We start from the raw sequence: 56,270 nt of genomic DNA on the forward strand, positions 1-56,270 counted from the left end.
CCTTATCGGCAAAAAGCGCTCGCAACTGGGCCTTGAAAACTACTTATTCTATAAAAGCGAAATTGAAACTATCCCGGGCGCGGTACTAAGGGGCATGCCACAGAACTTTTATCTCAGCCAGGTAGGAACCCTGTCTGGGGGTGAATGTGGAGCATTATCCAATACCATGGCGTTTGCTGTTTCACGAAAAAAGCAGGATGTGTTGCTCGACAGGCTGTATTTAAGCGCCGCGAATCCGTCGGACAGTGGCCCTGCAAAACTAATCGAGAATTTGAGGCTTTCCCAGGATCACTTCAGGAAAAAGGTCCACAGCGCAGAAGTTATCAGACAACTACCTTATCAAAACATCATTGACGACTTGGGCAACGCGACCTCTTCCAAGACACTGCTGATCAGTACCAATATCCACGCCGTTACTGCAGGCGTGATCATCGATAACGGCGTGAAGAAATGGTTCTATTACGACCCGAATTTTGGACTCAGTACCTTCTCTAACCGAGAGGCGATGGAGAAAGGGCTGAAAATATCCTTGGGCAACGAAAGGGCCCCGTTCATACCTGGCCCGTTGGGTGATGATGTCGCCAACCCGGAGTACAAGGTCAGCGTATTCAATGAACATAACCTGGACAGCAGCAACTACAATCGCATACAGCAGGTGATTTTCTCCCCACTCTAGTCGCGACGTCACTGCCATGGTGCCCACTGTCTGGTAAGCACCCCGGCAACACCAAGGGGCTTACCGCTTTTTCGGGGTAAGTCTTTTGCGTTACTCGACAGTAATGCAACAGGACATTCCCCCCCATTGCCGTCACAATGTTTGCCAGTCTGGGGAACTTGCCTGAATCGACAAGACTCAGGATGAGGAAGATCTTTCAATCGTCCATGTTTCGCACCACTCACTTGACGGGAATCCCTTTATGTCCGCCGCAGCCTCCACCATTCTTGTCGTCGAAGACGACGCCATCGTGCGCATGCTGATCGTCGATGTCCTCGAAGAGTTGGCGTTCACGGTTCTTGAAGCTGCGGATGCTACCCAGGCCTTGATAAACATCCGAAACCCTGACCAGGTGATCGACCTGATGATGACCGATTGGGGCCTGCCAGGCATGAACGGCAAGGAGCTGGCGGAAAAAGCCCGGGAACTGCGGCCTGCCTTGCCAATCTTGTTTGCCAGTGGTTATGCGGAAAACATTGATCTCCCCCAGGGCATTCAGATGATTGGCAAGCCGTTCTCCATCGATCAATTACGTGACACAGTGAAATCCATGTTACCTGCCGCTTAATATACTGCCCCTGATGAAACCAAGACCAGTTGCCACCTGGCGATACGTACCCTGGTCTTATTTATTTTTAAACTTGACGTAGGACTGGTGCAGATCCGACGCCCAGCCATCAATCACACTCTTCACATCGTCAGGCTTCATCACCTGGGAGTCGTTTACCAGCGGCTTGCCGGTGCCTTTGCGCACCACCTGGGCAATCACCTTGCCAGTGGTGCCGTCGAGGAATTGCGCCTCGGTGCCCAGGGTGGTTTCCTGATCACGAATCCCGGCGCCGGTACTGACCGCTGCTGCCACCAGGGCAACAGGAATGTACTCATACGGCTTGAGACTTTCGGTTTTGCTGGCGATGGCTGTGATCGCCGCCCGAACCACGATGACGCCCGGGCCAGACCCGTCAGCCAGCGGCAACGACTTTACCAGCTCACGCTTGAGCGCCTGGCCGTAGTAGTTATTGATGCCCTGCAAGGTGCTGTCAGGGATTTTTCCGGTGGCCTGAGGCTTGGGGAAAAACTGGGTGGGCTCGATGTACACCGAGGTGTAGCGGTCAAGGTCCAGGTCGGCGTCAACCCAGCGCATCACCTCCACACCTGACGGTGATTTGGCTTCCTTCAAGCGGCTGTAGTCCGAAAGAAAACCCGAGTACTCATCTGGTTGCACAACCTTGCTGGAACACCCCGCCACACCGATCGAGGCGATGCATAACGTGCTGATCAGTAGCCTTGGCTTCATCATGGAGCTCCCAGGTTGGCATCATCGAGACGTTGAGCTTTAGGTATAGCCAACCCTGGGAAAATAGCGCTATCAACCCTGCAGGATTACACGCGCTCGCGAGGTATCAAGCTCTGTAACTGCAAGGCCAGGAAGTTGGCATCGAAGGCGAAGGTGTCAGGGTCTTTCAGACCGTTGGTTTTCGTCCACAGCCAGTCATTCTTGCCCGGCGGCAGTACCAGGGAGATACTGCCGTAACGGGCGGCGGTCAGGCCCATCACCGAAAGGGAGATCAGCCCGCCGGCGCCCATCACGTCTGGCACGAACTCCACTGGCTTGGCGGTAATGTGGATGGTCAGTTTCTCGGTCTTGAAGGTCGAAGTTTCTACCGGCACGCTGGGGCCGGACGCGACATAGGCCTCACGCTGCACTTGTAGCAGGTCGACACTTTTCACCGGCTCCAACCACTGCTCTATCTGGCCGAACAGCTCGGTGATTTTCTGGGCCCAGTGGGCCGACTGCACCTCAAACTGCTGTCGTTTGTGCGCTTCGCTGTCGGCGTAGTGACGAAGCATCTCGCCCAATTGCTGTACATCGTCCATTGCGGTGTTCCTCGGGTAACCCTGACTGCGAATGACGATCATGGCAGATGCGGCACCAACGTGTATGACTAACGCTCAGGCCTTGGGTAAGGTGTGGCATTCGCCCACTTGTTTCAGGAGCATCGCATGCGCACCATCGGCCTTATTGGCGGTATGAGCTGGGAATCCAGCGCCGAGTATTACCGGATCATCAACCAGCAGGTCCGTGACCGGTTGGGGCCGCTTCGTTCTGCGCAGATATTGATGTACAGCGTAGACTTCGGCCCGGTGGAACAAGCCCAGCACGCCGGGCGTTGGGATGACGCCGCGCTGATCCTGGAAGGTGCCGCACGCCAGCTGCAAGCAGGCGGTGCCGAATGCATTGTGCTCTGTACCAACACCATGCATTTGGTGGCGCCGCGGATTGAGGCTGCGGTGTCGATCCCTTTCCTGCATATCGCCGATGCGGCCGGGAGTGCTGCCGTCGAGGCTGGCACCTTGACCGTCGGCTTGCTGGGCACGGCGTTCACCATGGAGCAGGACTTTCTCAAGTCGCGCCTGGTCGCCCAGGGGCTGACCGTGCTGGTGCCCAACGAAGCTGAACGCAAAATCGTGCACCGGATCATTTATGAAGAGTTGTGTGTGGGGATAATCAGTGACGCGTCACGCCAGCAATACCAGCGCGTAATCGAATCACTGGCGGCTTGCGGTGCCCAGGCGATTATTCTGGGTTGCACGGAAATTAGCCTGTTGATCAAACCGGAGCACAGCGCCCTGCCGCTGCTGGACACCACCGAGCTGCATGCCCAGGCTGCGGTGGCGTTTACCTTGGAAGATCAGGTGATCTGACGCAAGCGGGCCATGGCCAGGGCATCGACGAATACACCGTCGCGCACGGCGTAATCCCGCAGCCGGCCTTCTATCTCAAAACCGAACTTGCGGTAAAGCGCCTGGGCGGGCTCGTTATCGACATACACCGTCAGCTCCACGCGGCGCAGGTTCATCCAGTTGTCGGCGACGTCGAGCACCGCTTCCAACAATCGGGTGCCCACACCCTTGCCCTGCCAGGCCACTGCGACACCCATGCCGATCCCACCGACATGGCTTTGGCGACTGCGTGAATACTGCTCCAACGTGCAACCGCCAATTACCTCGGTGCCGTGCAAGGCAACCAGGCGGATCAGTCGCTCATTGGCATCTGCCAGGCGTTTTTGCCAGACCTCAACCGACTGGAAAGGCATTTGCAGCACCTGACGACAAACGGCCGGGTCGTTGTAGAGCGCGGTCATCCCTTCGGTATGAGCTTGGGCAAAGCGCTGGATCACGATCTTGGGGTCAGGTGCGTGCATTGTGTTTCATCCTTTGAAAGACAAGTGACGGGCCAGTGTAGAGGGCAAGTCCCGGGCATGACGAGCCCTTGCCTTGCGTTTATTTGGAACGCAATGTCGCCAATCTCCATACCCTTGCGATGTCGGCAGCCTGCTCACGCAGCAACCGTGGTGCCTCGCTGCAGGCCTGGTCCAACGTCATCGGCCCCGACGGCAAGGCGAAAGCAGCATCCACGCCATGGTCATACATCTGCTCATAGCCCTCACCCAGGGTACCGGCAATGACGATCACCGCAACGTTGTGCTGCTTGGCAATACGCGCCACGCCAAACGGCGTCTTGCCACGCAAGGTCTGGGCGTCGAAACGGCCTTCGCCGGTGATGACCAGATCGGCGCCACGCACCATTTCTTCCAAGTTCACCAGTTCGGCGACCACTTCCACGCCAGCGCGAAACTGTGCCCCGAGGAAGGCCTTGGCAGCGAAACCGAGGCCGCCAGCAGCACCGCTACCAGGCTCATCGCGCACGTCCTTGTGCAACACTTGGGCGCAGTGGTCGGCGAAATGGCCGAGAGCCTGGTCCAATTGCTCGACTTGCTGGGGACTGGCACCTTTTTGCGGGCCGAAAATCGCTGACGCGCCATGAGGGCCACATAAGGGATTGTTGACGTCGGCGGCGATTTCGAAGCGTACCTCGGCCAGTCGTGGGTCCAGATGCTCGAGGCTGATACGCGCCAGCCCTGCCAATGCCAGGCCACCCGACGCCAACGTTTGGCCCTGGGCATCAAACAACTGCATACCGAGGGCCTGCATCGTCCCGGCGCCACCATCGTTGGTCGCGCTGCCGCCAATCGCCAGGATGACTCGTTGGGCTCCGGCGTCCAAGGCGGCACGGATCAGTTCGCCGGTGCCAAAAGTACTGCTGGAGCACGCATCGCGTTTGCCCGTTGGCACCCGTTGCAAGCCACTGGCTTCGGCCATTTCGATAATCGCCGTAGCGCTGTCAGCCAACCAGCCCCAGTGTGCATCGACAGTACCGCCCAGCGGCCCCTGTACTCGGTGGCTGCGCAACTCGCCGTTACAGGCCGCGAGTACCGACTCCACCGTGCCTTCACCCCCGTCCGCCATCGGGCATTTGATCAGTTCTGCGTCGGGCCAGACCTGCATCAACCCTTCGGCAATGGCTTGGGCCACGCCCTCGGCACTCAGGCTGTCCTTGAACGAGTCGGGGGCAATGATGATCTTCATGGGCGTTCTCCGATTTTTATGACACCCATGCTGCCAGTTGGCATCGGCAATAACGCCGGTCCGCTGCACAATTGCAGACGAGGTTTGTTGTTCATTTCTACAAACCTGTGGCCGCTATCGAGGCACGAGGCTGCGATAAGGGCCGCAGGACCTTCGGCCGCTACAACTGCGGCAACAGCTGTACGCCCAGGTATAGAGCCAACATCCCGTCCAGGGTCAACGGGTCCACACCGCTCAATTCGGCAATCCGCTCCATACGGTAGCGCAAACTGTTGCGGTGAATGCCCAGTGCGTCGGCGCAGGCCTGGCTTTGCCCATCGTGCTCGCACCAACTGCGCAGGGTCGCCTGTAATTGGCCGTTGCTGTCCTTGGCCAGGACTTTGCGCAGCGGGTTGAGCAATTCGTCCAGGGCATCGTCGTTGCGATGACGCCAGAGCATCACCGGCAGGCGGTAGCGGTTGAGCGTCAGCAAACGCGACTGGGGCTGCACATCACGCCCGTAGGCCAGCAAGTCGCCAACCCGTCGATAGCAACGACGCAACCCTGCCAGCCCCTCGGCCTGTCCGCCCACGGCGACCCGCAGGATGTTCCAGCCCAAACCTTCGAGCTTTTCCAGCAAGCGCAGATTGTCTACAGGTACTGACGAAGGCCGGCACCACAACAAGGAGAACTGGGCGCAACTCACACACCAACTGTCCGGATAGCGCGACATCAGCCACGTACTCAAGGCGTCTGCCGACTGACCGACGCCCAGTTCGAACAGGTATGGTGTACGTGACAGCTGCGGCTTGAGGCCCAGTTGTTGCGCCTCGTCCACCAGCCTCGGCGAATCACCAGCCTCGGCCAGCAGCAGTGCCAACAAGTCATCGCAACGCTGGCGCCGCCATTGTTGCTCGGCCTGTTGGTGGCGCTGGCTAACCAGCATTTCGGCGGTCATGCGCACCAGTTCGGCGTAGGTGCGCAGCAACTCCGGCTCGCCGGTGATGCCCAGCACGCCAATCAAGCGTTGGTCATGCAACAACGGCAAGTTGATCCCCGGTTGCACCCCCTTGAGATGCTTGGCCGTCTGGCCGTCGATCTCTACCACCCGACCATTGGCCAACACCAATTGCGCGCCTTCATGGCGGGTATTGATCCGCTCGGACTCGCCACTGCCGAGAATCAGGCCCTGGCTGTCCATGACGTTGACGTTATAGGGCAGGATCGCCATGGTGCGATCGACGATATCCTGCGCCAGGTCATGATCCAGCTCGAACATGGGGCTAAATTCCTTGAAAGAAGCTTGTTCATCGGCACAGCGCAAACGGTGGATCGCTGTGCGCGAGCACAAAGACATTACCCCGTGAGGTGACCGAGACTCGTTGGGCGATCAACGTTACCCTCGCATCGCGAAAAATCATAATAAAGAGAGAACGCCATGTCACAGAGCGCCGCCACTACCCTGGCCAACGATGACGACAAAAACGCCGTCTACAAGCGCATCACCCTGCGCCTGATCCCCTTCATTTTCATCTGCTACCTGTTCAACTACCTCGATCGCGTCAACGTCGGCTTTGCCAAGTTGCAGATGCTCGATGCCTTGAAGTTCAGCGAGACCGTGTACGGCCTCGGTGCCGGGATCTTCTTTATCGGTTACGTGCTGTGCGGCGTACCGAGCAACCTGGCGCTGACCAAATTCGGCCCACGGCGCTGGATCGCCTTGATGATGATCGTCTGGGGCACTTTGTCTACCTGCCTGCTGTTCGTCACCACACCGACGCATTTCTACACCCTGCGCCTGTTTACCGGTGCCGCCGAAGCCGGGTTCTTCCCGGGTGTGGTGCTGTATCTTTCGCAGTGGTTCCCGACCTTCCGCCGTGGGCGGATCATGGCGCTGTTCATGTCGGCGATCCCGGTCTCCGGCTTGCTCGGCAGCCCATTCTCTGGCTGGATCCTCAACCATTTCGCCGCCGGCCAAGGCGGGCTTGCGGGATGGCAGTGGATGTTCTTGCTGCAAGGCATCCCGACCGTAATCCTCGGCGCCCTGGCGTACTTCCTGCTCAGCGACAGCTTTGCCAACGCCAAGTGGCTCAGCGCCCATGAGCGGGCGGTGCTGGAAGCCGACCAGGCAACGGACCTGGCCAATAAACCGAAAACCTCCAGCGACTCACTGCTGGAGGTGTTCAAGAACCCGGCGATCTGGGCTTTTGGCCTGATCTACTTCTGCATCCAGAGTGGCGTATATGCCATCAACTTCTGGCTGCCGTCGATCATCAAAAACCTGGGCTTCAGCGATAACCTGGTGATCGGCTGGATCAGTGCGATTCCTTATTTGCTGGCAGCGGTATTCATGTTGCTGGTGGGTCGCTCCGCAGACCTGCGCAAGGAGCGTCGCTGGCACTTGGTGGTGCCGATGTTGATGGGCGCCGCAGGGCTGGTGATCGCGGTGAATTTCGCCACCACGCCGGCCATCGCCATCCTCGGCCTGACCATCGCCACCATGGGCGCCCTCACCGGCTTGCCGATGTTCTGGCCGGTACCGACGGCCATGCTCAGTGCGGGCGCTGCAGCCGGTGGCTTGGCATTGATCAACTCCATGGGCCAAATGGCGGGGTTTCTCAGCCCGTACCTCGTGGGGTTTGTGAAAGATGCCACCGGGTCCACCGATATAGCGTTATACCTGCTGGCGGCGTTGATTGTCGCGGGAAGTGTATTGGCGTTGCGGATGACGCGAACCCTGAAGGTATAAGCATGTAGCCTCGTGCCTGGGCAGCGGCTCGACACGCAGTTGCGAACCAACGCGTGTTTCTGTTATTGCATTGTCCCTGCCCCTTCACGAGGAATTCACCATGATTTACCGCACACTGGGCCAGTCCGGGCTCAAGGTTAGCGCCCTGACCCTGGGCAGCATGATGTTTGGCGAACAGACCAATACCGAAGACTCCCTGCGCATTATCGACAAAGCCTGGGGCCAGGGCATCAACTTCATCGACACTGCCGACGTCTATACCAATGGGCGCTCCGAGGAGATCGTCGGTGACGCCATCAGCCGCCACCGTCAGGACTGGGTCCTGGCGTCCAAGGTCGGCTTTGGCCCGCAGGATGGCTTGCCCAACCGCAGCGGCTTGAACCGCAAACGGATTTTCAATGCACTGGAAGACAGTCTGCGACGCCTGGATACCGATTATCTGGACATTTACTACTTGCATCGCGAAGACCACGACACGCCACTGGAGGTGACGGTCTCAGCGATTGGCGACCTTATCCGCCAAGGCAAGATTCGTTATTGGGGCTTGTCCAACTACCGTGGCTGGCGCATTGGCGAAGTGATCCGCGTGGCTGAACGCCTGGGGGTGGACCGGCCGGTGATCAGCCAGCCACTGTACAACATCGTCAATCGCCAGGCAGAGGTTGAGCAAATCACGGCGGCAGCGGCCTATGGACTGGGCGTGGTGCCTTACAGCCCACTGGCACGGGGGGTGCTCAGTGGCAAGTACTCGTCGGATGTGGCACCGCAAGCCGGCAGCCGCGCCGGGCGCCAGGACAAGCGCATCCTGGAAACCGAATGGCGAATGGAGTCGCTGCGCATTGCCCAGCAGATCCAGCAGTACACCCAGGGCCGTGGCGTGGGGATTGTCGAGTTTGCCATTGCCTGGGTGTTGAACAACCAGGCGGTCAGCTCGGCGATTGTCGGGCCGCGCACCGAGGCGCAGTGGGATTCTTATACCGGTGCGCTGGAGGTGAAGATCAGCGCCGAGGATGAGGCATTCATTGACTCGCTGGTGACGCCGGGGCATGCGTCAACACCAGGATTCAATGATGTGGGCCATTTTGTGTCGGGGCGTATTGCCCTATAACTTTAACTCAACGGCACATCCAGGCTCACCTTGACCCGATCCATCACCACGATGCTGCGAAACCACTTGATATTACGGTTCTCGTAGAACAACTGCCGGGCCAGGCTTTCATAAGCTTTCATGGTTTCCACCACGATCACCAGCATGAAATCTGCATCGCCGGTGACGTAATAGCACTGCTGGACCTGAGGAATCGACATCTGCGTCTTGAGCACGTCAAGATCTTCGATGTGGGTTCGCTCGGCGTGCACCTCCACCAAAATCGTGATGGGTTTCCCCACTGCCTCCTGGCTCACCACCGCCGTGTTGGCGCTGATCGTCCCGCTCTGCTCCATGCGTTTGATGCGCCGCTGTACTGCCGCGGTCGACAGGTTGACCTGCTCGCCAATCATCCGCAGCGCCATGGTGTTGTCGCGCTGCAGGTGCTTGAGAATCGCCAGATCGAAGTCATCGAGAGGTGGCAGTGGAGTGACGGGCATCCTGGCAAACCTTGAGCATGAGAAAATTTCCCATAAGATGCCGCAAAACAGAGCAAACGTCTCACCTCAAAAGCAATATATTCCCACCCTGAATTCCCCCACTCTATTTGCTTCAATCGATTTCGCGAGGATTGCGTGTCTAAAGGTGTTGTTTTATCGGTATCGGCCTCGGTGTTGTTTGCTGTGATGTATTACTTCACATCACTGCTCACACCGTTGAGCGGTTTGGAGATTTTCGGCTGGCGAATGCTGCTGACAGTGCCCTGTATGACCGTCTTCATGGTCATCAGCGGCGAGTGGCGGCGGGCCTGGGAGTTGCTGCGGTGGTTGGCAGGCAAGCCCCGACTGATCGGCGGGATTGTGTTGTCGTCGGCTCTGCTGGGTGTGCAGTTGTGGCTGTTCATGTGGGCGCCGCTTAACGGCCACAGTCTGGATGTGTCCCTGGGGTATTTCCTGTTGCCGTTGACCATGGTCCTGACCGGGCGTCTGGTATACGGCGAACGTTTGTCGCGCTTGCAGCAGATCGCGGTATTTTTTGCTACCGCCGGGGTGCTCAATGAATTGTATCAAGTGGGCGGTTTGTCCTGGGCGACCCTGGTGGTGATCATCGGCTACCCACTCTATTTTGTGCTACGCAAGCGCCTGGGCACCGACCATTTGGGCGGACTGTGGCTGGATATGGCGCTGATGCTGCCGGTGGCCCTGTGGTTTGTACAAAGCGGCGAACAGGGCTTTTCGGTGCTGGATGCCCATAAACGCCTGTACGCGCTGATTCCACTGCTGGGTTTGATCAGCGCTGCAGCGCTGGTGAGCTATATCATCGCCAGCCGCCTGTTGGCGTTCAGCCTGTTCGGTTTGCTCAGCTATGTAGAGCCGGTGCTGTTGCTGGGGGTGGCGTTGTTGTTGGGAGAAAGCATTGGGCCGGGGGAGTGGCTGACCTATATTCCGATCTGGCTGGCGGTGATGGTGCTGGTATTCGAAGGGTTCAAGCATCTGGTGCGCCAACGCAAGCGCTGATTTCCCAGTGCAGGCGCGAACACACATAAATGCCAGGCCGGCGCAAAGCGCCGGTCCTGTTGACTGCTAGGTACGTCGCGGGCGTTGTTTGCGACGTTGTTCGAGGTAGTTGACGTTTTCATCATCGTCGCTTATATCGGAATCGCTGCTTTCTACACTGGAGCGCAGCACGGTTCAGGCGGGGCCGAAACCAGTGAAGGGATGCAGTAACGCTTGGGACAATAACGGGAATGTGCGCTTTATGCTCTAGCGGAACACGATGGGCAACCGCTCCATGCTGCGAAACATTATGCTTTCCTTCCATTCAATAGCCCCGGGAACAAGCGCAAAGTCATGACGAATCAGTGCCGAGATCGCACTTTGAATTTCGAAACGTGCCAGAGGCGCACCCAAACAGTAATGAATGCCATGGCCAAACGCGACATGACGCTTTGCGTCACGCGTCACATCCAGCCGGTCGGGATCAGCAAACACTTGCGGGTCCCGATTGGCTGCTAATACCACGAAAAAAACTTGGTCGCCACGCTGAATCAACGCATTGCCCATTTCAACGTCTTCCAGTGCCGTGCGCATGACAAGCCTGAATGCCCCCTCGTAACGTAGGAGTTCTTCAACTGCACTCTCCATCAGTTCTGGATGCTCACGTAACAACTGCAATTGGCTCGGGTTACGTAGAAGCGCAAGCACACTGTTGCTTATGACACTTGCGGTGGTCTCGAACGCGGCCGTGAACAACAAGATAAAGTTGGCAGCCAATTCATCGTTGCTGAGTGTTTGTCCTTTATATCTTTCAAACAAAAAGCTCAACAAATCGTTCTTGGCCGGCGACCTCCGACGTCTATCCAGATGATCAACCATGTATTGCATGAAGTCCTGGCCGCTCGTGTTGATACGCTCAGCGACATCCGCCAGAACTGGATCGCCTCCCCGAACGAGATCGTTTGCCCACGACTGGAGCACGAACGTATCTTGCTGCGGCATTCCCAACATCTGCGAAATAACCCTGATCGGCAGGGGCAGCGCCAGATCCCGGACAATATCCGGCTCATGACGAAGGCGCATATTTGTAATCAGCACATCAACCTCTCGGTCAATATCAGCCCTCCATCTTTTTATCGTTGCCTGTTCGAAAAGTGGTGAAAAAAACTGCCGCAAGTGCTGATGTCGAGGAGGGTCAACTAATACCATGAAGTTGTTATAGATTTTGGAAACGGGGAGTGTCTCTTGTTGGCGTAGCCATGCATCACCCAGGACCGGGCTCGCACCACTAGAGCTAACTTGCCCTGGTTGCAATACGTTTCTGGTATCCACGGAGAACCGTTTGTCACGTAACCCTGCTGACACATCCGTGTATCGCGTTACCCACCAACTCGATGCAGTATCACGATAAATAGGAGCATGCTCGCGCAACTGACGAAAAATCGGATGAGGGTTATTGAATAGCTCCGGGTGGTACTGATCAAATATTACACCCTGACGCGATACATCAATTGCTCGTCTGTTAGTCAGGGCAGACCTCGCAGGGATCAATTGATGCAGGTCGACGTCCAGACGTGTCGACTCATTTAAGGTGCACAACATGGCGCTGGCCAGCTCGGTGGTATTTGACGCCAGAGCAATGGTGAAGTGATCGCCCTGAACAACGCTGACATGCAATGCAGGACAAAGCCCCTGCCAGCCCAATGTTGGCTCACCAAAATGAGTACCTGTTTTTCGCAAGGGATGGAATGAGCCTTCAGGAAATCCGTCATGGGCACGAAACAGGGTAATGGGGCCAGCATAGGGTAATGGCAGATAGCGCTCCATCGCCGAGAAACTCACGAGGTAGGTCTCGATGATATTGTCGATAACAGAACCTGGAGCGATCGCACCGCTATTACCCAGTTCCTCGTGGAGTTTGCTTGCCTGCTCATCGAGATTCAGGGCGATCAGTTGTTCACGCCAATCCTTATCGCAACTTTTACCAGAGAGCCTTCTGAGCATTCCGGCAAGTTCATACATCGCCATGGTTCGCTCACTGGCGTCCGCTTCCCGGTTAGAGCAAAGATCGTTGTTTTTAATCAGTGTGGTATCCAGCAGCAACAAATGCTCAACCTGCTCACCTTGCTCAATAAGGCGTTGAGCCATTTCATAAACCACCAACCCACCGAATGAGTGACCCGCAAGGACATAGGGACCGCAGGGCTGAATGGCCTTCATTTCTTGCAGATAGCGCTGCGCCATTTCTTCAACGGAGCCAAGCGGTGATTCTGCGCCGTCGATACCGACCGCCTGGAAGACAATTAATGGCTTGGCGTGTGCCAGCGCGTTGGAAAGCGGCAAGAGATAATGCACCATGCCCCCTAGCCCACCGACACAGAAAATAGGCGCCGGCAGGGATAATGCCTGCAATGTCAATGCTTGCGTCAATCGCACCGCAGATGCGTTCACTTTGCCCACTGATGATTGTCCCTGATCAGGCGACACTTCATCCGACACCACGAGTTGAAGAAGCACATCGGCAACTTCCTCAACGGAACGGGCGCCGAAAAGTTTCGAGACCGGAATCTCCACCTGCAAATGTCGCTCAATACGGCCCATCAACTCCATCGTCTGAACAGAATCAAGGCCCAACTCGTCAAAATGTAGAGAGGCCGGATCCGTGGTTTGCGTCAGGCTGGCCAGAGAAACCAACTCACTTTCAATGTAATTGATCAGAGTGTGCCGTCGTTCCGGGAAAGACATAGTCGCCGATACCTTCTTTCCCGGCATCTGCGGCAAAACAGCGTGCTCACTCGCAGAGCCCCCTACCTTTTGCCAAACAAACTCAACCTCCAGCCTCTGCTCCAGATAACGTTGCTTGCAACTCTGACGCGCCAGTTTCCCGCTGGAGGTCTTATCAATCGTCCTGATTTTGAGCAAGGCCACATTGTGTACGGGCAACCCATGATGGGTACTGACTGCCTTGACCATGGCCTTGGTAATTTCGTCAAAGGCTCGCTGTTTTTGCAAGGGTGTCGACAACAGGCGCAGGTCGACTTCAGCAGCGATGACAAGGCTTTCCGTTGCGTCCTGCGTAACACTGAAAACAATCACCGCGCCCTTGCGTACGCGTGGATGGCTGAGTTCCAGGATATTTTCGATATCCTGCGGGTAATAGTTTTTTCCCCGAATGATCAGCAGGTCTTTGATTCTTCCGGTGATATAGAGCTGCTGATCTTTAATGAAACCCAGATCACCAGTGCGCAGCCAATCGCGGTTGTCTCCCTGACAAATACGAGCCTTGAATGTGCGTGCACTATCGGCCTCAAGCTGCCAATAACCCAATGCCACCTGCGGTCCGATCATCCACACTTCGCCCACTTCATCCGCCCCGGCCTGTTCACAGGTTTGCGGATTGACGATTGCCAGAGTGACGGCTTCGAGCGGCATGCCACATGCCACTAACGGTGACGCCTTGGGATGTGTCGAATCGACTTCGATAACGCGATTTCGTGCAAGCTCGTCAACATCGACGAACGTTGTTTGCCAAGGGGACCCGACCGGTCCGAAACTGACGCCGACCGTCGCCTCCGCCAAGCCATAACCTGGAAATATGCATTGGCGCGACAAACCAACGGCCTCAAACTGGTGCAAAAAGCGTTCAACGCTGGCATATCGCACAGGCTCTGCGCCAACGAGACAGACCTTGAGGCTGCTCAGGTCCCAGTCCTGATAGTCATTATGGGAGATTTTCTGGACACACAAGTCCAAGGCAAAGTTCGGCCCCGCCGTATCCGTCGCCTTGTACCGATCAATCACTGATAACCACAGAACCGGGCGCTTCAGAAAATCCAGGGGTGACATCAACAGGGCACGAGCACCGATAACCACCGGGAGAATGACACCCGTCATCAACCCAAGATCATGGTACACAGGCAGCCATAGCGCGATCACCCGATCCCTGTCCTGATTGGCGACCCGTTGCATCATTCGCGCGTTTATCAACAAGTTCTGGTGGCTGACAACAACGCCTTTGGGGGCCGAGGTCGAGCCTGACGTGTATTGGATAAGGGCAATATCGGTGGCAGCCATCGTGGGTAACGGCCTAACGTTCGCCTGGCCCGATTCAATGATCTCCTCCACCGCGATCCATTGCAGCTTAGCGAGATCCGGTGCAAAACGAACGAGATGCCTGGCTTGCGCCAAAATCGATGCGCTGGTCAGGAGTACCACAGCCGTCGAGTCAGCGACGATGGTCAGCAGGCGCGGTAATGTACGCTCGAAACGGAGAGGATCTGGTGGGTAGACCGGTACTGCTACGGCGCCCGCATACAGGCAACCATAGAAGGCCGTGATGAAAGCAAGGCCCGGCTCGAACAACAAAAGCACCCGCTGCCCTTCCGGGCCGTGGGTCTGTAGAGCGGCAGCAATGGCGCATGCTTGATCATGAAGCTGGAGGTAGCTGAGTCGAGCAACGGAATCCCCATTACTATCAAGGAAGGTAAAAACTTCATCGTCCGGTGACTCTGCGGCACGTTTCTGCAAGCACGCAACCAACGTCATGCTGTCGAATAGGGTATCTAGATCGTCCATGATGCACCCTTTGCAAGTGAATATCCTCACTGCAAAGTAGAACAATAAACACGTGCGAAACGGTCAGATCTTACAATTCAAAGGCTAAAGTGACCAACGGTCAAGCTCGATGCCTAGGCTCACAAAGCAATGGGCATCAACCCTGAGCCCTTTATGACAGGCTAGGGTTGATGGTTGACCATGAACTCAATGACCGCGAAAACCGCAAGCTACAGCGGCGGCTAAAACAGACAATACTGCGCGATGCCGCACACCTCGAAGAGGTGGACTTGCGCAGCAGTCGAATGTCATAACCAGCAGCGCCCACACTTGTATCAGTCTGCGCTCAGCACACCACGCCGCACCTGATCGCGCTCGATGGACTCGAACAGTGCCTTGAAGTTGCCCTCCCCGAAACCGTCATCGCCTTTGCGCTGGATGAATTCGAAGAACACCGGCCCCATCAGGGTTTCCGAGAATATCTGCAGCAGCAGACGCTTGTCGCCGGCTTCGGACGAACCATCCAGCAGGATACCGCGCGATTGCAATTGGTCCACCGGCTCGCCGTGGTTCGGCAGGCGACCTTCGAGCATTTCGTAATAAGTATCCGGCGGCGCGGTCATGAAGCGCATGCCGATTTTCTTCAGTTGGTCCCAGGTCTTGATCAGGTCGTCGGTGAGGAAAGCCACGTGCTGAATGCCTTCGCCGTTGAACTGCATCAGGAACTCTTCGATCTGCCCGGCGCCCTTGGACGACTCCTCGTTCAGCGGGATACGGATCATGCCATCCGGGGCGGTCATGGCCTTGGAGGTCAGGCCGGTGTATTCGCCCTTGATGTCGAAGTAGCGGATTTCACGGAAGTTGAACAGCTTCTCGTAGAAACCGGCCCAGTAGGCCATGCGCCCGCGATAGACGTTGTGGGTCAGGTGGTCGATGATCTTCAAGCCCGCGCCCACCGGGTTGCGGTCAACGCCTTCCAGATAGACAAAGTCGATGTCATAAATCGAACTGCCTTCGCCAAAACGGTCGATCAGGTACAACGGTGCACCGCCAATGCCCTTGATGGCCGGCAGGTTCAGTTCCATCGGGCCGGTTTCGATATGGATCGGCTGGGCCCCCAGTTCCAGGGCCCGCTTATAGGCCTGCTGGGCGTTTTTAACACGGAACGCCATGCCGCATACCGAGGGGCCGTGTTCGGCCGCAAAGTATGAAGCAACACTGTTGGGCTCGTTGTTGAGGATCAGGTTGATTGCGCCCTGACGGTACAGGTGAACGTTTTTGGAGCGGTGGGTCGCAACTTTGGTAAAGCCCATGATCTCGAAGATCGGCTCAAGGGTGCCCGGGGTCGGCGAGGCGAATTCGATGAATTCAAAGCCCATCAGGCCCATTGGGTTTTCGTATAAATCTGCCATGGTTTGGCGCCTCATCATCTTTTTGTCGTTAACGGATCGTTAATTGCCAGCAAGGATGAGGTGGGAAGGTGGCGCACAGGAAATACCCCGCACGCTGCGAGCGAGGAAGTCACCGTAGATGAGTTGGAACCCGAGTAGCTTCATGGTTGAATCATTCTCTTACGGGCGTCTCTGGCGGACGAGGCCTGCACTATGGCAAGCGTTTATTCTTGTATGCGTAAATTGATTCTACACAGCGTAACCACATTTGTCCGTACTCTCTATCAAAGCTCCATTGTCCCAACCTGTGCAAGGGGTTCATTGAGCAACGCCCCCCGAGCAACATCAGGACAGCCATCATCGGTAACTCATCGTAAAGGTGGCGACGCCATTGGCCGTTCCTGGCGTGATACTGACGCCGGTCTGAATATAACGGGCAGTCAAGGGGATACGTAATACCCCATTGCCCATATTACCCGCCAACCATTGGTTGGGATTGCCCACTGCGGACGAGTCGGCCCCATAACTGACCAGACGACCCCCACTTGATAACTGCAGGCCAACCCCTCCTACCGTGGACGCCGGGGTCAATGACAATACATTGCTGCGGTTGTTTGGCTGGGTCTGGTCGGTCAATGTGATCAATACATCGCTGGTGGCTCCTCCGGTCGCACCTGCGCAGTTGATGATAAGGTCATTACTGGCTGCCCCGGCAACACTTCCTATGCCATTAAAGAGATTGATGGCTACACGCCCCAACGGCAGTGCCAGCGCGGTGGTGCTGACACTACAAGTCGGCTTTCGGGGTGGATTGATTACGGTATTGGAGAAGTTGACCGCGTGATAGCCGGCGCCACCGATATTGGCGTTGGTGATAATCAATCTGGCGATGTTTCGAGCACTTATGGTGCCTCCTGACACTGGGCCGGTTGCCACCAAAAATACTGTTCCCATCAACCCCCATGATCCGGGCTTGTTATTCTTCTCGGTCAGTAGCGTAGCGCCATTGTGATTGATCGCCCTCAACGGCTGGTTCGGATCACGTGCCATCATGGCAAACCCGACCCCTGGAACATTGGTGGCATAAACCGGCAAACTCAGGCCGGAGGCGCTGAATGTCATTCCAGTAAATGAACTATTGACGATGCTCAGGACCGAAGACGAGGTTTTGTAAAACGGCCAGTCATTGTAGGTGCAGCGCATGGCGACGCCGCTGTTGAACGCGTAACCGCTCGTCGAACCTATCGGCTGTCCGATCGGCGTGTTGGGTCCAACATTGATCGTCGGAATGTAGAGGTTCAATGTAGATTCGGGAGTGCAATACGAGACTCCCCCTCTATTAGCCATGGTATCCAGGCTAACGACCAGCCCCATCAACAACAGGCCAATGCACGAAAATCTAACCATAAAAGGGCGCCTCTGCTTATCTCTGTAAGGCTCATCGGCCCATGTCATGAACAATCTGGATTCCCTCATGGCTGACCCGCCACGTGACGCACCAGGACACTCACGCAATCACCTTGCACGTAATCGGTAGCACTCTGGCGCTGACCAACGATTCGGGTCGGCAATCGGTAGTGGATCTCGCAGCGTTCATCGGATTTTTCGCCCCACTTGACGATCAGCGTGCCTTCGTCGGCGATACCGCGAACCACCGCCTTGCTGGCCTGGCCGACAACACCGACTTCCCTTCCTTGTTCATCGAATACTTGGGCAGCAAACGGCAACGGACCACCCTTCTCCCGTAAAGCCTTGACCACCGCAGAGCGGCCACTGACCGTTTCGAACTTGACCAAGGTCACTGCACCCAAGGTCGGGACGACCGTCCGTTCGGACTCCTGAAGTTCAACATCCAGTGACATACCTTCAGGATCAACTCCCACGACATTGTTCTGGAACGCCCTGAGGGAAGGCACAACGGCATAGCCGCGACTGTCGATACGGGTGCTGCTGGCGCTGAGCATGGCGCCCTCGGCGTCTGGCACATGAACCAAAGCTGCGGCTTCACCCAGACTTTGCGAGAGGGTCACCCCACCTGCATGGGCGACGACCGCGCCATCGGCACTAAAAGAAAGCTGTGAGCTGTCACGCGTCTGGCCGTAACCGGCACGCACGTTGGTAGCATTGGCGCGATAACCCGCATAAACATTGATGTCGCTGGAGCGCTCGCTGTCGCTGGTCGTACGGTTGACGGAAACCCCGTAGTTACCCTCGGCATGCTCACCTGCCAAGCCATTGATTCCAACCTGTTGCTGGCTACCCCGGTTGTCGCCGGTGCCACGGGAAATCGAGGCATTGAGACTGGGCGAGTTCCGCTCACTTCCCAAGGGCATGGACAGCGTCAGCATAACGCGGTTGTCGATGTTTCCCTGATTGCCGAAACGCCCAAAAAACACTTCATCGCTGAGTTCGTGATCGGTCAGTTGTCGCGTGTCTTGAATCCTTGAACGTTGCGCCGAAAGGTTCCAATTGACCTTGTTCCAGGTCGATCCATAACCGACGGTGAAAGACGTTTGGCGCCCTTGCTGTTTGCCCCAAAAATCGACAGAGCTGCCATACAGGCTCAGCGTACCGTCACCCAGCTTTTGGTTGAGGGTCAGGTCGAGTCGGCTTTTCTGCCGGGCATAGCCGTCTATGTCACTGCCATGGCGCCCTAGCGCGCGCACATTAATCGCATCAGGAAGGCTGAGGTAACCTTTCGAGGAAAAGCGATACGCACCCAACGCAAAGTGAGTGCCGGAGCTCGGCAGGTTCTTGTTGTAGCCCAGCCCAAAACTCTGACCGGACATAACGCCTTGATTCTGAACATGAGTACGCGAACCGCTACCGTCCAGAGAGAATGCACCGACAGACGTACTCATGGCGACGCCCATCTTGCCCTGACCGTAACCATCAGAAAATGTACTGCCACCGTAGAGCGTCACGTCATCTGTCAGCCCCTGCTGAAGCGTACCCTGAAGGACCAGCGCATCACTGTCGTCTACGTTTCTTTGCTGCACCCGGCCAAAGGTGGCGGTGTACTTTGTCGCGTCGGCGCGCAACAACTGCGGGGCGACCGAATAAGGCACGACAAAGGTGTTTCGACGCCCGTCCACTTCCGTCACGCTGACCACCAGATCGCCGCCGTAACCGGTGGCATAGAGATCACTGATGAGGAATGGACCGGGGGCCACCGTTGTCTCGTAGATCGTGTAGCCGTTCTGGCTGACCGTAACGGTGGCATTGCTTTGAGCAACACCGCGTACCTGAGGGGCATATCCTTGCTGTGATTGCGGCAGCATTCGCTCGTCAGTGGCCAGGGTAATACCCCGCACGCGAACCCCTTCAAGGATCTGCCCGCTGCTGAAACTGTCACCTATGGTCAGTTGCGACTGCCAAGGCGCAATGCTGCGTTGCAGGTAAGTGGCCGTGCTCTGATAGGTTTGCATGCCACCACTGGAGTTCCAGGCCTGCGCGCCCTGATGACGAAGGCGCCATTGTCCCAGGTTGATGCCGCCGTTGAGTCCCAGGTAGGTACGATTGTCACCCTCGCCCGAGGTCATGGCAGAAGTGCTGAAGTTGTAGCTGAGTAACCCGGCCTCAATGCCCTCATCCCAATTGGCGGGGTCAACATCACCGCGCCTGGCTTGCTTCATGTAAACCTGGGGTACGCTGACAGACAACTCCAACGCCCCGGCGTCGAAACTGCTGCTCGCCATAGGAATCCACTGCCCCAGGTTTGCGCAGAACGGACTGTCGCCCTCTGCGCGCAATACACTGGCAGCGGTTTTTCCAGAGGCAGCCAGGGTATCGACCTTGTCCATCGCAATTCCAAGCTGTTCTAGCATTTCCTGGCTAAAACAAGGCAGCGCGCCAGCTTTTTCATCACGCGATTCGAAGTTGACATCACGACGCCCCATGGGCTGGCCATTGACCACAACATCCACGCGGTAGGTGCCCGGGCTCATGAAGTTGCTGGTGTTGAAACGGGAAACATCAACCGAGGGCGTCAACTCGCTGGAGAATGCATTCAAATCAAAGGTCAATGACGACGCAAACGACATCTCAATGGGCATCAGTGCTGCGCTGAAAAGCCCGCCCAGCATCAGGTTTAGACGTTTAAAGGGTAAATTGGGCGCATGGTGATGAACCCGTATTCGAACATGATTGGGCATAGTCTGAGCTTCAGAAAGGGCAAGGAAAGTCCGCTTTTCAATCTAGGAGGGTGTCTTTCAGAAACCGTCCAGGGTCTACCGCCGTCTGCTTGGGGTCAGAGCTGCAATGCAGCGCGCTGCGGTAACGAAAAAGCGCCGAAATCATTGATGTAGGTAAATTGCACTTGCGCACCGGCAGGAATGCTTTTCACCCCCTTGCGCACTGGCAGTTCCAGAATGCCGCCCGGCACGACCATTCCTTCTTCGAACGGCAGACGTTCGGCGTCAGCGTGCGAACCCATGGATAAAGCCACTTCGTTAAACGTGATGTGGTAGGCCGAAGGGTTGTGCACCTGCAGCGCGTAGCCTTGTGCATTGCGCAGCAAGGACCAGCGCAGTTGAGCGGGTGCCTCTTCAGGCTTGCCCGGCAGGTTCACTGGACGAAAGAACACCTTGGTACGGATACGAAAGGCAAACCGAAGATGGTTGCGCCCGCCTTCTTCAACGGTTGGGTCGAACTCGGCAACTGAGGGAGGTACTTCAAGCACATTCAGCCAGAACAGTGACTCGCGGTCAGTGGGCAGTGGCTCCTTGGTGTAGGACAACCGCATGGCTTGACTCTTGCCGGCATCCAGGCGAAACACCGGTGGCGACAAGCTGAAAGGAACGTCGATCAACTCCGCGCGCTGGTGCTGGTCCCCCTTGTCGAGCCACGCCTGGATCAGGCGAGGCGCATGTTGATCATCATTGCTCACCCTGACCGTGATTTCACGGCGTAGCTGCGGATAAATCTGTCGAGTGCCATCGATGATCACTCCCGCCTGCACTGTCGGCGTTAGCAGGCCCAGGCTCATGGCGACCCATGCCAAGCAATGGCTCAGTTTCACGAATGGATGAGGCATTACACGTTCCTTGATAGGCAATTGTCCTGCGCCCAGCACCAAGCCGGGCGAGAACATCGTCAAAAAGCGGAGGTATGATCAGCCAGGTGTGATCAAGGGAACGTTACGGAGTACTGCACACTGGTACTGACGATGCCGGCAGTGGCAGCTCCGCCAGTGGCGATATAGCGCGCAGCAAAAGGCAGTGTCGCCAACCCGCCCGTTACCGTGGCGATGGTGGAGTTCTGGCCAGAGCGCAAGTCCATGGGAGTGTTCGCTGCCGCATCGACAATTTGTACTTCCACTTTGTCTGCAGGCGTTGCAGTGGCGGTGTTACGCAGGTTACCGGTTGCCGGGTTGATGGCAGGACTGCTGGCCTCATAGAGCACGGCAACTTTGGTGCCGTTAGGGCAGGTTGTGCCTGTACCACCGACATAAATGAAGAACGGCTTGCTTGCGGCGGTTGCGCCGTTTTCCCCAAGGGCCGAGGTTTGCACGCGATCAAGAACCACGGGGAAGTTCGCACCGGAGCCTGGATTACCACCTGTACCGCCGCTGATCGTACATGTCGTGCCGCTGATCAAACCAGAGATGTTGATGGTACCGTTGGCGGCAATCGCCGAACTGGTGACCAGGCTGTAGGTAGCCAGCAAGGCCATAGCCAGTATTTGTTTCTTCATGGTCAGTCTTCCTCAAGAAATGGGGTCAGTGGAGCAAAACCAAAGCCGTATGGGCTTTGCCTTTACGTCCGTCGGAAGATAGGTGGGGTGTTTACCCGAAAGCGTTCCGGCTGACTTGTAACCTCCCAAAACCGAACACGCCCTTTCTCAAGTCGTTGTCGACCATGCCGAAGCGTCAAGTGCCGTCAGGCAAGCTTATTTCCCAGGCACCACCTATCATCGTAAGCACCCCGCTGCTCAGATCACGTACCTTTCCCTATTCCTCCATGGGCTGAATAAATGCCACTGACTGCCAAAGGCCCGCGCAAGCGTACGACCCGCTACCTGATCACTGCCCTGAGCGGCCTACTGCCAATCCTGCTGGGCGTGCTCATTCTGTATTGGCAAGCCGAACGCACGCTGGAAGAAAGTACCCAGCAGACAGCCACCGAGGCGGTGCGCCAGTTTGACCTGATGCTCGACAACACAGCCCTCGCCGCCCAGGCACTCTTGCACCTGGCCGGCAAGGACTGTGATAACGCGGTGCAGTTGGCGCTTCGCGAGCAAGTCACGCGCCGCCCCTTCGTACGCGCTACCACCTTGTCGTGGAAGCAAAGTATTTATTGCAGCTCGCTGTTTGGCGACAACTCCGTGTCAGTGGTCAACCCTGGCGACTATGTCAATGGCCGGCTATGGCTGATGAACGGCAACCCGGTAACACCGGACACCGCGCTGCTGGTGTATAGGCTTACAAACGGTGATCAGGGCGCCTTTGCCTCCATTGACGGCTACCACCTGACGAACGCCTTGCGCTTGATCAGCCGCTACGCCAAGTTGACGCTGCAAGTGGGCCCCAACTGGCTGGGAGCCGATGGAAAAGTCCACAGCTACGCCCCGCCGGTGTTTGCCGTCGCCCATCACCAACTCGACTCCAGGCGCTATAGGTATAGCGTGGAGGCCGGCATGCCTGAAGGTGAAGTCTGGCGCTACATGCAAGCCCGCCACCCGGCGCTGTTCAGCCTGGTGGTGTTTTTCGGCGTCTTGGCGGGCGTTCTTGCCCACTGGCTGCAAAAGCGCTCTAGCGCACCCACCCATGAACTGCAAAGGGCATTGGGCGCCAATGAGTTCGTGCCGTACTTCCAGCCCGTGGTGCGCGGCGATAACCTGCAATGGGCCGGCTGTGAAGTACTGATGCGCTGGAATCATCCCAAGGAAGGCCTGGTGCGTCCGGACCTGTTTATCCCCTTGGCCGAGCACTCCGGATTGATCGTGCCGATGACCCGTGCCTTGATGCGCCAGACCGCCGCCTGCCTGGCGCCCCATGCAGAACATTTCAACAGCGGCTTCCACATTGGTATCAATATCACCGCCAGCCATTGCCATGACTTGGAACTGGTGGAGGACTGCCGGGAGTTTCTCGCGGCCTTCTCGCCTGGACAGGTCATTCTGGTGCTTGAGTTGACCGAACGTGAGCTGATCGAGCCCACCGATGTCACCCGCCAATTGTTCCAGGCCCTGCACGAACTGGGGGTGATGATTGCCATTGACGACTTCGGCACCGGCCATTCCAGCCTGGGTTATTTGCGTAACTTCAATGTTGACTACTTGAAGATTGATCAAAGCTTTGTAGCGATGATCGGGGTCGACGCACTATCGCGCCATATACTGGACAGCATCATTGAATTGTCTGCCAAGCTTGACTTGGGCATCGTCGCTGAAGGCGTGGAAACACAAGAGCAATGCCAGTATCTGGCCACGCAAGGCGTAGACTTCTTGCAGGGTTACCTGTTTGGCCGTCCAGTACCATTTGATGCATTCATTAAGTCTTTACACAGCCATTGAATAGCCATCTGGCGTCGCGATGAAATATTGTTATTTATACTAAAGACATGATTTACTCGTGACTCATTAACTACTACAATTTTTCCCACCTGCACTGAATTGGCAGGGGGGTCACTTTCACTGAGTCACGTTGAGGCTCTTGGCTTATCGCTTTTTTTGCAGTTGGTATCAGCCAAATACACTATTGGAGTAAAAACCTTGTCCAGACTCGCCGAATTTCGCGCAGCAGAAAAAGCCCTTCAAGAACAGCTCGCCCAGCTGGAATCCCTGAAGAACGATGCTGGCCTGAAGAAAGAAATCGAATTCGAAGCAAAGCTTCAAGGGCTGATGAAAACCTACGGCAAGAGCCTGCGTGACATCATTTCAATCCTTGATCCAAACCCGGGCAAATCCGGCACCCAGGTGGCCACTGCACCAAAAACGCGCCGCGCACGCGTGGTCAAGGTTTATCACAACCCACACACAGGCGAACTGATTGAAACCAAAGGCGGTAACCACCGCGGCCTGAAAGCCTGGAAAGAAGAATATGGCGCAGCCACTGTAGACTCCTGGCTTCGCGGCTAGTAGATGCGCACTAATAAAAGCCCCGCCAATGCGGGGTTTTTTGTTTTCAATGCGGTTTTCTTGTTTTCGGCGCGTTGATTTGAGGCGCTGGTGCTTTCGAAAGCGAACTTATAAATATATTTAATTTTGTATAATCATGACTAACGCCACGCGTAACAGGCGCCTAGTTAGGTCCTGCTTTGAGCTCACGAACAAACTGTCCGCCGCGCTTAAAGTTTCAAGCTATCGCGCACTGAACTGACTTCATCCTTGCTTGCCGCATAAGCATCAGCCTGCCCGGCGTATGAAAAAACATAAGCTTTATCAGTATCTAGGGCCCCGACCAATGTTTGCGACAGCACGTGGCGACCGTTCTCGGTGATGACGCAGGTAGTTTCCAGCGCCTCAAGGCGACTTAACATTGCCGAGTGCATCTTGCTGCAAACACTTTGATACCCGCTCCGGGCAAAGTCCTTCTGGATGGATTTGCGCATTTGCAGCAACACACCTTGCAGGTTGACAGTATGCCCGGCTTCGATTGGTGTGCCGGTCAGTTCCATGACCATCAGCGTCGCTCCATTTTCGTCATTCTTTATCGCCCGCTGGCGAGAAACAGGCGATGGCTCGGCCGGCGCGCCTGTGTCAGGCACCACCTCCTCCACCTGCCAGCCACTGGGCCAATGAATCTCCGGCTCTGCCGCCAAGGCAGCAGTACTGCCCAGCGCCAGACACACTGTAATCAACAACGGCTTGCTCAATTGGCTCATCAGCGAAAACACTCGAGGTTCCAGTACCAAAGTTTGAGCCCGCCCCCCCCACTGATCGCAAGGGTTACGTAACCTTTTTCATTTGGCGCCGCGGGCGGGGCTTGCGTATCATGGCCAGGCTGCACGGATGCCTGCCAGCCGCAAGCCAAGGGACCGCTCAAGCCACGAGCTGCGTCTACCCCATTTTTTCTGGAGGGCCCATGAGCCTGCACGAATTGAACACCTTCCCGGGTGTAACCGCCCAACCGGACACCGCCACCCACAACTTCGTCTTCAACCACACCATGTTGCGGGTCAAGGACATCACCCGGTCATTGGACTTCTACACCCGCGTACTCGGTTTCTCCCTGGTAGAAAAACGCGACTTCCCGGAAGCCGAATTCAGCCTGTACTTCCTGGCCCTGGTGGATAAGGCCCAGATCCCGGCCGACGCCGCCGAACGCACCCAATGGATGAAGTCGATTCCTGGCATCCTGGAGCTGACCCACAACCACGGCACCGAAAACGATCCAGACTTCGCCTACCATAATGGCAATACCGACCCGCGTGGTTTTGGTCATATCTGTATTTCGGTACCAGACATTGTTGCCGCGTGTGAACGCTTTGAAGCCCTGGGCTGTGATTTCCAGAAACGCCTGACCGATGGTCGCATGAAAAGCCTGGCCTTCATCAAGGACCCGGATGCTTACTGGGTAGAGGTCATCCAGCCGGCGCCGCTGTAAATAGGTGACACCGAGCGCCACAGGATGCATTCCCACGCAGCGTGGGAACGATAAAAGCAATAAAAAACCCCATGATCACTCATGGGGTTTTTTATTTGCAGGCCAGGTTACGCCGGAGCTGAGCTGCGGATCAAATGATCAAAGGCACTCAGGGAAGCCTTGGCACCCTCGCCCACCGCAATCACGATCTGCTTGTACGGCACAGTCGTCACGTCACCGGCAGCAAACACGCCGGGCAGTGAAGTTTCGCCACGCGCGTCGACAATGATCTCACCTCGGGGCGACAACTCGATGGTGCCCTTGAGCCAGTCGGTGTTGGGCAGCAACCCGATCTGCACAAAGATACCTTCCAGGTCGACTGTCTTGAACTCGCCCGAGTTGCGGTCCTTATACGTCAGGCCGGTGACTTTCTGGCCGTCACCTTTGACTTCGCTGGTGAGCGCACTGGTGATCACATCAACGTTAGGCATGCTGTACAGCTTGCGCTGCAATACGGCGTCGGCGCGCAATGTGCTGTCGAACTCCAGCAACGTGACATGGCTGACAATCCCGGCCAGGTCGATGGCCGCTTCAACGCCAGAGTTACCACCGCCGATCACCGCCACACGCTTACCTTTGAACAACGGACCGTCGCAGTGCGGGCAGAAGCACACGCCCTTGGCCTTGTATTCCTGCTCGCCCGGCACACCCATTTCACGCCAGCGGGCGCCGGTGGCCAGGATCACGGTCTTCGATTTAAGGGTCGCGCCGCTTTCGAAACGAATCTCGTGCAGTCCGCCGGCATTCTTTGCCGGAATCAGTGCACTGGCCCGCTGCAGGTTCATGATGTCGACGTCGTACTGCTTGACGTGTTCTTCCAGGGCGCTGGCCAGTTTTGGTCCTTCGGTTTCCTGGACCGAGATGAAGTTCTCGATGGCCATGGTGTCCAGTACCTGCCCACCGAAACGTTCAGCCGCGACACCGGTACGGATGCCCTTACGCGCAGCGTAGATCGCCGCCGAAGCACCGGCTGGGCCGCCACCGACTACTAGCACGTCGAAGGCGTGTTTGGCGCTGATTTTCTCGGCCTGTTTTTCGATGCCGCTGGTGTCGAGCTTGGCGAGGATTTCTTCCAGGCCCATACGACCTTGGCCGAAGTTCACCCCGTTCAAGTAAACGCTTGGCACGGCCATGATCTGACGATCATCGACTTCAGCCTGGAACAGCGCGCCGTCGATGGCCACGTGGCGGATGTTCGGGTTCAGCACGGCCATCAGGTTCAGTGCCTGGACCACATCCGGGCAGTTCTGGCAGGACAGAGAGAAATAAGTCTCGAAGGTGAACTCGCCTTTAAGGGCGCGAATTTGTTCAATTACCTCGACACTGGCCTTCGAAGGGTGGCCACCGACTTGCAGCAGCGCCAGCACCAGCGAAGTGAATTCATGACCCATGGGGATACCGGCGAAACGCAAGCTGATATCGGCACCGGGGCGGTTGATGGAGAAAGACGGCTTGCGCGCGTCAGTGCCATCGCTGTGCAAGGTAATCAGCGTTGAAAGGCTGGCTACATCCTGCAACAAGGCAAGCATTTCCTGGGATTTCGCACCGTCGTCGAGGGAGGCAACGATCTCGATCGGCTGGGTGACCCGTTCCAGGTATGACTTCAACTGAGCTTTAAGATTGGCATCCAACATACGGGCGATTTCCTAATAATTCGGTGTATTACGGTCGAAAAAAAACGCCCGAGCAAATCTCGCCCGGGCGTTTTTGAGGGCGGTGCAGCTTACTTAGGTGCGCAGATCCACCCTGCTGTGCTTTTCACAGGCTTAGATCTTGCCGACCAGGTCCAGGGACGGAGCCAGGGTAGCCTCGCCTTCTTTCCACTTGGCTGGGCAGACTTCGCCCGGGTGAGCCGCAACGTACTGGGCAGCCTTGATTTTGCGCAGCAACTCGGAAGCATCACGACCTACGCCACCGTCGTTGATTTCAACAATTTTGATCTGGCCTTCCGGGTTGATCACAAAGGTACCGCGGTCTGCCAGGCCGACTTCTTCGATCAACACATCGAAGTTGCGGGAGATGGCCAGGGTCGGGTCACCGATCATGGTGTACTGGATTTTGCCGATGGCTGGCGAGGTGTTGTGCCAGGCTGCGTGGGCAAAGTGAGTGTCGGTTGAAACGCTGTAGATCTCGACGCCCAGCTTCTGGAATTCGGCGTAGTTGTCAGCCAGGTCTTCCAGTTCGGTTGGGCAGACGAAGGTGAAGTCGGCCGGGTAGAAGAAAACGACAGACCACTTGCCTTTCAGGTCAGCGTCCGACACTTCGACGAAGCTGCCGTTTTTGTAGGCGGTTGCTTTGAACGGTTTTACTTGGCTGTTGATGATAGGCATCGTTGACTCTCCGTCAGGGGTTAAAAAGTTGATGGGAGAATCCTACCGAGTCTCAGGGCCGATGGCTCATTGGCAAACCTGATGCTGACGATTGGTTTTTGCTATTAGCCGACTGTATTAATAGAAGAAATCTCAAACTAACTGATCGCGGACCTGAGCCATGCCAAGAAAAGGCGTCGCTTCAACATAGCGCATGGCAGATTTCATGTCTTTCCAGCCGACGTAACTCATCAACGACTTCAAATCCCAGCCGCTTTGATGGGCCCAGGTGGCAAAACCACGACGCAAGGAATGACTGGTGTACTGCTGCGCCGCGATCCCTGCACGCTCCAGGGCCTGGCGTAGCAGTGGAATCACGCTGTTGGGATGCAACCCTTCTTCGCTGAGGTTGCCCCAACGATCAATACCGCGAAATACCGGACCACGCACCAGTGCCGAGGCAGTGAGCCATTCGCTGTAGGCCTGGACCGGGCAAAGGCGCAGCAACGCCGGGGTATGGTAGGTCTTGCCGAGGTTTCCCCGGTCACTTTTGCTGCGGGGCAGGTACAGGCTGATGCCTGAACCGGGTACTGCCTGAACGTGTTCGATGCTGACCCGACACAACTCATCGCTTCGAAAACCGCGCCAGAAGCCCAGCAGGATCAGTGCAGTATCACGTTTAGCCCGCAGCCGCCCCGGCTGATCCCCGGCATTTCCAGCAGCCACCCCTTCCTTCTCAAGATAGCTGATCACTTGCTCAAGATGCTGGAGCTGCAAGGGTTGCGCCTGTTTTTCCTGTACCGGGTGCAGGGCGCGGACGCCTTTCAAAACCTTGCGTACCACGGGTGCCTTGGTGGGGTCGGGAAACCCCTGGCTGGTGTGCCACTGAGCCAGCGCCGACAGTCGCAACTTCAAGGTGTTGACCGACAGCACACCCGCATGCGCCACCAGATAGCGCGCAACGCTGTCACTGGTGGCAGGCAAGAATCCGCCCCAGCTCACCTCAAAGTGCTCAATGGCTGCCCGATAACTGCGGCGGGTGTTGTCGCGGGTGGCTGCGTTGAGATAACGCTCCAATTCGCTCATAGGGCTGGCCTTGCAGGGTGCATGCGTACTGCCATTGGAGGGGAAGGGCCTGAAATTCAGTAATGACATGGGATAATACGCCAATATCCCATCTGTTAGATCAATAATTTCAACCTGTGTTTTATCATGATATATTACGTATATACATAATACGTACCACAGTATCAAATCGACGGAGACCCCCATGGCTCGTGGCGGCATCAATAAAGCAGTAGTTCAAACGGCACGCCTGGCGATTCTGGCTCGCGGCGAAAACCCCAGCATCGATGCTGTACGCATCGAGATGGGGAATACCGGCTCGAAAACCACGATCCATCGATACTTAAAGGCGCTGGATGAAAGCGAAACCCGGCAGTCCATCACCGAAGCGCCAATCGATGACGAGTTGAGCGAACTGGTATCCCGACTGGCCCAGCGCCTTAAAGAACAAGCCCAGGAGCCCATCGACCTCGCACTGGCGCAATTTGAGCAACACAAGGCCGCCCTGCTCGCCCAACTCGAAGAACTGGGCGCGACCCACAACCAACTCAAGCAGCAGTTCGACATACAAGCAGCAGCCCTGGTTGATGAAAGTGCCGCACTGCAAAGCACCCGCACCAGCCTGCAGACCGAGCAAACCCGCAACGCCGGCCTGAACCAGGCCTGCAACGACTACGAGCTACGGATCAACGACAAGGAGGAGCAGATTCGCTCACTGGAAGAAAAGCACCTGCACGCACGGGATGCCCTGGAGCATTACCGCAACGCAATCAAGGAGCAGCGCGAACAGGAACAGCGACGCCACGAAGGCCAGTTGCAGCAGGTGCAAGCGGAGCTGCGCCAGGCACAGCAAAGCGCAATGGTGCGCCAGGATGAGGTTACTCAGTTGCACCGCGATAACGAACGGCTGCTGATCGAGCATCGGGTTACGGCGAAAGAACTGAATACGCTGCAAGAACAAGCCCGCAAGGGTCGAGATGAGCAGCGCCAACTGGGCGAACGGATCAACCTGGTCGACAGCGAGCGCAGCCTTCTCCAGGAACGCTTGCGGGTAGCGACGCTGGAAAGTCAGTCACGCCAGGACGCGCTGACCGAGCATCAGCAGACCAACAAGACCCTGGAGCTGGACCTGGTCAAAGCCCAGGCCAGCATCGAGGTGTTACGCCAGGCAGCCGTGGTAGCTGCCCAGCCTGTGGTAACAACCGAAAGTTGATCAGCCTGCCACTGGCGTGCGCATGGTGACGAACTCTTCCGCCGCCGTCGGGTGCACGCCAATGGTTTCATCGAAATGCTGCTTGGTCGCGCCCGCCTTGAGCGCGATCGCCAGCCCCTGGATGATCTCACCGGCATCCGGGCCCACCATGTGGCAACCCAGGACCTTGTCAGTATCCGCATCGACCACCAGCTTCATCAGCGTGCGCTCCTGGCAATCAGTCAGGGTCAGCTTCATCGGCCGAAAGCGGCTTTCGAAAACCTGCACCTTGTGCCCGTCAGCCCTGGCCTGCTCTTCACTCAAGCCGACAGTGCCGATGTTCGGCAAGCTGAACACGGCAGTAGGAATCATCGCGTAGTCCACCGCACGGTATTGTTCAGCCTTGAATAGGCGACGGGCAACAGCCATGCCCTCGGCCAGTGCCACTGGCGTCAATTGCACGCGACCAATCACATCGCCAATAGCCAGGATCGACGACTCGGCAGTCTGGTAAAGGTCATCAACCTCAACGAAGCCGCGTGCGTCCAATTTGACGCCGGTATTTTCCAGCCCCAGGTTATCAAGCATCGGACGCCGGCCGGTGGCATAGAATACGCAATCGGCTTCCAGCACCCGACCGTCTTTCAATGTGGCTTTAAGGCTGCCGTCGGCCTGTTTGTCGATGCGCTGGATATCTGCATTGAACTGCAAGTCCATTCCGCGCTTGGTCAGCTCTTCCTGCAAATGCTTGCGTACCGCGCCATCGAAGCCGCGCAGGAACAGATCACCGCGATACAGCAGCTTCGTTTGCGCCCCCAGGCCATGGAAAATCCCGGCAAACTCCACCGCAATGTAACCACCTCCCACCACCAGCACCCGCTTGGGCAGTTCCTTGAGAAAGAATGCTTCGTTGGAACCGATAGCATGCTCGTGCCCCGGAATTTCCGGGATCTGTGGCCAGCCGCCGGTGGCAATCAGAATGTGTTTGGCGGTGAAGCGCTCACCGTTGATCTCCACCTGATGAGGGTCTACCAGGCGCGCATGCCCTTCATGCAAAGTCACGCCGCTGTTGAGCAGCAGGTTGCGATAAATACCATTGAGGCGATTGATCTCGCGATCCTTGTTGGCAATCAGCGTCGCCCAGTCAAAGTTCGCCTCCCCCAGGGACCAGCCAAACCCACTGGCCTGTTCAAAATCTTCGGCAAAGTGCGCACCGTAGACCAACAGTTTCTTCGGTACGCAACCGACGTTGACGCATGTGCCACCCAAGTAGCGGCTTTCAGCCACGGCCACCTTGGCGCCAAACCCTGCGGCAAAGCGCGCAGCCCGGACACCGCCAGAACCGGCACCTATTACATAAAGATCAAAATCGTAGGCCATTTCACTCTCCTCGGCAGGACATCAGCATACCTGCTGTCACTCGCCGAGCAATACATGGGGCTCAAAAACAACAAAGCCACCCGAAGGTGGCTTTGTTGAAACTAAGCAGGCAACCGTGAATCAGTAAGCCTTACCCGTCTTGTAGAAGTTCTCGAAACAGAAGTTGGTCGCTTCGATGTAGCCTTCAGCGCCACCACAGTCGAAACGCTGCCCTTTGAATTTGTAGGCAATGACGCAACCGTCTTTTGCCTGCTTCATCAAGGCGTCAGTGATCTGGATTTCGCCGCCCTTGCCTGGCTCAGTCTCTTCGATCAGCTTGAAGATGTCCGGGGTCAGGATATAGCGACCGATGATTGCCAGGTTCGACGGTGCGTCTTCTGGCGCTGGTTTTTCAACCATGTCGCGCACACGAATCAAGCCATCACCGATGTCGTCGCCAGCGATCACGCCGTACTTGTTGGTTTCCTGAGGATCGACCTCTTGAACCGCGACGATCGTGCAACGGTACTTCTGGTACAGCTTGACCATCTGGGTCAGGACACCGTCGCCTTCCAGGTTCACACACAGGTCATCGGCCAGTACCACGGCGAAGGGTTCGTCACCGATCAGTGGGCGACCGGTCAGGATCGCGTGGCCCAACCCCCTCATTTGAGTCTGGCGAGTGTAGGAGAACGAGCATTCGTCGAGCAGTTTACGGATACCAACCAGGTATTTTTCCTTGTCGGTGCCTTTGATCTGGTTTTCCAGCTCGTAGCTGATGTCGAAGTGATCTTCCAAGGCGCGCTTGCCCCGGCCGGTCACGATGGAGATTTCGTTCAGGCCGGCAGCCAGTGCCTCTTCAACGCCATACTGGATCAGTGGCTTGTTCACCACCGGCAGCATCTCTTTGGGCATGGCTTTAGTCGCTGGCAGGAAGCGAGTGCCGTAACCGGCTGCTGGGAACAAGCATTTCTTGATCATAAAAGTCCTTAATAAGGGCTGTGCGTACGAAATTCGGCGCAGTCTAATCAGGCCGCATTCACCTTACAATGGGTTCTGCTGGCGCTGCGATGTCAACATAGAGAAAAAATGTCGGCGTAAGTTCCGCTCATCTTCAAACAAGCCTCCCCGGCGGCGGTACAGCAATTGATCGGGTTTCATTGTTTTGAAAGGGTTTACTCTTTTTAGCATGCTTTGTGGGGTTCGGCACTGACCTGCAACAACTTGCGCGACCTGATTGCATTTGGCGCTATCATTACAGCCTTGAACCAGACAACGAGACAGATAGATGTCAGAACCAAAAGGCGTGAACGGCTACTTGATCAAACAACAAGCGGATGGTCAGTGGTGCTTGATCAACTTCCACGGAGAGAGCGTCGCCGGGTCATTTGCGACAGAACGCGAAGCCATCGCGGTGGCCGAAGTGTTTGTGGACGAGTCAGGCCACGCGAGTAAAAAAACCAAGCGTTAAACCTGAGCAGCCCCCGCAGCCCCGCGCACCAAGGCCTCGGTGAACGGGGCTTTTTTGTGTTTACCTGTACGTTGATGGCCGTTCGCTATAATCTCGCTTGAAACGCCCTTCTGTAGCTGCTGTCGAGGCTGAGACTGGACTGAACACCTTGTACGGAACCCCCAGCATTCCCCTCAACATCTTCAGCGACGACCCACACATGAACAAGATCCTGGCACTGATTGCGGTACTGGCGCTCACGGGCTGCACCACCACCTCAGACATTTACCTGAAAACTGGCGAGCAAGGGCTGACCATTGATTGTTCCGGCGAGGCCAACTCCTGGGCCAGTTGCTACGAAAAAGCCGATGCTTCCTGTGCTGGCACCGGCTACCGCATCGTCGGCACCGAAGGTACGCCAGCCTTGACAGAGAACGACAAGACCCTGGGCAAGGATATCGGCAACTTCAAAGGTCGCAGCGTGGTAGTAGTTTGCCAATAAGCTACATGTGAATTTCAGCGAACTTGATACCCAGGCCGCGAATGGTCTCGATCAGATCATCCAGGCGCGAGAAGGATTCAATCTCATCCTGGTCATCCACCAGGAAAAAACTGCGCCCGGCGCTTTTCTTGAAAAACACGATCCACTCTCCGGGATCGGCCGGGTTCTGGATGACATGGGTTGCCGATATGTGGCCTGCTGCATGCCGGTCTCTGACTTGCTCACGCTTCATGACTTAAGTTCCGCATAATAAAGTTCCGAGTAAAACAATGCCGCTGGGGTTCAGCGGCATTTTTTGTGGGTTACCAACAGTTTAGCGGATGCCTTGGCCTATCAGCATGCCTTCTGCCGTTGCCCATATAGATTGACGCCATCATGGGCGTGAAACTTTACAGGTGCTTGATGAGCGCTATACAAAAAATACCTGCCAATTCCAGGCGAAAAAAAACCTGACGCAACAGGCCAGGCTTTTTGAATCGGATTCGTATGAGCGAGCCTTGCGGGCTTAACCGGAAATGCAATCCTCACCGGCTTTCTTCACGTCACCCGGGCGAATAGGTACGTTGGACATGCTCTCGTAAAGCTTGATGCTACTGCCGCTGGAGCGGTCCTCAATTTCAAAGATGGCCGACGGATCAGCAGAAAACTTCTGTGGCACAATCACCCGGACCCCCTCTTTGTGGGGCTCGATCTGCGAGGCGCTGCGGGTCGACGCCAGTTTCTGAACAACACAGGCCGCATATTCCTGCGGTTTTTTCCCGGAGATAACCGACAAGGTTGGCGGTGTCTGCTTGATGTCTGAAACCGAAGCACACCCACCCAACGCCAGGGCCAGAACCAACACACTCCACTTCATACAAAACCTCCGATAAAGACCCTACGACAGCGCAGATGGTATTTTTCTCCCATGCACGTAGGATTTATCCATGCTAACTCGGGAAATAACTGTTTTAAATTGTCGAAGACGTCGACGACGACCCGATAATAAACGTGCTGGGGCTGATAAACTCCATCTTAACCTACGTATCGTTCTGATTTTTCAGAAAAAGCCCTTCTGGAGACACCCCATGAAATTCATTCACCAGCGCGAGCACCTTAACGAAGGGGACATTGTCGTCATCGAGTGTTCCCAGGCCTGCAATATCCGCCTGATGAGCGATGCCAACTTTCGCAGTTTCAAGAACGGCGGGCGCCACACCTATCACGGCGGTGCATTCGACAAATTCCCGGCCAAAATCACCGCCCCTAGCACCGGATTCTGGAACATTACCCTCGACACGGTCAGCCGCCGGGCTATCAGTGTTACCCGCAAGCCGACCTTGTCCCACAAGATCCGCATCGTTCGCCGTACCAACTCCAAGCTGAGCTGACTTTAAGTGCAGCCGACAGGACAGACCGTGACTCAAACCACCAAATACGTCATCAAGTACAAGCTCAATGGTGAGCGCCGCTTCGAATTCGCACAGTTGCAATCGGCCAGCGTCGAAGCCGCCAAAGAGGCCCTGGCGAAGATTCATGATGCCAGCGACGAAATCACCGACATCAACGTAAGCAAGGCGCTGTAATTCGGGAGTGGTTTTTCACGATGCGCAGTAAGCTGATGCCTGGCCTCACCGCTGATCTGTTTACCGACGACGCCTTGCAGCAACCGCCAGGGAAAAAGCGAGTCGGCGAGCAGTCCTACGTGCTCAAGGGCTACGCCCTGCCCTGGGTCGAGCGCCTGTTGCCAGCGCTGAGGCAGGTGCTGGCTCAGTCACCCTTTCGACAAATGGTCACCCCAGGCGGCTTTACCATGTCGGCGGCGTTGAGCAGTTGCGGTGCCCTGGGATGGACCACGGACCGTACGGGTTATCGCTATACCGCCATCGACCCCAACAGCCAGCAACCCTGGCCTGCACTGCCTGAGACCTTGCGCCAGTTGGCGGTGATGGCAGCGTTAGAAGCGGGTTTCGACGATTTTGAACCGGATGCCTGCCTGATCAACCGCTATGTGCCGGGCGCCAAAATGTCCCTGCATCAGGACAAAAACGAACAGTGCTATACCGCACCGGTGGTCTCGGTGTCCCTGGGCTTGCCGGCCGTGTTTCTGTTCGGCGGCCACACGCGCAGTGACAAGCCCCAAAAGATCTCATTGTTGCATGGCGATGTGGTGGTCTGGGGCGGCGTGGATCGCTTGCGTTTCCATGGTGTGCTGCCGATCAAGGAGGGTGTGCACCCGCAAATGGGATCGCAGCGCATCAACCTGACGTTCCGAATGGCAGGATGAATTTGACCGCAAGCATCAGAGTGCCCCGGATACACCGCCCGGCTAACCTGACTGTGTTGCTCAAGAGTAATCAACCATGACGTCGCGCCATCCCACAGAACAAGATCCACGCTGGGCCGCCATCCTCGCCCGCGATCCCAAGGCCGACTTGCAGTTCGTCTACGGAGTCAAAACCACCGGCGTCTATTGTCGCCCCAGCAGTGCCTCACGCCTGCCTCGCCCGGAAAACGTCGAGTTCTTCGATACCCCACAACATGCCGAGGCCGCGGGGTATCGCCCCAGCAAACGCGCTGCAGGGGACCAAACCCAGGTTGCCCGGCGTCATGCCCAACTGGTAGCGACGGCTTGCCGGCATATCGAGCAGGCCGAGAGCGAACCCAGCCTGGAAGCATTGGCCACCCTCGCCGGCTTGAGCTCCTTCCATTTCCACCGAGTCTTCAAGGCCGTCACCGGCCTGACACCCAAGGGCTACGCCAACGCCCATCGTTCGCGCAAGGTACGTGACGGGCTCAAGGGCAGCCACTCGGTGACCGATGCGCTATACGACGCAGGTTTTAATTCAAATAGCCGGTTCTATGAGTCTGCCGACCAATTACTCGGCATGAAACCCAGCGACTACAAGGCCGGAGGCACCAACAGCGATATCCGTTTTGCCGTCGGCCAGTGCTCCCTGGGGGCAATCCTGGTGGCGCAAAGCAATCGCGGCGTGTGCGCGATTCTGCTGGGGGACGACCCGGATAAGCTGGTGCGCGACCTGCAAGATCAGTTTGCGCGGGCCAACCTCATCGGCGCCGATCACGACTTCGAACAACTGATCGCCCAGGTCATAGGTTTTATCGAAGCTCCCGCGCTGGGCCTGGACCTGCCCCTGGATTTGCGTGGTACGGCATTCCAGGAACGGGTCTGGCAAGCCTTGCGGGACATCCCGGTGGGCAGCACCGCCAGTTACCGCGACATTGCCAAGCGCATCGGCGCCCCGACCTCTTTGCGCGCCGTGGCCCAGGCGTGCGGCGCCAACAGGCTGGCCGTGGCGATTCCCTGCCATCGCGTGGTACGCAGCGATGGCAACCTGTCGGGGTATCGCTGGGGCGTTGAGCGTAAGCGCCAATTGCTGAAGCGGGAAGGTTCGGCACAAACCTGAGCAACCTATAGCATTTTGCGCAGGCGAAACTGCGCGACCTTATGCCGATTACCGCACAGCGCCATGCTGCACCAGCGGCGCTTGTGGGCTTTGGTGCGGTCGTAGAACCACAACACGCATTCTGGATGTTCACAGGTGCGGATCAAGTCAAAATCCCCCTCTACCAGCAGCACCGCGGCAGCTTCAGCCAGTGGAGAGAGAAACTGCTCGGGTGTTTGCTGCTTGCGCTGACGCTCCAGGTGCACCTCTCCCGGCGCAGGCCAGAACAATTGCGGGTGGCTGACAGCCTTGCGTAAAAAACCATTGAGAGCCGCCGGATCGCCTTGCTGGCCGGCCTTGCGCTGCTCCAGCAAAGCCCGGATCACCTCCCGCAATCCCCGGGCCGCGCCAAGCAACGCAGCGGCCTGGAACACAGGCAAGGCCCCCTCCTCGGCCCAGCCAAGACGCACCAGCCAGCGTTCCACATCGGTATCCGCCTGCCAGAAATCCAGGGGCACGCCGTCGACATTGGCCAGGGTATTGAGCATGTCCAGTACTGGGTCATCGGCCAGGACATAGGGTTCCTGAGGTGTCACGGGGGGAGCGATGGCGGTCATGGCAAGTCCTCTTGAGCGTGCGTCATCGTAACCGCAACCACCACAGACTGTAACCCTATAATTTGATTTGACAGGTTACTTGTTTCAAGGCAGCCTGCTTACACAGTAACCGTAAAAACAACTTTATCAAGTTACATAAGGAGTGCAGTCATGTCGATTTCAGCCCCAGTGGTTCGCTACCAATACGTCGATGCCGATGGTGTACGCCTGTTCTACCGTGAGGCTGGCGACCCGTCGGCTCCGGTGATTTTGCTGCTGCACGGGTTCCCCAGTTCTTCCCATATGTACCGCGACCTGATTCCATTGCTCGCCACCCGTTACCGGGTGATTGCGCCCGACCTGCCAGGGTTTGGCTTCACCGAGGTGCCCGCTGAACGAGGCTACTATTACAGTTTCGATAACCTGGCCATCACCGTCGGCCATTTCGTCCAGGCGCTGAAACTCAGTCGCTATGCCCTGTATGTGTTCGACTACGGCGCACCGGTTGGCCTGCGCCTGGCCGTGGCGCATCCGGAAAGGGTCAGCGCGCTGGTGTCGCAAAACGGTAATGCCTACCTGGAAGGCCTGGGTGATGCCTGGGCGCCGATCCGCACTTACTGGGCCGAACCGAGCGAGGCCAACCGGGAGGTCATCCGCAACGCCGTTATCAGCCTGGAGGGCACCCGCTATCAGTACCTGCACGGTGTCGATCAAGCGGATTTGGTCGCGCCGGAGTCCTACATGCTCGACGTGTTGCTGATGCAACGGCCCGGCAATGACGAGATTCAACTCGATTTGTTCCTCGACTATCGCAACAACCTCACGCTATACCCGGCTTTCCAGGCCTTCTTCAAGACCATGCAGGTACCCACGTTGGTGATCTGGGGCCGCCATGATCCGTTTTTCATTCCACCGGGGGCCCACGCCTACAAGACCGACAACCCCAACGCGGTGGTGGAGTTGCTCGACACCGGGCACTTCGCCCTGGAAACCCACGCCGCTCATATTGCCCAGCGCATCCACGAGGTACTTGGGAACACCATCGACTGAAACCTGTACATGAGCCCGGCACGAAAGCCCGGGTTCGTCCAGTGAATAAAACAGACTGGCCTGGTGCAACTGGGGCCTGCTAAAACAGCGGGTAGGCATTCCAACCCGTGGAGAAGCGTTCCATGAGCACTTGGCCAGACACCCGAATTCTTGACCTGCTGGGCATTCAGTTGCCGATTATTCAGGCGCCCATGGCCGGCGCCACTGGCCCGGCCATGGTCATCGCCGCCAGCGCGGCCGGCGCCCTGGGTTCAATGCCGGCTGCGGCGTTGAGCCTCGAGCAATTGCGCGCGGCCTTGACCACCATTCGCCAAGGCAGCACGCGGCCGCTGAACGTCAATTTCTTTTGCCATCAGCCGCCGCCCGCCGATGCTGAGCGTGATCGCCAGTGGAAAAACCTGCTGGAACCCTACTACCGCGAATTGGGCGCCGACTTCGATGCGCCAACGCCTGTTTCCAACCGTGCGCCGTTCAATATCGGCGCCTGCGAAGTCGTAGAAGAGTTCCGTCCCGAAGTGGTCAGCTTCCACTTCGGCCTGCCGGAAAAATCCCTGTTGGACCGGGTCAAGGCAACCGGTGCAAAGGTGCTGTCGACCGCCACCACCGTCGAAGAGGCCATCTGGCTGGAACAACGGGGCTGCGACGCCATCATCGCCATGGGCTATGAAGCCGGCGGTCATCGCGGGATGTTTCTCACCGAGGACCTCAGCAGCCAGATCGGCACCCTGGCCCTGGTGCCACAGATTGTCGATGCGGTCAGCGTGCCGGTGATCGCAGCCGGCGGGATCGCAGATGCGCGAGGCATCGTGGCAGCCTTCGCCCTGGGGGCATCGGCGGTGCAGATCGGCACGGCGTATCTGTTTACCCCCGAAGCCAAGGTGACCCCCTCGCACCACCACGCGTTGCGCAATACCCAGGCCAGTGACACGGCGCTGACCAACCTGTTCACCGGGCGTCCGGCGCGGGGGATTATCAATCGGGTCATGCGTGAGCTGGGCCCGATCAATCTGAGTGCACCGGCGTTTCCATTGTCCGGTGGCGCCCTGATGCCGCTCAAGGCCAAGGACGAAGCCGGCTTCAGCAACCTGTGGTCCGGCCAGGCGTTGCGCCTGTGTAAAGACCTTTCGACGTATGAATTCACCCGAACACTGGCGGTGCAGGCGCTGGAGCAACTCAAAAGAACCTGAAAGCACACACTCCCAGGGCAACTTTGCACTGTACCGCCGGCGACCAACCGCTATATATTCCCGTACATAGCGGTATAGTCTTCTGCCCATAACAAGCCGCACCGTCGGCCCCCAAGGAGCTGTTTCATGATCACTCGTGCCTCACGCCTGGCCCCTGCCACCCTGATCGCCCTCTTTACGCTCGGTTCGGCCCAGGCCGATGAAGTCCAGGTAGCCGTGGCCGCCAACTTCACCGCACCGATCCAGGCGATTGCCGCCGACTTCGAAAAAGACACCGGGCACAAGCTGGTTGCGGCCTATGGTGCCACCGGGCAGTTCTATACCCAGATCAAGAACGGCGCACCATTCGAAGTATTCCTCAGCGCTGACGACAGCACCCCAGAAAAACTCGAGAGCGAAGGCGACACCGTCAAAGGCTCGCGCTTCACCTACGCGACCGGCACCCTGGCACTGTGGTCGGCCAAGGAAGGTTATGTCGACGCCAAGGGCGAGGTGTTGAAGCAAAATCAATACAAGCACCTGTCCATTGCCAACCCGAAAACCGCCCCTTACGGTCTCGCCGCTACCCAGGTGTTGGCCAAGGAAGGGCTGAGCGACAAGGTCAAGGGCAAGCTCGTTGAGGGCCAGAACATCACCCAGGCCTATCAGTTCGTGTCCACCGGCAATGCCGAGTTGGGTTTTGTCGCCTTGTCGCAGATCTATAAAGACGGCAAAGTCACCAGCGGTTCGGCGTGGGTCGTACCCGCCGCCATGCACGACCCGATCAAGCAAGACGCAGTGATCCTCAACAAGGGTAAGGACAGCGCTGCCGCCAAGGCACTGGTTGAATACCTCAAGGGGCCGAAAGCCGCCGCCGTGATCAAGTCCTACGGGTACGAGTTGTAAATGCCCCTGTCGAATGCCGACTTTTCCGCAATCTGGCTAACCATCAAGCTGGCATCCCTGACCACTGCCATTTTGTTGGTCATCGGCACTCCGATCGCCCTATGGCTGTCACGCACCAACTCCTGGTGGCGCGGCCCCATTGGTGCGGTGGTTGCCCTGCCGTTGGTGCTGCCGCCGACGGTGATTGGCTTCTACCTGCTGGTGAGCATGGGACCTAACGGCTACGTCGGCCAGTTCACCCAATGGCTGGGCCTGGGCACCCTGACGTTCAGCTTCGCCGGGTTGGTGATCGGCTCAGTGATCTATTCCATGCCGTTCGTGGTGCAGCCGTTGCAGAACGCCTTCAGTGCCATCGGCACTCGCCCGTTGGAAGTCGCGGCAACTTTGCGGGCCAATCCCTGGGACACTTTTTTCAATGTGATCCTGCCTCTGGCTCGCCCAGGTTTTATCACTGCCTCGGTGCTCGGTTTCGCCCACACTGTCGGTGAGTTCGGTGTGGTCTTGATGATTGGCGGCAATATTCCCGACAAGACCCGCGTGGTCTCGGTGCAGATTTACGACCATGTAGAAGCCATGGAGTATGCGCAGGCCCACTGGCTTGCCGCAGCTATGGTGGTATTTTCTTTCCTGGTGTTGCTGGCACTCTACTCCAGCCGTAAAACCAAGGCAGGCTGGAGTTGACGTCGATGATTGAGGTACGCCTGCAACTGAAGTATCCAGGCTTTGCCCTGGACGTTGACCTGCAGTTGCCCGACCGTGGGGTGACGGCGCTCTATGGTCAGTCCGGCTCCGGCAAAACCACCTGCCTGCGCTGCATCGCCGGCCTGGAACGCGCCAACGACGGCTTCATCCGGATCAACGACAACGTGTGGCAAGACAGTCGCCAAAACGTGTTCGTGCCGCCCCATAAGCGCGCCTTGGGCTATGTCTTTCAAGAGGCCAGTCTGTTTCCCCATATGTCGGTGTTGGCCAACCTGCAATTCGGCCTCAAGCGCATTCCTCGGCAACAACGCCGGGTGGACATGGCCCAAGCCACCGAGCTGCTGGGTATCGGCCATCTGCTGGAGCGCTATCCGCAGTACCTTTCCGGCGGCGAACGTCAGCGCGTCGGCATTGCCCGCGCCCTGCTCACCAGCCCGCAACTGCTATTGATGGACGAACCCCTGGCGGCGCTGGACAGCAAACGCAAAAGTGAGATCCTGCCTTATCTCGAACACCTGCATGACGAGCTGGAGATTCCGTTGCTGTACGTCAGCCATGCCCAGGATGAAGTGGCGCGGCTGGCGGATCACATTGTCGTGCTCAGTAACGGCAAGGCCCTGGCCAGCGGTCCCATTGGCGAAACCCTGGCGCGACTCGACCTGCCACTGGCCCTGGGTGACGACGCTGGCGTGGTGATCAACGGCACCGTCAGCGCTTATGACGAGCACTATCAGTTGCTCACCTTGCAACTGCCGGACAGTCAATTGCAGATGCGGGTGGCCCATGCGCCGTTGGAGAGAGGTAAAGCGCTGCGCTTCAAGGTACAGGCCCGGGACGTCAGCCTCAGCCTGCAGGCCGAGGAGCACAGCAGTATTCTCAACCGATTGCCGGTGACCGTGGTCCAGGAGATTCCAGCCGACAACAGCGCTCACGTGCTGGTGCGCCTGGACGCCGTCGGAACGCCCTTACTAGCGCGCATCACGCGGTTTTCCCGAGACCAATTGCAACTGCATCCAGGCCAGATGTTGTGGGCGCAAATCAAGGCGGTGGCGGTACTCGCCTGACAGTTTGCAATCCTTTGGCACCACCGCGAAGCGCTGCGGTCAATCAAGCATACCGGCTCGATTTGCTGCCAAGGACTTTACGCCATGCCCGATCCTGCGTTGCTTGCTGGCCCGCCCCGTGGCCTGCATTACGTTGATGACACCCAACCGGGTATCCGTCGCAAGCCGCTGCGGGGCACGTTTCAGTATTTTGCTGACGACGGCCAGCGCATCACCGATGTAGATGAAATCCAACGTATCAGTGCCCTGGCGGTCCCGCCGGCCTACACCGATGTATGGATCTGCGCCGACCCACGCGGCCACCTGCAGGCCACTGGCCGTGACGCCCGGGGACGCAAGCAATACCGCTATCACCCGCGCTGGCGCGAGATCCGTGACAGCGACAAATATTCACGGCTGCAGGCATTCGGCAACACCCTGCCGAAACTGCGCAAACAGTTGCAAGCCCAGGTCGCCGAGCCCGGATTCAATCGCGAAAAGGTCCTGGCCACAGTAATCCTGCTACTGGATGCAACGCTGATCCGCGTCGGCAATACCCAATACGTGCGGGACAATCGCTCCTATGGCCTGACCACCCTGCGCACCCGCCATGTGGACATCAAGGGCAGCGAGATCCTGTTCCAATTTCGTGGCAAGAGTGGCATCGAACACCGGATCACCGTCAAGGACCGGCGTCTGGCCAATGTGGTGAAGCGCTGCCTGGAGTTGCCAGGGCAGAACCTGTTTCAATACCTGGATGAAAACAACGAGCGCCATACCGTCAGTTCCACCGACGTCAATGCCTACCTGCAAAACCTCACGGGGGCTGACTTTACCGCCAAGGACTATCGAACCTGGGCCGGCAGCGTCCTCGCACTCTCGGTGCTGAGGGAACTGGAATGGCAACCGGAGTCGGATGCCAGGAAACACGTGGTAGCGATGGTAAAAGAAGTTGCCCGGCAACTGGGTAACACACCGCCAGTGTGCCGAAAATGCTATATCCACCCGGCGCTACTGGAGCATTTCAGCCTCGGCGAATTGGCCAAGCTGCCCAAGCCACGGGAGCGCAAAGGCTTAAAAGCGGAGGAAGTGGGGCTGGCGATATTCCTCGAACAATTGGCTAAAGCTTTGTAGGAAAAAACCCCAAGTGCGCCCCCCTGACAGAGCCGATGCGGTTAACGATCAATGGGCCCAATGGTTGTCCCATGATCCGGCATTTCTCGCCGCACTGTGCCCCACCCACTCCCTGAGCTGGCACGCCGAGGGTTGGCGCTTCGAAATTATTTGACTGGCGTGCCCCAAGTCATTGCAGGCAGGACAAAAGCCCCCTACGGTAATGACCGGATAATCTCATCGAAGAGCCCGATCCCATGTTGCCTTCATCCCTCAAACCTTACGCCAACCCCACATTGCTGCATCGACACAAATGGCGTGGTCGAGTCGGGCTGATACTGGTGGCCAGTCTGTCGGTACTGGCAGGTATGACCGATGCCATCGGCTTCATGGCCAGCGGTGACTTTGTGTCGTTCATGAGCGGTAACACCACGCGCCTGGCAGTGGCGATCAGCGATGGTGACCTGGGCTTGACGGGGCGCCTGACCCTGCTGGTGGCAACGTTTATCGCCGGGAATGCCCTGGGCGTTATCATCAGTCGGATCAGCAAACGCCACGCCCTGCCGTTGCTGCTGTGCATCGCCACCTTGTTGTGCGGCGCGGCGGCCTGGCCTTTCGTCGATCAGTTACCGGCCTTGCTGGCCGCGATCATTGCCATGGGCATGCTCAATGCAGCGGTTGAGGAGGTCAATGGCCTACCGGTCGGACTGACTTACGTCACGGGGGCGCTATCACGTTTCGGCCGTGGGTTGGGGCGATGGATACTGGGGGAGCGTCGCAATGGCTGGCGGGTGCAACTGATTCCCTGGGCCGGAATGTTCGTGGGGGCGGTGATCGGTGCGTTGCTGGAGCAGCGGATGGGGATTCACGCGCTGCTGGTCAGCGGCCTGCTGGCAGCGTTTTTGGGGCTGGTGTCGCTGATGATCCCGCACCGTTGGCACTTGGGGTATATGCCCCGCTGAATCAACCGAAAAAGGTGCCCACCCGACATTACGGCCTCGACGTCCCTGTACTGGTAAAGAGCCTGAATGTCGGGCGAGCATAAGAATCTTAAGGCAATGCCCGGGGACTGTCCGCCGGGAATTTCTGAAAAAAACTGAAGTAGCGTCTTACAGACAAGTCGCCAAAGCGGCCAGGCGACGCTTGGCCGCCCAATTATCTTCGGCAGCGTAATAATTGACGGTGCTCGCTTTACCTGCATTCAGCACATCGACGAAGTAATCACCCGCGGTGGTATAGATCGTATAACCGCCAGCCTGCGCAGGCTCCATGAAGCCGCCGGCATCGACACCGAACACCGCCTCGTCCTGCCAGCCGAACTGCACGCACTGTGCAACCACCAGGGCTGCCTTGTCCGAAGCCAGGGTTTTGTATGGCGTCCCGGAGCGCGCCTCTTTCATCTTCGATCCCGCACAACCGGCCAGCGATGCCAGTACCAACGCGCCTATCACCACCATCCGCATACCATTGCTTCCTTGGAAAAAATCCGACTGTACCACTGGTTTCGACGTGACAGGCGACACCCACTGTTTATTGCGTCACCCTGTGACCTACCTGAAAACCTGTTTTTATCCGGAACCCCCATGACACCCAATGCCGAGCGCTACAACCCTTCCACCGACTACGCCGACAAACTGATCAGCCGCATCGGCCAGACGCCATCTTGGATTGCCAAGCGCATTGGCGTGACCGACAAGCGCATCCGTTACATCCTTGATGGCGAACGTACGGTCAAGGGCGAAACCACTGCGATCCAAATGACCTACACCGAACAGTTTGCCCTGGAATGCCTGGCGGCCGAAGCTCAGGCCAACAAGAAGTAAATCGGCACTGACAGCCGGGTAGACAATCGCGCGTGGCCCGATATTGCCCGCGCTTACCTCCCATCCTGGCGATTACGGATCAGGCCCTACACGCCAGGGATGGCAGCAAACACGGGAGGAGAAAGCGTTCGGGCCCAGAACAACCAGGATAGCTACCCGCGAGCCACTCCTTGCCCATACCGGTAAATGGCCAGGCAATAACCCCCCAGCGCCAACGCTGCCAGCAACCCGCCCGCCGCACCGATATACGCAAAACCAAACTGCCCGCCGACCCAACTCCCCAACAACGCCCCGCCACCGATGCCGATGTTGTAGATTCCGGAAAACATCGCCATGGCCACATCCGTTGCATCAGGGGCCAGCACCAGCACCTTGGATTGCAGCGCCAAGCCGAAAGCCATGATCGCCATGCCCCAGAACACACTCAGGATCACCAGGTAAGACACCCCGCCGCTCAACGGCAGCAACAACGCCAGGCACAAGGTGAGCACAGTCACGGCGGTGATCAGGAAGCGATGGGGATTGAAGCGGTGCAGCAGGCTGAACAGCAGCGACCCGATAATACCCGCCCCGCCAAACACCAAAAGGACCAGGGTCACAGTATTGCCACTCATGCCTGCGACGCCTTCGACGAAGGGCTCGATATAGCTGTAGGCGGTAAATTGTGCAGTGACCACCAAGGCGGTCAGCACATAGAGCGCCACCAGGGCTGGGCGCTTGAACAGCATCGGCAGGCTCCTGAGGGAGCCGGAGTTCTGGCTCGGCAGCAACGGCAAGGTCCGCGCCAGCCAGAACACCAGGCCCGCGGCGAAGGCGGCGATGACGATAAAGGTGCTGCGCCAGCCCATGGCTTCGCCCAACAGACGCCCCAAGGGAATACCCAGCACCATCGCCAGGGAAGTGCCGGTTGCCAGCAAACCCAGGGCCTGTACCTGCTTGCCTTCCGGCGCCAGGCGTACGGCCAGGGAAGCGGTGATGGACCAGAACAACGCATGGGACAGCGCAATGCCGATGCGACTGACCATCAGCATGCCGAAACTGGTGGCCATGCTGGAAAGCACATGGCTGACAATGAACATGGCGAACAACACAATCAACAACTTGCGCCGCTCGACGTTACGGGTCAGCAGCATGACTGGCAACGAGGTCAGGGAAACGACCCAGGCATAAATGGTGAGCATCAGCCCGACCCGCGCAATGGGCAGGTCAAAGCTGGCGCCGATGGCGCTGAGCAGGCCCACCGGGACGAATTCGGTGGTATTGAAGACAAAGGCGGCCAAGGCCAGTGCGATGACAGGCTGCCAGTTGGCCTGGGGTGTAGCCGCTGAAATAGTCATTTAGAACTCTAGGATGATCAAGCAAGCCGGTGACTCGACTTCCCCATGGGCAGGGACATCGTTAAAGACAGCGGTACAGATTGGATAATAGCGCAACGAAAAAAGAGGCCGAAGCCTCTATTTCCACTGCCAACGATAAATGTCGGACTCAAGAATGGGTAGCAAAATCTGTCAGGGCAAGGTCAAGGATCTACCTGCCCCATCAGCTCGGGAATAGACTCCGGCCGCCTGGCATAACGTTGCGCCAACGCCGCGCACACCATCAACTGAATCTGGTGAAACAACATCAACGGCAGGATCAGCACGCCCATGGTCGCCCCGGCAAACAGCACCTGGGCCATGGGCACACCGGTGGCCAGGCTTTTCTTCGAACCGCAAAACAAGATGGTAATGCGATCCTCCTGATTGAAGCCGAAGGCCTTGCCCAGCACCGTCGACGCCACCAGCACCAGCGCCAGCAGCACGCAACAGGCGACCACCAGCCCGCCCAACTCCCATAGGGGGATCTGGTGCCAGACACCCTCGTTCACCGCTTCGCTGAACGCGCCATAGACCACCAGCAGGATCGAGCCCTGGTCGACAAATTTCAGCCAGGCCTTGTTGCGGCCAATCCAATGACCAATCCAGCGACGGGCGATCTGCCCGGCAATAAACGGCAGCAGCAATTGCACGCTGATTTTCAGGATCGCATCGACAGTGGAGCCGCTGTCACCATGCACGTTGAGTAGCAGGGTCACCAGCAAGGGGGTAAGGAAGATGCCGAACAGGCTGGACGCTGCCGCGCTGCAAATCGCTGCCGGGATATTGCCCCGGGCCAGGGAAGTAAAGGCAATCGCCGATTGCACAGTGGCCGGCAGCGCACAGAGGTAGAGCATGCCCATGTACAGGTCGTTGCCGATCAGCGGTGACAGCAGCGGTTTGAGGGCCAGGCCCAACAGTGGAAACAGCACAAAGGTCAGGCTGAACACCAGCAAATGCAGGCGCCAGTGGCCGGCACCAACGACGATGGCCTGGCGCGAGAGTTTGGCGCCGTGGAGGAAAAACAGCAGGGCAATGGCGAAGTTGGTCAACCAGCCGAAGGCCACCGCGGCTTGACCATCAACAGGCAGCAGCGAGGCGAGGATCACCGTGGCAATCAGGATCAGGGTGAAGTTGTCAGGCAAAAAGCGCGGGCGGGTCATAAGCAGGATCTTCCAGGGGGTTGCCAAGAGCATCCTGGCAACTTTAACGTAACTGCTGGTTACCGACTAACGCCAATGAGCCAGTAAATGCCGCCAAAAGGACATGAAAAAGCCATCCGCCGCAGTGTTCCCGGGCTGTCCAGCCTTCCACGACCGGTGTATGGCCGCACTGAATCACTGCCTAACCGCGCCTTGACCCGCCGCCATAGCCATCCGTGGGTGCAGTTGTCCTATGCGATCTCCGGGGTGCTGGAGATCCAGACCAGCGCCGGGCGTTTCGTCGCGCCGCCACAACGGGCGGTATGGATACCGGCCGGGATGCCACACCGGGTATTCAGCTCGCCCCATACCGAAATGCGCAGTTTGTATCTGGACTGCAGCGTCACCGCCTGGGCCGCCGAGCGTTGCCAGGTGTTGGCGGTGAGCAGTTTGTTGCGCGAGTTGATTCGCAGTTTCAGCGAGTTGCCGGTGGAGTATGCCGAGGACGGCCCCCAGGGTCGGTTGGCCCAAGTGGTGCTGGACCAACTCGCCGCCGCGCCGAAGGTCGACCTGATGCTGCCGCTGCCCCATGACGCTCGACTGCGGCAGATCTATCGCAGCCTGGACTTGCACCCGGAACAACAAACCACCCTCGGTCAATGGAGCCAGAAACTGGGCGTCAGCGAGAAAACCCTCAGCCGCCTGTTCCTGAGCGACACCGGCTTGACGTTCAGGGCATGGCGCCAGCGCTTGCGACTGCTGAGCGCCCTGCCCTCGCTGGAACAAGGCGAACGGGTGACCGATGTAGCGCTGGCCTGTGGCTATGAGTCGACTTCGGCGTTTATTGCCGCATTTCGTCAACAGTTTGCGGCCACGCCAGGGGAGTTCTTCCATTAGCGCTTATGAAAGCGGCAAGGCTCCTGACGCAAAAAAAACCACCCGGCCCCTGCGACACTGGTATCGTGCCGCGCTTGAAAAACAGCCGCAGACTTGCGAGGAATTCGACGTTGAACACTGACGAAAAAATGACCGGTGACCTGTTTGAAGTGGACAAACGCCTGTCGCTCAAGCCCGTGGTGGACTTCAATCGTTACCTGGAGGCCGCTTTCGGCGCAGGCCCTTGCACCTGTGTGCGCTGTGTCGCTGGCAACGGTGACGAAACCGGTTATGAATTCCAGCACACCTTCGACTTCCAGGGCCAAACGGCCAACCGCCGCTTCGCCTCCACCGCTGGCAGCGATGTGCTGTTGATGTTGAAAAAGGTTTGGCTATCCTATACCAAGGCCGAGCTGCCACTGAGTGGTGTTCTGGCGCTTGAGACACTGAAGGAGTTTGTCGAGCCGCAGTGGCACAAGCGGTTGTTACCGCTGTTGGTGGCCAGTGGGTTGGTGAAAGACGTTGAAGGAGAGTTGCGGATGCAGCCGCAAGCGGCTGGCTGAGCATCATCAGTGTGGGCTGGTGGCAACCAAGTCGCTGCCTTGAACCGCTGAAGGTCCTGCGGCCCTTATCGCAGCCTCGTGCCTCGACAGCGGCTACAAAGAACCGTCGATTACCTGTAGCCGCTGGCGTAGCCTGCGATCGGCTGCGCAGCAGTCGTTTGGGTCTTGAGATTGCCGAAGGTCCTTCGGCCCTTATCGCAGCCTCGTGCCTCGACAGCGGCTACAGAGGGCAGACGCCGATTACCTGTAGCCGCTGGCGTAGCCTGCGATCGGCTGCGCAGCAGTCGTTTGGGCCTTGAGATTGCTGAAGGTCCTGCGGCCCTTATCGCAGCCTCGTGCCTCGACAGCGGCTACAAAGAACCGTCGATCACCTGCAGCCGCTGGCGTAGCCTGCGATCGGCTGCGCAGCAGTCGTTTGGGTCTTGAGATTGCCGAAGGTCCTGCGGCCCTTATCGCAGCCTCGTACCTCGACAGCGGCTACAGAACGCCAGGCTTTCTGGCGTTGTGCAGTCAGATCAAATGTAGGTGCTATGCCAGTTCGGTCCGCAATTGTCGCGCTGCACTGACCATATGCACCAACGCCGCCTCGGTTTCCGGCCAGCCACGAGTCTTCAACCCACAGTCCGGGTTGACCCACAGGCGCTCGGCGGGGATCCGCTTGGCTGCCTTGCGCAGCAGGTTGGCCATTTGCGCCACCTCTGGCACTCGGGGCGAATGGATGTCGTAGACGCCAGGCCCAATGTCGTTCGGGTAGGCGAAGGCTTCGAACGCGTCCAACAGTTCCATGTCCGAACGCGAGGTTTCGATGGTGATCACGTCGGCATCCATGGTCGCAATGGACTCGATCACATCGTTGAACTCGCTATAGCACATGTGGGTGTGGATCTGGGTTTCATCACGCACTCCAGAGGCGCACAGGCGAAACACTTCGGTGGCCCAATCCAGGTAGTGCTGCCACTGCGCCTGGCGCAACGGCAAACCCTCGCGGAAGGCGGCTTCATCAATCTGCACAATCTTGATGCCCGCAGCCTCCAGGTCCACTACTTCGTCACGAATGGCCAGGGCCAATTGCCGGGCCTGCGCTTCGCGGCTCACGTCTTCGCGGGGGAACGACCACATCAACATGGTCACAGGACCGGTGAGCATGCCCTTCATTGGTTTGGCGGTCAGGCCCTGGGCGTAGCGAATCCATTCCACCGTCATGGCCTTCGGGCGACTGAGATCACCGTAGATCAGCGCCGGTTTCACACAGCGCGAACCGTAGCTCTGGACCCAGCCGAAACGGGTAAACACATAACCGTCCAGTTGCTCGGCGAAGTATTCAACCATGTCGTTGCGCTCGGCCTCACCATGCACCAGCACGTCCAGGCCCAGGTTTTCCTGCACATTAACGGCGTGGCGAATCTCGCTGTGCATGGCCTCGACGTATTCGGCTTCGCTCAACTTGCCGGCCTTGTACGACTGGCGAGCCAGGCGAATCGATGCAGTTTGCGGGAACGAACCAATGGTGGTGGTCGGGAACAACGGCAGGTTCAGGCCGGCACGTTGTTTCTCGATACGCGTGGCGAACAACGAATGACGCTGGCTGTCCTTGGCGGTAATCGCAGCGACTCGCGCCTGGACCGCCGGTTTATGGATACGTCGCGACGTAACACGGGCAGCCTGTACGCCGCGGCTTTCGGCCAGGGCCTTGAGCACCGGCGCAGCTTCAGGCGTGTTGATGGCCTGGGCCAGCACGGCCACCTCTTCGCACTTTTGTACGGCGAAGGCCAGCCAGCTTTTCAGTTCAGTATCGAGCTTGTCTTCGCGGCCCAGGTCCACCGGGCTGTGAAGCAAGGAGCACGATGGCGCAACCCACAGGCGATCACCCAGGCGCTGGTGGGCGTGCTGCAAGGTAGCCAGCGCATGTTCCAGGTCGCAGCGCCATACATTACGGCCGTTGACCAAGCCCAGGGACAACACTTTATAAGCGGGTAGACGGTCAAGGATCGTCGGATATTGTTCGGGAGCGCGCACCAGGTCGATGTGCAGGCCATCCACTGGCAGGTTCGCCGCCAGGCCGAGGTTTTCTTCCAGGCCGCCAAAATAAGTGGCAACCAGCTTCTTCAACGGGTCGCGCTGAATCAGGTTGTAGGCACGCTCAAAGGCGTTTTTCCAATCCTGAGGCAGGTCGAGCACCAGGATCGGCTCGTCGATCTGCACCCATTCCACGCCCAGGTCCGCCAGCCGCTGGAAGATCTGCCCGTACAGCGGCAGCAGGCGATCCAGCAGGTCCAACTTGTCGAAGTCGCCGCCCTTGGCCTTGCCCAGCCACAGGTACGTCAGCGGGCCAATTACCACAGGCTTGACGGTGTGCCCCAGGTCGCGAGCCTCTTTGACTTCTTCGAACAGTTGATCCCAGCCCAGCTGGAATTGCTGGTCGACGCTGAACTCAGGGACGAGATAGTGGTAGTTGGTGTCGAACCACTTGGTCATTTCCTGGGCGTGGCCAGCGCCGCAGCAACTGTCGCTGACGCCACGGGCCATGCCAAACAGGGTGTTCAGGGTAGCTTTACCATCGGCCGGACGGAAACGCTCGGGGATCACACCGAACATCAGCGAGTGCGTCAGGACCTGGTCGTACCAGGCAAAGTCACCGGCTGGCAGCAGCTCAATACCGGCGCTCTTCTGCAGCGCCCAATGAGTCTTGCGCAGCTCACGGCCCACGGCGCGCAGGCCGGTTTCGTCTAGCTCACCCTTCCAAAACGCTTCCTGCGCTTTTTTCAGTTCACGGTCGCGTCCAATGCGCGGAAATCCAAGGGAATGGGCAACTGCCATGACAAACGACTCCAATCTGTGGGGATGGAGCCATTGTCGGCATTCGATCATAGTGAAACAAACTCATTTTATTCTTCATGATCACAAGTTTTGCTCATGACTCTGTCAGGCGCTGACGTAGGGACAAAACGGGTGAAGCATGAAGTAGTACAACCAGGGGCTGATCCTTCATCGCAAGGGGTGGATCAGTCGGCTTGATATTGACTCGCGAGCAAGCCCGCTCCCCTATTCGTTCTATTGCATCTTCTCGCCCCCTTACCTTCGTATTGCCACACTGGGACGCTACGCTAGTCGTCGATCCGCAAAATCCGCTCACTAACCTTTCGATCCGGTCCAAGTGAAGGCACAATGCGTGTCCTTTTTTGGCAGGCACCGCCGCAGGCTCTGAAAAATGATCAAAACGCCGTACTACCTCATCGATAAACAGAAGCTTCTGGTCAACATGCAGAAGATCGCTTACGTGCGCGAACAGTCCGGCGCCAAGGCCCTGCTGGCGCTCAAGTGTTTTGCCACCTGGTCGGTGTTCGACCTGATGCAGCAGTACATGGACGGCACCACGTCGTCGTCGCTGTACGAGCTCAAGCTCGGTCGCCAGAAGTTCGACGGTGAAGCTCACGCCTACAGCGTGGCCTGGGCCGACGATGAAATCGAAGAGATGCTGGAGAACTGCGACAAGATCATCTTCAACTCCATCGGCCAGTTGCAGCGCTTTGCCGAGCGCTCCGAAGGCAAGACCCGTGGCCTGCGGGTCAACCCACAGGTCAGCAGTTCCGATTACCTGCTGGCCGACCCCGCACGCCCGTTCAGCCGCCTGGGCGAATGGGACCCGGAGAAGATCGAAGGCGTTATTGAGCAGATTTCCGGCTTCATGTTCCACAACAATTGCGAGAACGGCGACTTTGGCCTGTTCGACCAGATGTTGAACACCATCGAGGAACGCTTTGGCGAACTGCTGCACAAGGTCAGTTGGGTCAGCCTCGGCGGCGGTATCCACTTTACCGGTGAAGGCTATGCGTTGGACGCGTTCTGCACGCGGCTCAAGGCGTTCTCGCAGAAGTACGGCGTGCAGGTTTACCTGGAGCCGGGCGAAGCAGCAATCACCAACAGCGCCTCGCTCGAAGTCACTGTGCTCGACACCCTCTACAACGGCAAAAACCTGGCCGTGGTAGACAGCTCCATCGAAGCCCACCTGCTGGACCTGCTGATATATCGCCTGGACGCCAAGATGGCACCGTGCGAAGGCGATCACACCTACATGGTGTGCGGCAAGTCGTGCCTGGCCGGGGATATCTTCGGTGAATATCAATTTGATCGTCCGCTGACCATCGGCGATCGGCTGTCGTTCATCGACACGGCAGGCTACACCATGGTCAAGAAGAACTGGTTCAACGGCCTGAAAATGCCGTCCATCGTAGTGAAACAACTCGACGGTACCGTCGAAGTGGTTCGTGAGTTTGGTTACGACGACTACCTGTCCAGCCTCTCGTAAGCTGGCGAATAAAGGAGAGATAAAGCAATTGAAAAAGAACGTTCTTATCATTGGTGCAGGAGGTGTCGCCAAGGTGGTGGCCCACAAGTGCGCGCAGCACAACGACGAACTCGGTCGTATTGCTATCGCGTCGCGCAACATCTCCAAATGCCAGGCCATCATCGACAGCGTCAAGGCCAAGGGCAGCCTCAAGCAGCCTGCGGACATTAAAGCCTTTACGCTGAACGCCCTGGACGTGGAAGCGACCAAGGCCCTGATCCGCGAGACCGAATCGCAGATCGTCATCAACGTCGGCTCCGCCTTCCTTAATATGTCGGTGCTGCGTGCCTGCATCGATACCGGCGTGGCCTACCTCGACACCGCCATCCATGAAGAGCCGGGCAAGGTCTGCGAGACCCCGCCGTGGTACGGCAACTACGAGTGGAACCACCTGGAAGAGTGCAAACAGAAGAACATCACGGCCATTCTCGGCGTGGGCTTCGACCCGGGTGTCGTCAACGCTTATGCAGCGCTGGCGCAACAAAAGCATTTTGACCGCATTGATTCGATCGACATTCTCGACGTCAATGCCGGCTCCCATGGCAAATATTTCGCCACCAATTTCGACCCGGAAATCAACTTCCGCGAATTCACCGGACAGGTGTGGAGCTGGCAGGACAGCCAGTGGACCAGCAACACCATGTTCGAAGTCAAACGCACTGACGACCTGCCGGTGGTCGGTTCGCAGAACCTGTACCTGACCGGTCACGATGAAGTGCACTCGCTGTCGAAAAACCTCGACGTGCCCAACGTGCGCTTCTGGATGAGCTTCGGCGAACACTACATCAACGTGTTCACCGTGCTGAAAAACCTCGGCTTGCTCTCCGAAAAACCGGTCACTACCGCCGAAGGCCTGGAAGTGGTGCCGCTCAAAGTGGTCAAGGCCGTGCTGCCTGACCCGTCGTCGCTGGCACCGGGCTACACCGGCAAGACCTGCATCGGCGACCTGGTCAAGGGCACCAAGGATGGCCAGCCGCGCGAACTGTTCATCTACAACGTGGCCGACCACGAAGATGCGTTCGCCGAGACCGACAGCCAGGGCATCTCCTACACCGCCGGCGTACCGCCAGTGGCTGCGGCGTTGCTGGTTGCGCGTGGCGTGTGGGATGTGAAGCACATGGCCAACGTCGAGGAGCTGCCGGCTGAGCCGTTCCTCAAGGCGTTGGATGCGATGGGGTTACCGACTCGGATCAAAGACGAGAACGGTGATCGGGCTTGGGATGCTATCGCCTGATAGCAACTCAATGAAAAATGCGCCCGAATGGGCGCATTTTTGTTTGAGCCGATGAGTTCATCACTCGGCCGATAGTCGCGACCACACTGCAAGATCGACTTCGCGGCGGTCTGAACCCCATGATCAGGCAACATCGACCATCTCCCTTATCACCTCAATAAATGCCCTCAAACCGCCCGGAACATGACGGTGCCCCGGGTAATACAAATACAGCCCGGCGCCAGGCGAACACCAATCATCCAGTACCTTGATCAGGCACTTGTCCGCCAAATACCGCGCCACCGTATGCTCCGGCACATACGCGATGCCCAACCCGCGAGCGGCAGCGTCGGCCATGATTTCCACGTTATCGAGGGTGAGGTTTCCGGTGGTGCTCACCGTCAGTGACTGCCCGTGCTTTTCAAACTCCCAGCGATAGGGTTTGCCGCTGGGCATGCGAATGGAAATGCACTGGTGGCGCTGGAGATCGTCCGGCGTGAGTGGGGCGGGATGGTTTGCCAGGTACTTCGGCGAAGCCACGGTAATGAAGCGCGTGGGCGGCCCCAGACGCACCGCGATCATGTCCTGAGGCACCGATTCGCCCAAGCGAATACCGGCATCAAAACCCTCGCCGACGATGTCCACCAGGCGGCCATCGGTCACAAGGTCCACGCTCATCTGCGCAAAGCGCGTGAGAAATTCCGGCAGTACCGCCTCCAACAGAATTCGCGCAGCCGGCTCGCTGGCGCTGATGCGCAGGCTGCCGCTGGGCAAGTCACGGAACTCATTGACCTCCTCCAGCGCCAGCTCGAACTCGCGCAACAACGGCGTCACCCGGCTCACCAAACGCTGCCCGGCCGGCGTTGGCGCAACGCTGCGGGTGGTGCGGTTGAGCAAGCGCACACCGAGATTGGCCTCCAGCGTGCGCATCATATGGCTGAGGGTCGAGGCCGACAGCCCCAGCTCATCGGCAGCCTTGCGAAAGCTGCGATGAGACACGATCAGCGTCAAGGCACTGAGTTCTGCGAGCGAAGGCGACGATTGATTCATGGTGAAATTTCACTAACTCATGCGCGATTGCATCGATAGTAGCAGCAGTCGCTGCGGCGTACGGTGTCCGTACTGT

The 56,270-nt window shown here is 57.7% G+C and carries 54 protein-coding genes (1 of these 54 running past the window's edge); 28 read left to right on the plus strand and 26 right to left on the minus strand.

The genetic code is table 11. The features are described 5' to 3' along the window. Positions 1 to 676, plus strand: partial view of a hypothetical protein gene (locus GIR22_RS03640; RefSeq protein ID WP_154741984.1) — the end only. The gene continues 2,942 nt to the left of window position 1, outside the view; 676 of the gene's 3,618 nt are visible here — the last part of the coding sequence; its start codon lies off the left edge, out of view; it ends in the stop codon at positions 674 to 676. 241 nt (positions 677 to 917) lie between these two features. Continuing rightward, positions 918 to 1,283: a response regulator gene (locus tag GIR22_RS03645; protein ID WP_154741985.1), complete on the plus strand. Its 366-nt coding sequence runs from the start codon at positions 918 to 920 to the stop codon at positions 1,281 to 1,283. 57 nt (positions 1,284 to 1,340) lie between these two features. Here GIR22_RS03645 and GIR22_RS03650 read toward each other — a convergent pair whose 3' ends face one another. Then, positions 1,341 to 2,012 (minus strand): DUF3313 domain-containing protein, encoded by a 672-nt coding sequence (locus GIR22_RS03650; RefSeq protein ID WP_154741986.1) that lies wholly within the window; start codon positions 2,010 to 2,012, stop codon positions 1,341 to 1,343. 86 nt (positions 2,013 to 2,098) lie between these two features. Next, positions 2,099 to 2,593: a hypothetical protein gene (locus GIR22_RS03655; protein WP_154741987.1), complete on the minus strand. Its 495-nt coding sequence runs from the start codon at positions 2,591 to 2,593 to the stop codon at positions 2,099 to 2,101. 126 nt (positions 2,594 to 2,719) lie between these two features. On the opposite strand from GIR22_RS03655, the gene GIR22_RS03660 reads away from it, so the two are divergent. After that, positions 2,720 to 3,421, plus strand: a complete 702-nt coding sequence (locus GIR22_RS03660; RefSeq protein ID WP_154741988.1) for an aspartate/glutamate racemase family protein — start codon at positions 2,720 to 2,722, stop codon at positions 3,419 to 3,421. Here the strand turns inward: GIR22_RS03660 and GIR22_RS03665 are convergent. From GIR22_RS03665 to GIR22_RS03675, 3 genes are all read right to left on the minus strand, one after another. Next, entirely contained in the window at positions 3,409 to 3,921 is a 513-nt protein-coding gene (locus GIR22_RS03665) for a GNAT family N-acetyltransferase (RefSeq protein ID WP_154741989.1), read from the minus strand. The two genes, GIR22_RS03660 and GIR22_RS03665, sit on opposite strands and share 13 nt — an antisense overlap. A 79-nt stretch (positions 3,922 to 4,000) precedes the next feature. Next, positions 4,001 to 5,146, minus strand: coding sequence for a glycerate kinase (locus tag GIR22_RS03670; RefSeq protein ID WP_154741990.1), 1,146 nt, complete (start codon positions 5,144 to 5,146; stop codon positions 4,001 to 4,003). Positions 5,147 to 5,306: 160 nt separating this feature from the next. Beyond that, positions 5,307 to 6,404: a sugar diacid recognition domain-containing protein gene (locus GIR22_RS03675; RefSeq protein WP_154741991.1), complete on the minus strand. Its 1,098-nt coding sequence runs from the start codon at positions 6,402 to 6,404 to the stop codon at positions 5,307 to 5,309. Between the two features lie 159 nt (positions 6,405 to 6,563). Between GIR22_RS03675 and GIR22_RS03680 the strand changes: the two genes are divergently transcribed. Then, positions 6,564 to 7,874 (plus strand): MFS transporter, encoded by a 1,311-nt coding sequence (locus GIR22_RS03680; protein ID WP_154741992.1) that lies wholly within the window; start codon positions 6,564 to 6,566, stop codon positions 7,872 to 7,874. Positions 7,875 to 7,974: 100 nt separating this feature from the next. Next, positions 7,975 to 8,982 (plus strand): aldo/keto reductase, encoded by a 1,008-nt coding sequence (locus GIR22_RS03685; protein WP_154741993.1) that lies wholly within the window; start codon positions 7,975 to 7,977, stop codon positions 8,980 to 8,982. Positions 8,983 to 8,984: 2 nt separating this feature from the next. Here GIR22_RS03685 and GIR22_RS03690 read toward each other — a convergent pair whose 3' ends face one another. Then, a complete protein-coding gene (locus GIR22_RS03690; protein WP_154741994.1) occupies positions 8,985 to 9,461 on the minus strand; it encodes an Lrp/AsnC family transcriptional regulator in 477 nt (158 codons plus the stop codon). Positions 9,462 to 9,596: 135 nt separating this feature from the next. Between GIR22_RS03690 and rarD the strand changes: the two genes are divergently transcribed. After that, a complete protein-coding gene (rarD, locus tag GIR22_RS03695) occupies positions 9,597 to 10,478 on the plus strand; it encodes an EamA family transporter RarD (protein WP_178122071.1) in 882 nt (293 codons plus the stop codon). Positions 10,479 to 10,724: 246 nt separating this feature from the next. Here the strand turns inward: rarD and GIR22_RS03700 are convergent, their stop codons facing one another. The 6 genes from GIR22_RS03700 to GIR22_RS03725 all read right to left on the minus strand — a co-directional run bounded on the left by GIR22_RS03700 (position 10,725) and on the right by GIR22_RS03725 (position 22,096). After that, positions 10,725 to 15,032 (minus strand): cytochrome P450, encoded by a 4,308-nt coding sequence (locus GIR22_RS03700; protein ID WP_154741995.1) that lies wholly within the window; start codon positions 15,030 to 15,032, stop codon positions 10,725 to 10,727. Between the two features lie 314 nt (positions 15,033 to 15,346). Beyond that, positions 15,347 to 16,423 (minus strand): 4-hydroxyphenylpyruvate dioxygenase, encoded by a 1,077-nt coding sequence (gene hppD, locus GIR22_RS03705; protein ID WP_154741996.1) that lies wholly within the window; start codon positions 16,421 to 16,423, stop codon positions 15,347 to 15,349. A 336-nt stretch (positions 16,424 to 16,759) separates the two neighbouring features. After that, positions 16,760 to 17,704, minus strand: coding sequence for a fimbrial protein (locus GIR22_RS03710; protein ID WP_178122072.1), 945 nt, complete (start codon positions 17,702 to 17,704; stop codon positions 16,760 to 16,762). A 170-nt stretch (positions 17,705 to 17,874) separates the two neighbouring features. Beyond that, the gene (locus tag GIR22_RS03715) at positions 17,875 to 20,487 is read right to left on the minus strand and encodes a fimbria/pilus outer membrane usher protein (RefSeq protein ID WP_246207787.1); all 2,613 of its coding nucleotides are present in this window, start codon (positions 20,485 to 20,487) and stop codon (positions 17,875 to 17,877) included. Between the two features lie 164 nt (positions 20,488 to 20,651). Further along, a complete protein-coding gene (locus GIR22_RS03720; protein WP_154741999.1) occupies positions 20,652 to 21,437 on the minus strand; it encodes a fimbrial biogenesis chaperone in 786 nt (261 codons plus the stop codon). Positions 21,438 to 21,529: 92 nt separating this feature from the next. Next, positions 21,530 to 22,096 carry a fimbrial protein gene (locus tag GIR22_RS03725; protein ID WP_154742000.1) on the minus strand — a complete coding sequence of 189 codons (567 nt, stop codon included), beginning with the start codon at positions 22,094 to 22,096 and terminating at the stop codon, positions 21,530 to 21,532. Positions 22,097 to 22,375: 279 nt separating this feature from the next. Between GIR22_RS03725 and GIR22_RS03730 the strand changes: the two genes are divergently transcribed. Together GIR22_RS03730 and GIR22_RS03735 are read left to right on the plus strand one after the other, a co-directional pair. Further along, positions 22,376 to 23,917, plus strand: a complete 1,542-nt coding sequence (locus tag GIR22_RS03730; RefSeq protein WP_154742001.1) for an EAL domain-containing protein — start codon at positions 22,376 to 22,378, stop codon at positions 23,915 to 23,917. A 198-nt stretch (positions 23,918 to 24,115) separates the two neighbouring features. Then, positions 24,116 to 24,481, plus strand: coding sequence for a histone-like nucleoid-structuring protein, MvaT/MvaU family (locus tag GIR22_RS03735; protein ID WP_154742050.1), 366 nt, complete (start codon positions 24,116 to 24,118; stop codon positions 24,479 to 24,481). Positions 24,482 to 24,690: 209 nt separating this feature from the next. Here GIR22_RS03735 and GIR22_RS03740 read toward each other — a convergent pair whose 3' ends face one another. After that, the gene (locus tag GIR22_RS03740) at positions 24,691 to 25,227 is read right to left on the minus strand and encodes a DUF4946 domain-containing protein (protein ID WP_154742051.1); all 537 of its coding nucleotides are present in this window, start codon (positions 25,225 to 25,227) and stop codon (positions 24,691 to 24,693) included. A 200-nt stretch (positions 25,228 to 25,427) separates the two neighbouring features. Here GIR22_RS03740 and gloA point away from each other — a divergent pair, with 200 nt between their 5' ends. Further along, positions 25,428 to 25,949 carry a lactoylglutathione lyase gene (gene gloA, locus GIR22_RS03745; protein WP_154742002.1) on the plus strand — a complete coding sequence of 174 codons (522 nt, stop codon included), beginning with the start codon at positions 25,428 to 25,430 and terminating at the stop codon, positions 25,947 to 25,949. A 107-nt stretch (positions 25,950 to 26,056) separates the two neighbouring features. Here gloA and ahpF read toward each other — a convergent pair whose 3' ends face one another. From ahpF to GIR22_RS03760, 3 genes are all read right to left on the minus strand, one after another. Continuing rightward, positions 26,057 to 27,622, minus strand: a complete 1,566-nt coding sequence (gene ahpF / locus GIR22_RS03750; protein ID WP_154742003.1) for an alkyl hydroperoxide reductase subunit F — start codon at positions 27,620 to 27,622, stop codon at positions 26,057 to 26,059. A 132-nt stretch (positions 27,623 to 27,754) separates the two neighbouring features. Continuing rightward, the gene (gene ahpC / locus GIR22_RS03755; protein ID WP_154742004.1) at positions 27,755 to 28,318 is read right to left on the minus strand and encodes an alkyl hydroperoxide reductase subunit C; all 564 of its coding nucleotides are present in this window, start codon (positions 28,316 to 28,318) and stop codon (positions 27,755 to 27,757) included. Between the two features lie 132 nt (positions 28,319 to 28,450). Further along, positions 28,451 to 29,383, minus strand: a complete 933-nt coding sequence (locus GIR22_RS03760) for a site-specific integrase (RefSeq protein ID WP_154742005.1) — start codon at positions 29,381 to 29,383, stop codon at positions 28,451 to 28,453. A 184-nt stretch (positions 29,384 to 29,567) separates the two neighbouring features. Between GIR22_RS03760 and GIR22_RS03765 the strand changes: the two genes are divergently transcribed. Beyond that, entirely contained in the window at positions 29,568 to 30,575 is a 1,008-nt protein-coding gene (locus GIR22_RS03765) for a DNA-binding protein (RefSeq protein ID WP_154742006.1), read from the plus strand. Here the strand turns inward: GIR22_RS03765 and gorA are convergent, their stop codons facing one another. Both gorA and galU read right to left on the minus strand, forming a co-directional pair. After that, a complete protein-coding gene (gene gorA / locus GIR22_RS03770; RefSeq protein WP_154742007.1) occupies positions 30,576 to 31,934 on the minus strand; it encodes a glutathione-disulfide reductase in 1,359 nt (452 codons plus the stop codon). A 120-nt stretch (positions 31,935 to 32,054) separates the two neighbouring features. Next, positions 32,055 to 32,894, minus strand: a complete 840-nt coding sequence (gene galU, locus GIR22_RS03775; RefSeq protein ID WP_154742008.1) for a UTP--glucose-1-phosphate uridylyltransferase GalU — start codon at positions 32,892 to 32,894, stop codon at positions 32,055 to 32,057. A 307-nt stretch (positions 32,895 to 33,201) separates the two neighbouring features. Here galU and GIR22_RS03780 point away from each other — a divergent pair, with 307 nt between their 5' ends. Together GIR22_RS03780 and GIR22_RS03785 are read left to right on the plus strand one after the other, a co-directional pair. After that, the gene (locus tag GIR22_RS03780) at positions 33,202 to 33,384 is read left to right on the plus strand and encodes a hypothetical protein (protein ID WP_154742009.1); all 183 of its coding nucleotides are present in this window, start codon (positions 33,202 to 33,204) and stop codon (positions 33,382 to 33,384) included. Between the two features lie 199 nt (positions 33,385 to 33,583). Then, complete coding sequence (locus tag GIR22_RS03785) at positions 33,584 to 33,865, plus strand: hypothetical protein (RefSeq protein WP_154742052.1); 282 nt, start codon at positions 33,584 to 33,586, stop codon at positions 33,863 to 33,865. A gap of 1 nt (position 33,866) precedes the next feature. Here the strand turns inward: GIR22_RS03785 and GIR22_RS03790 are convergent, their stop codons facing one another. Further along, positions 33,867 to 34,097: a hypothetical protein gene (locus tag GIR22_RS03790; RefSeq protein WP_154742010.1), complete on the minus strand. Its 231-nt coding sequence runs from the start codon at positions 34,095 to 34,097 to the stop codon at positions 33,867 to 33,869. A gap of 273 nt (positions 34,098 to 34,370) precedes the next feature. Next, positions 34,371 to 34,721 carry a hypothetical protein gene (locus GIR22_RS03795; RefSeq protein WP_154742011.1) on the minus strand — a complete coding sequence of 117 codons (351 nt, stop codon included), beginning with the start codon at positions 34,719 to 34,721 and terminating at the stop codon, positions 34,371 to 34,373. A 211-nt stretch (positions 34,722 to 34,932) separates the two neighbouring features. Here GIR22_RS03795 and GIR22_RS03800 point away from each other — a divergent pair, with 211 nt between their 5' ends. The 4 genes from GIR22_RS03800 to ada all read left to right on the plus strand — a co-directional run bounded on the left by GIR22_RS03800 (position 34,933) and on the right by ada (position 37,272). Next, a complete protein-coding gene (locus GIR22_RS03800) occupies positions 34,933 to 35,235 on the plus strand; it encodes a DUF1883 domain-containing protein (RefSeq protein WP_154742012.1) in 303 nt (100 codons plus the stop codon). Between the two features lie 27 nt (positions 35,236 to 35,262). Further along, positions 35,263 to 35,430, plus strand: a complete 168-nt coding sequence (locus GIR22_RS25920; protein ID WP_178122073.1) for a hypothetical protein — start codon at positions 35,263 to 35,265, stop codon at positions 35,428 to 35,430. Positions 35,431 to 35,465: 35 nt separating this feature from the next. Continuing rightward, complete coding sequence (gene alkB / locus GIR22_RS03805; RefSeq protein WP_154742053.1) at positions 35,466 to 36,131, plus strand: DNA oxidative demethylase AlkB; 666 nt, start codon at positions 35,466 to 35,468, stop codon at positions 36,129 to 36,131. Between the two features lie 76 nt (positions 36,132 to 36,207). Continuing rightward, the gene (gene ada / locus GIR22_RS03810; RefSeq protein WP_154742013.1) at positions 36,208 to 37,272 is read left to right on the plus strand and encodes a bifunctional DNA-binding transcriptional regulator/O6-methylguanine-DNA methyltransferase Ada; all 1,065 of its coding nucleotides are present in this window, start codon (positions 36,208 to 36,210) and stop codon (positions 37,270 to 37,272) included. A gap of 5 nt (positions 37,273 to 37,277) precedes the next feature. Here the strand turns inward: ada and GIR22_RS03815 are convergent, their stop codons facing one another. Next, positions 37,278 to 37,868: a CGNR zinc finger domain-containing protein gene (locus GIR22_RS03815; RefSeq protein ID WP_154742014.1), complete on the minus strand. Its 591-nt coding sequence runs from the start codon at positions 37,866 to 37,868 to the stop codon at positions 37,278 to 37,280. A 150-nt stretch (positions 37,869 to 38,018) separates the two neighbouring features. Here GIR22_RS03815 and GIR22_RS03820 point away from each other — a divergent pair, with 150 nt between their 5' ends. The 7 genes from GIR22_RS03820 (at position 38,019) to GIR22_RS03850 (ending at position 44,789) form a co-directional block, all read left to right on the plus strand. Then, complete coding sequence (locus GIR22_RS03820) at positions 38,019 to 38,897, plus strand: alpha/beta fold hydrolase (RefSeq protein ID WP_154742015.1); 879 nt, start codon at positions 38,019 to 38,021, stop codon at positions 38,895 to 38,897. Between the two features lie 122 nt (positions 38,898 to 39,019). Then, positions 39,020 to 40,084 carry an NAD(P)H-dependent flavin oxidoreductase gene (locus tag GIR22_RS03825; RefSeq protein WP_154742016.1) on the plus strand — a complete coding sequence of 355 codons (1,065 nt, stop codon included), beginning with the start codon at positions 39,020 to 39,022 and terminating at the stop codon, positions 40,082 to 40,084. A 126-nt stretch (positions 40,085 to 40,210) separates the two neighbouring features. Then, complete coding sequence (gene modA / locus GIR22_RS03830; RefSeq protein ID WP_154742017.1) at positions 40,211 to 40,969, plus strand: molybdate ABC transporter substrate-binding protein; 759 nt, start codon at positions 40,211 to 40,213, stop codon at positions 40,967 to 40,969. Further along, positions 40,970 to 41,650: a molybdate ABC transporter permease subunit gene (modB, locus tag GIR22_RS03835; RefSeq protein WP_154742018.1), complete on the plus strand. Its 681-nt coding sequence runs from the start codon at positions 40,970 to 40,972 to the stop codon at positions 41,648 to 41,650. Positions 41,651 to 41,655: 5 nt separating this feature from the next. Further along, positions 41,656 to 42,735, plus strand: a complete 1,080-nt coding sequence (gene modC, locus GIR22_RS03840) for a molybdenum ABC transporter ATP-binding protein (RefSeq protein ID WP_154742019.1) — start codon at positions 41,656 to 41,658, stop codon at positions 42,733 to 42,735. A gap of 84 nt (positions 42,736 to 42,819) precedes the next feature. Then, entirely contained in the window at positions 42,820 to 43,848 is a 1,029-nt protein-coding gene (locus GIR22_RS03845; protein ID WP_154742020.1) for a DNA topoisomerase IB, read from the plus strand. 236 nt (positions 43,849 to 44,084) lie between these two features. Then, a complete protein-coding gene (locus GIR22_RS03850) occupies positions 44,085 to 44,789 on the plus strand; it encodes a YoaK family protein (RefSeq protein ID WP_154742021.1) in 705 nt (234 codons plus the stop codon). 147 nt (positions 44,790 to 44,936) lie between these two features. Here the strand turns inward: GIR22_RS03850 and GIR22_RS03855 are convergent, their stop codons facing one another. Then, positions 44,937 to 45,290, minus strand: coding sequence for a hypothetical protein (locus GIR22_RS03855; RefSeq protein WP_154742022.1), 354 nt, complete (start codon positions 45,288 to 45,290; stop codon positions 44,937 to 44,939). A gap of 120 nt (positions 45,291 to 45,410) precedes the next feature. Between GIR22_RS03855 and GIR22_RS03860 the strand changes: the two genes are divergently transcribed. Next, positions 45,411 to 45,650: a hypothetical protein gene (locus GIR22_RS03860; RefSeq protein ID WP_154742023.1), complete on the plus strand. Its 240-nt coding sequence runs from the start codon at positions 45,411 to 45,413 to the stop codon at positions 45,648 to 45,650. A 152-nt stretch (positions 45,651 to 45,802) separates the two neighbouring features. On the opposite strand, the gene GIR22_RS03865 is transcribed toward GIR22_RS03860, so the two are convergent. Together GIR22_RS03865 and GIR22_RS03870 are read right to left on the minus strand one after the other, a co-directional pair. Continuing rightward, entirely contained in the window at positions 45,803 to 46,987 is a 1,185-nt protein-coding gene (locus tag GIR22_RS03865; protein WP_154742024.1) for a sugar transporter, read from the minus strand. A gap of 182 nt (positions 46,988 to 47,169) precedes the next feature. Then, positions 47,170 to 48,168: a bile acid:sodium symporter family protein gene (locus tag GIR22_RS03870; protein ID WP_154742025.1), complete on the minus strand. Its 999-nt coding sequence runs from the start codon at positions 48,166 to 48,168 to the stop codon at positions 47,170 to 47,172. 87 nt (positions 48,169 to 48,255) lie between these two features. Between GIR22_RS03870 and GIR22_RS03875 the strand changes: the two genes are divergently transcribed. Together GIR22_RS03875 and GIR22_RS03880 are read left to right on the plus strand one after the other, a co-directional pair. After that, positions 48,256 to 49,044 carry an AraC family transcriptional regulator gene (locus tag GIR22_RS03875; protein WP_154742026.1) on the plus strand — a complete coding sequence of 263 codons (789 nt, stop codon included), beginning with the start codon at positions 48,256 to 48,258 and terminating at the stop codon, positions 49,042 to 49,044. A gap of 110 nt (positions 49,045 to 49,154) precedes the next feature. Next, positions 49,155 to 49,586, plus strand: coding sequence for a hypothetical protein (locus GIR22_RS03880; RefSeq protein ID WP_154742027.1), 432 nt, complete (start codon positions 49,155 to 49,157; stop codon positions 49,584 to 49,586). A gap of 528 nt (positions 49,587 to 50,114) precedes the next feature. Here GIR22_RS03880 and metE read toward each other — a convergent pair. Further along, positions 50,115 to 52,403 (minus strand): 5-methyltetrahydropteroyltriglutamate--homocysteine S-methyltransferase, encoded by a 2,289-nt coding sequence (gene metE / locus GIR22_RS03885; RefSeq protein WP_154742028.1) that lies wholly within the window; start codon positions 52,401 to 52,403, stop codon positions 50,115 to 50,117. Between the two features lie 391 nt (positions 52,404 to 52,794). Here metE and GIR22_RS03890 point away from each other — a divergent pair, with 391 nt between their 5' ends. Both GIR22_RS03890 and GIR22_RS03895 read left to right on the plus strand, forming a co-directional pair. Continuing rightward, on the plus strand, positions 52,795 to 53,892 hold the full coding sequence (locus GIR22_RS03890) for a carboxynorspermidine decarboxylase (protein ID WP_154742029.1): 1,098 nt from the start codon (positions 52,795 to 52,797) through the stop codon (positions 53,890 to 53,892). 28 nt (positions 53,893 to 53,920) lie between these two features. Further along, positions 53,921 to 55,165, plus strand: coding sequence for a saccharopine dehydrogenase family protein (locus tag GIR22_RS03895; protein WP_154742030.1), 1,245 nt, complete (start codon positions 53,921 to 53,923; stop codon positions 55,163 to 55,165). 123 nt (positions 55,166 to 55,288) lie between these two features. Here the strand turns inward: GIR22_RS03895 and GIR22_RS03900 are convergent, their stop codons facing one another. Then, a complete protein-coding gene (locus GIR22_RS03900; RefSeq protein WP_154742031.1) occupies positions 55,289 to 56,194 on the minus strand; it encodes a LysR family transcriptional regulator in 906 nt (301 codons plus the stop codon). Between the last annotated feature and the right edge of the window lie 76 nt (positions 56,195 to 56,270).

Source organism: Pseudomonas karstica (genome assembly GCF_009707515.1).
Taxonomy (GTDB): domain Bacteria; phylum Pseudomonadota; class Gammaproteobacteria; order Pseudomonadales; family Pseudomonadaceae; genus Aquipseudomonas; species Aquipseudomonas karstica.

What these genes read in the sequence shown, in the direction of transcription:
- GIR22_RS03645 (WP_154741985.1), top strand. Translation starts at nt 918, where the DNA reads ATGTCCGCCGCAGCCTCCACCATTCTTGTCGTCGAAGACGACGCCATC.
- GIR22_RS03650 (WP_154741986.1), bottom strand. Translation starts at nt 2,012, where the DNA reads ATGAAGCCAAGGCTACTGATCAGCACGTTATGCATCGCCTCGATCGGT.
- GIR22_RS03655 (WP_154741987.1), bottom strand. Translation starts at nt 2,593, where the DNA reads ATGGACGATGTACAGCAATTGGGCGAGATGCTTCGTCACTACGCCGAC.
- GIR22_RS03660 (WP_154741988.1), top strand. Translation starts at nt 2,720, where the DNA reads ATGCGCACCATCGGCCTTATTGGCGGTATGAGCTGGGAATCCAGCGCC.
- GIR22_RS03665 (WP_154741989.1), bottom strand. Translation starts at nt 3,921, where the DNA reads ATGCACGCACCTGACCCCAAGATCGTGATCCAGCGCTTTGCCCAAGCT.
- GIR22_RS03670 (WP_154741990.1), bottom strand. Translation starts at nt 5,146, where the DNA reads ATGAAGATCATCATTGCCCCCGACTCGTTCAAGGACAGCCTGAGTGCC.
- GIR22_RS03675 (WP_154741991.1), bottom strand. Translation starts at nt 6,404, where the DNA reads ATGTTCGAGCTGGATCATGACCTGGCGCAGGATATCGTCGATCGCACC.
- GIR22_RS03680 (WP_154741992.1), top strand. Translation starts at nt 6,564, where the DNA reads ATGTCACAGAGCGCCGCCACTACCCTGGCCAACGATGACGACAAAAAC.
- GIR22_RS03685 (WP_154741993.1), top strand. Translation starts at nt 7,975, where the DNA reads ATGATTTACCGCACACTGGGCCAGTCCGGGCTCAAGGTTAGCGCCCTG.
- GIR22_RS03690 (WP_154741994.1), bottom strand. Translation starts at nt 9,461, where the DNA reads ATGCCCGTCACTCCACTGCCACCTCTCGATGACTTCGATCTGGCGATT.
- GIR22_RS03700 (WP_154741995.1), bottom strand. Translation starts at nt 15,032, where the DNA reads ATGGACGATCTAGATACCCTATTCGACAGCATGACGTTGGTTGCGTGC.
- hppD (WP_154741996.1), bottom strand. Translation starts at nt 16,423, where the DNA reads ATGGCAGATTTATACGAAAACCCAATGGGCCTGATGGGCTTTGAATTC.
- GIR22_RS03715 (WP_246207787.1), bottom strand. Translation starts at nt 20,487, where the DNA reads ATGCTGGGCGGGCTTTTCAGCGCAGCACTGATGCCCATTGAGATGTCG.
- GIR22_RS03720 (WP_154741999.1), bottom strand. Translation starts at nt 21,437, where the DNA reads ATGCCTCATCCATTCGTGAAACTGAGCCATTGCTTGGCATGGGTCGCC.
- GIR22_RS03725 (WP_154742000.1), bottom strand. Translation starts at nt 22,096, where the DNA reads ATGAAGAAACAAATACTGGCTATGGCCTTGCTGGCTACCTACAGCCTG.
- GIR22_RS03730 (WP_154742001.1), top strand. Translation starts at nt 22,376, where the DNA reads ATGCCACTGACTGCCAAAGGCCCGCGCAAGCGTACGACCCGCTACCTG.
- GIR22_RS03740 (WP_154742051.1), bottom strand. Translation starts at nt 25,227, where the DNA reads ATGAGCCAATTGAGCAAGCCGTTGTTGATTACAGTGTGTCTGGCGCTG.
- gloA (WP_154742002.1), top strand. Translation starts at nt 25,428, where the DNA reads ATGAGCCTGCACGAATTGAACACCTTCCCGGGTGTAACCGCCCAACCG.
- ahpF (WP_154742003.1), bottom strand. Translation starts at nt 27,622, where the DNA reads ATGTTGGATGCCAATCTTAAAGCTCAGTTGAAGTCATACCTGGAACGG.
- ahpC (WP_154742004.1), bottom strand. Translation starts at nt 28,318, where the DNA reads ATGCCTATCATCAACAGCCAAGTAAAACCGTTCAAAGCAACCGCCTAC.
- GIR22_RS03760 (WP_154742005.1), bottom strand. Translation starts at nt 29,383, where the DNA reads ATGAGCGAATTGGAGCGTTATCTCAACGCAGCCACCCGCGACAACACC.
- GIR22_RS03765 (WP_154742006.1), top strand. Translation starts at nt 29,568, where the DNA reads ATGGCTCGTGGCGGCATCAATAAAGCAGTAGTTCAAACGGCACGCCTG.
- gorA (WP_154742007.1), bottom strand. Translation starts at nt 31,934, where the DNA reads ATGGCCTACGATTTTGATCTTTATGTAATAGGTGCCGGTTCTGGCGGT.
- galU (WP_154742008.1), bottom strand. Translation starts at nt 32,894, where the DNA reads ATGATCAAGAAATGCTTGTTCCCAGCAGCCGGTTACGGCACTCGCTTC.
- GIR22_RS03780 (WP_154742009.1), top strand. Translation starts at nt 33,202, where the DNA reads ATGTCAGAACCAAAAGGCGTGAACGGCTACTTGATCAAACAACAAGCG.
- GIR22_RS03785 (WP_154742052.1), top strand. Translation starts at nt 33,584, where the DNA reads ATGAACAAGATCCTGGCACTGATTGCGGTACTGGCGCTCACGGGCTGC.
- GIR22_RS03790 (WP_154742010.1), bottom strand. Translation starts at nt 34,097, where the DNA reads ATGAAGCGTGAGCAAGTCAGAGACCGGCATGCAGCAGGCCACATATCG.
- GIR22_RS03795 (WP_154742011.1), bottom strand. Translation starts at nt 34,721, where the DNA reads ATGAAGTGGAGTGTGTTGGTTCTGGCCCTGGCGTTGGGTGGGTGTGCT.
- GIR22_RS03800 (WP_154742012.1), top strand. Translation starts at nt 34,933, where the DNA reads ATGAAATTCATTCACCAGCGCGAGCACCTTAACGAAGGGGACATTGTC.
- alkB (WP_154742053.1), top strand. Translation starts at nt 35,466, where the DNA reads ATGCCTGGCCTCACCGCTGATCTGTTTACCGACGACGCCTTGCAGCAA.
- ada (WP_154742013.1), top strand. Translation starts at nt 36,208, where the DNA reads ATGACGTCGCGCCATCCCACAGAACAAGATCCACGCTGGGCCGCCATC.
- GIR22_RS03815 (WP_154742014.1), bottom strand. Translation starts at nt 37,868, where the DNA reads ATGACCGCCATCGCTCCCCCCGTGACACCTCAGGAACCCTATGTCCTG.
- GIR22_RS03820 (WP_154742015.1), top strand. Translation starts at nt 38,019, where the DNA reads ATGTCGATTTCAGCCCCAGTGGTTCGCTACCAATACGTCGATGCCGAT.
- GIR22_RS03825 (WP_154742016.1), top strand. Translation starts at nt 39,020, where the DNA reads ATGAGCACTTGGCCAGACACCCGAATTCTTGACCTGCTGGGCATTCAG.
- modA (WP_154742017.1), top strand. Translation starts at nt 40,211, where the DNA reads ATGATCACTCGTGCCTCACGCCTGGCCCCTGCCACCCTGATCGCCCTC.
- modB (WP_154742018.1), top strand. Translation starts at nt 40,970, where the DNA reads ATGCCCCTGTCGAATGCCGACTTTTCCGCAATCTGGCTAACCATCAAG.
- modC (WP_154742019.1), top strand. Translation starts at nt 41,656, where the DNA reads ATGATTGAGGTACGCCTGCAACTGAAGTATCCAGGCTTTGCCCTGGAC.
- GIR22_RS03845 (WP_154742020.1), top strand. Translation starts at nt 42,820, where the DNA reads ATGCCCGATCCTGCGTTGCTTGCTGGCCCGCCCCGTGGCCTGCATTAC.
- GIR22_RS03850 (WP_154742021.1), top strand. Translation starts at nt 44,085, where the DNA reads ATGTTGCCTTCATCCCTCAAACCTTACGCCAACCCCACATTGCTGCAT.
- GIR22_RS03855 (WP_154742022.1), bottom strand. Translation starts at nt 45,290, where the DNA reads ATGCGGATGGTGGTGATAGGCGCGTTGGTACTGGCATCGCTGGCCGGT.
- GIR22_RS03860 (WP_154742023.1), top strand. Translation starts at nt 45,411, where the DNA reads ATGACACCCAATGCCGAGCGCTACAACCCTTCCACCGACTACGCCGAC.
- GIR22_RS03865 (WP_154742024.1), bottom strand. Translation starts at nt 46,987, where the DNA reads ATGACTATTTCAGCGGCTACACCCCAGGCCAACTGGCAGCCTGTCATC.
- GIR22_RS03870 (WP_154742025.1), bottom strand. Translation starts at nt 48,168, where the DNA reads ATGACCCGCCCGCGCTTTTTGCCTGACAACTTCACCCTGATCCTGATT.
- GIR22_RS03875 (WP_154742026.1), top strand. Translation starts at nt 48,256, where the DNA reads ATGCCGCCAAAAGGACATGAAAAAGCCATCCGCCGCAGTGTTCCCGGG.
- metE (WP_154742028.1), bottom strand. Translation starts at nt 52,403, where the DNA reads ATGGCAGTTGCCCATTCCCTTGGATTTCCGCGCATTGGACGCGACCGT.
- GIR22_RS03890 (WP_154742029.1), top strand. Translation starts at nt 52,795, where the DNA reads ATGATCAAAACGCCGTACTACCTCATCGATAAACAGAAGCTTCTGGTC.
- GIR22_RS03900 (WP_154742031.1), bottom strand. Translation starts at nt 56,194, where the DNA reads ATGAATCAATCGTCGCCTTCGCTCGCAGAACTCAGTGCCTTGACGCTG.